Origin of the sequence: Shewanella marina JCM 15074 (genome assembly GCF_000614975.1) — a bacterium.
GTDB classification, from domain to species: domain Bacteria; phylum Pseudomonadota; class Gammaproteobacteria; order Enterobacterales; family Shewanellaceae; genus Shewanella; species Shewanella marina.
The window spans coordinates 1-57671 of the sequence record NZ_BALM01000006.1; the positions used below are offsets into that span (position 1 = coordinate 1).

The window sequence follows — 57671 nt, forward strand, 5'->3', positions numbered from 1 at the left end:
TTTTAAATATGACTTTTCAATGATGTATGTATAGCTTGGGCTTTATCCTTTTTAAGGTGGGTTGGTAAGGTTGAAATATTATTTAATTATTTTTGAGTAATGTTTTAATTCGTCATTTAAATTAATTTAAGTCATTATTTATATCATTAAAATGGTTTACCACATTTGTATTAGTGGATAAGTATTGGTTTTGCACTCAATCTCGGTTTTCGAGTGTTTTTTTTAGATAAGTCATCGTTATTATCATGAATATTTAAATCTTGGTTGATGGCTGAGCGAGATGTGGGCTTATTGTTGTCGTTGGCAATATCCATTGATTTGCAGAGCAATTGCGACCTTGTAACGAGGTAATGATAGGTTTAACGTGTAATAAAATTACTATATTGTTATTTCTTTACGTTCAAAATTTATTTTTATAACCGATCACAACTCAAATAATAGCAATACAATTTGATACTTTGGTTTTGATATTTGGTGATATTGGATTGCTTTTTGTTCTTTTAGTTGAGTAGCTTGATTGCTAATGTTGTGATTATATTGATGTTAATGTGAATTAGGTGGTGTTTGATTAGTTTTTTTGAAAATATGTTTGTTATGGTGATGTAGATCTCTTGCCGCATTTTACCCGATAGATACACTGCTGCCAGTACCTAATCTATTGGAACAAAATGTATGGATGTTTTCATCAGTATTGTTGGCATGTTGAGCTTAATCGGCTTAGCTATTTTACTTTCTGAGCACCGCCGCGCGATCAAACCTCGTACCGTGTTGGGTGCACTTGCTTTCCAATTAGCCTTTGGCGCATTCGTGATGTATGTACCAGCCGGTCAGACTATGCTTGATGGTGCTTCAAGTGCCGTAATGCATGTGATTAATTACGGTAACCAAGGCTTAGCATTTGTATTTGGAGACTTAGCTAAATATAGCGTAGGTTTCATTTTCGTCATTAACGTATTAAGCGTTGTTGTCTTTATTTCATCATTAATCGCCGTACTGTATTACCTTGGCATCATGCAAAAGGTGATTGGTGTTGTTGGCGGTATACTGTCACGCCTATTAGGCACAAGCCACGCAGAATCATTATCTGCTACGGCCAATATCTTAGTTGGCCCTATTGAAGCGCCATCAATGGTGCGGCCATTTATTAAACGTATGACTCGTTCAGAGTTATTTGCCGTGATGACAGGTGGTTTAGCCTCTGTTGCTGGCGGCACCATGATTGGTTATATCAATTTAGGTATTGATGTTAAGTATGTGCTGACAGCAGCGTTCATGACCGCGCCAGCAGGTTTATTGTTTGCCAAGTTAATGTGGCCAGAAACTGAAACGCCAAACAATGACATTAAACAAGCACTAAAAGATCAAGAAGATATGCCTGAAAACGTACTTGATGCCGCTGCCGGTGGCGCCGCAATGGGTATGCAGCAGGTATTAAACGTAGCCGCATTATTAATTGCCTTTGTGGGCTTAATTGCCTTAGTTAACGGCTTAATTGGTGGTGTTGGTGCTTGGTTTGGTTTTGATGATTTAACTTTACAAGCCATGCTGGGCGTACTGCTTGCACCATTAGCTTGGTTAATGGGTGTGCCGTGGAGTGAAGCAACGACTGCCGCTTCATTTATTGGCCAAAAGATGGTGATTAACGAGTTTGTGGCTTACGTTGATTTCTTAAAAGTCGCTGATGAGTTATCTGAAAAAACCCAAGTTATTATCAGTTTCGCTTTATGTGGCTTTGCCAATATTGGTTCATTAGCCATGGTGATTGGTGGTCTGTCTGCATTAGCACCAGAGCGCCGTAAAGATTTAGGTGAAATAGGCGCTAAAGCCTTGATTGCCGCAGCACTTGCCAACTTAATGAGTGGCACAATCGCTGGTTTATTATTTAGTTTAGGAGCTTAACCCATGACCCCACATATTAATGCAGCCGCTGATGCTTTTGCTAAAACAGTACTGATGCCGGGCGACCCATTACGTGCTAAATATATTGCTGAAAACTTCTTAGAAGATGCAGTATTAGTGACGGATGTGCGCAATATGCTTGGTTACACTGGCTATTATCAAGGTAAAAAGATCTCGGTAATGGGGTCGGGTATGGGCATTCCTTCAATCTCTATTTATGCCAAAGAGCTGATTACTGAATACGGTGTTGAAAACATTATTCGTATTGGTTCATGCGGCGCAATTAGCAACGACATTAAATTAATGGACGTGGTCATGGCGATGGGCGCGAGCACTGATTCTGCGGTCAATCGTACTCGTTTCCCTGGCACTGATTTTGCGATGATTGCCGACTTTAACTTATTACGTCGTGCTGCAGATGCAGCTGAAGCTCAAGGTGTGAGCTACCATGTGGGTAACCTCTATTCATCAGATCTATTCTATAGCGCAGATGAAGGCCGTTATGACCTCATGGAAAAATACGGCATGTTAGGCGTTGAAATGGAAGCGGCTGGTCTATACGCAGTAGCAGCTGAATATGGCGCGAAAGCGTTAGCGATGATGACAGTGACTGATCATATTCGTTTAGGTTTGCATTTAACGGCTGAAGAGCGTCAGCAAACGCTAAACGATATGATTCGTTTAACGTTAGCTGCTGTAGCGGATCTATAAATAAGTCGTAATAAACGTCTGTTGAAAATATAAAAACATAATAATATCTGTACTCTGCTAAGCCCTGAATGCCATCATAGGTCATCAGGGCTTTTTTGTTTCAGGCACAATAAAAAGGAAGTAACAATGAGTATTTGGTTTAGACCCTTTACTGTCGCAGATTGTGAAAAGTTAGATGAGGGCATGCATGGCAAGGGCACGTTAATGCAAACCCTTGGCATCAAAATTACCGAAATTGGGGATGATTATTTAAAGGCGACTATGCCTGCAACCCCTGCGGTACATAATCCGTTAGGGATTGTTCACGGTGGTGCAAATGTGGTGTTAGCGGAAACAGTGGCAAGTTATGCCGCTAATTTTGCGATTGATTTCACCGAGTACTATTGTGTTGGTCAAGAGATCAATGCTAACCATTTAAAAGCGGCGCGTAATGGTGAATTGACTGCGGTCGCTACCGCCGTTCATTTAGGTAAACGTAGCTCTGTATGGCAAGTGCATATTTATAATAGTGCGGGTGAGTTAAGCTGTATATCGCGCATGACCGCTGCAATTGTTAAGCGCTAGTCCTATCCCTAAGCCATTTCAAGTAATGCGGTATTAATGAAGGCAAATAACGATTGCAGTTATTTGCCAATGCTTCCTTTTTACTCCCCTTAGCAGTAACGCTACACTTTATCTAATCTAATTTACAAATCAAAGTTATCTATTTTGATTACTTTTATTAATTAATGTTTGAGCTTACTATTAACTCAATTCGAAGCGAAAGGACGTTGATATGGCAACCATACACGACATTATAGAAGAGTGGCTTTGCAAATAAATGTAACATTTATTAATTATAAACCTTGTTCTTAATCAAAGTTTTAACATTAATAAATCATCTATTCTGCGGCGCTACAACTTAAGGATATTGTTGTGATTTGTTGCTAGGAGATTATTCCAGTTGCTGATCATAAGTTTTAATTGAGGATAGGGTATGACTAAGAAGTTAACTACAGCGTTTGGTGCACCAGTATCAAATAACCAAGATGTTTTAACCGCTGGCCCACGTGGCCCAATGCTACTTCAAGATGCATGGTTCCTAGAGAAGCTAGCTCACTTTGATCGTGAAGTGATCCCTGAGCGTCGTATGCACGCTAAAGGTTCTGGTGCTCACGGTACTTTTACCCTAACTCATGACATTAGCAAATACACTAAAGCGATGATGTTTAATGGTGTTGGTAAGCAAACTCCAATGTTCGTTCGTTTCTCTACTGTGGCTGGTGAGCGCGGTGCGGCTGATGCTGAGCGTGATATTCGTGGCTTTGCGATGAAGTTTTATACCGAACAAGGTAACTGGGACTTAGTGGGTAACAACACACCAGTATTCTTCTTAAAAGATCCATTAAAATTCCCAGACCTAAACCATGCAGTAAAGCGCGATCCACGTACTAATATGCGTAGTGCTAATAACAACTGGGATTTCTGGACATTATCACCAGAAGCATTACACCAGGTGACGATTACTATGGGTGACCGTGGTTTACCTAAGTCATATCGTCATATGGATGGTTTTGGTTCACACACTTATAGCTTAATCAGTGCTGATAACCAACGTTATTATGTGAAGTTCCACTTTAAAACTCAGCAAGGCATTCAAAACTTAACTGATGCCGAAGCAGCTGAAATTGTGGCTGATAACCGTGAAAGTCATCAAGAAGATCTATTAAATGCGATTGATAAAGGTGATTTCCCTAAATGGACTATGTTCATTCAGGTAATGAGCGAAGAGGAAGCACAAACTTACCATATCAACCCATTTGACTTAACTAAAGTATGGCCACATGGTGATTATCCGCTGATCCAAGTGGGTGAGTTTGAGCTAAACCGTAACCCTGACAACTACTTTGCTGATGTTGAGCAAGCAGCTTTTGCACCAACAACAATTGTACCGGGCATTGGTTTCTCACCAGATAAAATGCTGCAAGGCCGTTTATTCTCATACGGTGATGCGCAGCGTTATCGTTTAGGCGTAAATCATAGCCAGATTGATGTGAATGCACCAAAATGTCCGTTCCACTCATATCACCGTGATGGTCTAATGAACACAAGTTCAAATGCCGGCCGCACTATTGGTTATGAGCCAAATAGCCAACAAGAGTGGGCTGAGCAACCTGATTTTAGCGAGCCACCATTAAAACTTTATGGCGATGCTGACCGTTATAGTCATAAAGAAGATGACCATTACAGCCAAGCGGGTGATCTATTCCGCCTAATGAAAGCTGATGAGCAAGAGCGTTTATTTGGTAACACAGCTCGTGCAATTGGTGGTGCAGACCGTCATATTCAAATTCGTCATATTCAGAACTGTTTGAAAGCAGATCGTGCTTACGGTGAAGGTCTTGCAAGAGTGCTAGAAATTTCAATGTCTGAAGTTGAATAAACTATAAGACCCCGATAAAGGAGCGTAAAGCTCCCTTTTTTTATGCCTGTAATATAGACAAAAAATGTGACGCAGTTAGGTGGTTAAAAAATTATTGCTAATGTTGGTTGAGTGTTTTCTAAAGCTCTGTTAATGTCCATGCCAGACATAGGTTTTTATGGAAGGTAAATGTTGAACAAACAGTTCGTATTCGGGAGTCGATTTAGCCAGCCCCAATAGTGGGTTGATAGCTATCGCCAGACTATTGGGGCCAATTGAAATCGCACTTGGGGTGTGGTTAGACTCGATTGGACGCCGATATTGAAATAATTCCAAACTACCTTTCATATCACTCGTACCATTCTTTAATCTCTACATTCTGCCCTTAAAAAATAAAACTACATATTAGGACAATTCTGTGAATTTAAAACAATTAGGCTCTATTGCCATTGTGTCGGGGACGGCAATTGGTGCGGGCATGCTAGCACTGCCATTAGCGACCGCGGCATTAGGGATCATTCCCGCCAGTATATTGATGTTATTGGTATGGGGCTTGTCAGCTTATACCTCATTATTGATGCTAGAACTTAACTTGCGCTCAGGTGTTGGTGAGAACTTTCATGCTATTTGCGGCAAGTTACTTGGCCGTAAGGGGCAATTGATTCAAAGTGCGGCATTCTTAAGTTTACTGTTTGCGTTAACTGCGGCTTATCTTACTGGCGGCGCATCATTATTAATGCTCAGAGCTGAGTCATTATTTAATTTTACGATTAGTAATGAGATAGCCGTATTACTGTTTGCTTTAGGTTTAGGCATCTTTGCAGCATTAGGTGTGGCTTGGGTTGATAAATTATCGCGATTATTATTCAGTGTGATGATTGTGTTATTGGTGATGGTGGTGGTGTTCTTATTACCAGAGTCTAGCCCATCACAAATGCTAGAAGTGGTGCGAGATAGCAGTTCGAGCCATCCTTGGATGGTAGCGATTCCAGTGGTATTTACCTCATTTGGTTTCCATGTGTGTATTGCAACATTAGTGCGTTATTTAGATGGCGATACGGCCTCATTACGTAAAGTATTATTGATTGGTTCTGCGATTCCATTAGTGTGCTATATCTTATGGTTAGTGGTGACATTAGGGACTGTTGGCGCGAATGAAATTAGCTTATTTGGTGGTTCACTGTCGAAGTTAATTGATGCCCTACAGCAAATCAGCGCAAACCCATTTATCAGTAATGCCATCTCAATTTTTGCTGATTTAGCGTTAGTGACATCATTCCTAGGGGTAACCTTAAGTTTGTTTGATTATATTGCTGAACTTGTGGGGTCAAACAATAAGTTAAATGGCCGTATTGGTACTTGGTTATTAACTTTTGTTCCACCATTAGCATTAGCGTTATTTATGCCTGAAGGCTTTGTCGCTATTTTGGGATATGCGGCAATATCATTAGTGGTATTTATCGTGTTCTTGCCGATTGCAATGGCTTATAAGCAGCGTCAACAAATCCAAACCGGTTATCAGGTGATGGGCGGTCATGTTGCATTAATGCTAGCGGCTATCTTTGGTGTCGTCATTATTGCTGCACAGCTCGTCTCCGCTTGGGGTTAGTGATTAATGTAAGTGGATGTTAATTGAAAATTACAGATAATTAACTTTATGATAAAGTCGAGCCAATGTGCTCGACTTTTTTATTGCCCTACGATACGGAATGAGAGTGCTTATATAACTAAAAAATGGATTTAATATAATGAAAAAATGGCTTATTGCAGCGAGCGTACTGACAGCTTTTAGTGCGCAAGCAGATGAAGGAATGTGGCAACCGCATCAGTTGCCATCAATGGCGGATGAATTAAAAGCAAAAGGGTTAGAGATAGATGCAGCATCAATCTCTAAGCTGACCGAATTTCCAATGAATGCGGTGATCAGTTTAGGCGGTTGTACAGCTTCGTTTGTGTCGCCAAAAGGGTTAGTAGTGACTAACCATCACTGTGCTTATGGCGCGATTCAATACAACTCTACTGCAGAAAAAAATCTCCTTAAAGATGGTTTTTTAGCGAAAACCTATGCGGATGAATTACCTGCAACGCCGGGTTCTCGTATCTATGTCACCGAAGACGTGACCGATGTGACAGCTGAGGTGAATCAAGGCTTAGCCGGTAAATCCGGTAAGGCGTTTTATAAAGGCGTTGAGCAGAATGAAAAAGCGCTTGTAGCTGAATGTGAGCAAACAGATGGTTACCGTTGTAAGGTTTATAGCTTCCATGGTGGACTTGAGTATTATCTAGTTAAGCAATTAGAGATCCGAGATGTGCGCTTAACCTATAACCCAGCAGGTAGTGTCGGCAAATACGGTGGCGATATCGATAACTGGATGTGGCCACGTCATACCGGTGATTTCTCATTTTATCGTGCTTATGTGGGTAAAGATGGTAAGCCCGCAGATTTCAGTAAAGATAATGTCCCTTATGAGCCAAAGAGTTTCTTAAAGGTGTCAGCTAAAGGCGTGGCAGCTGGTGACTTTGTGATGGTGGCGGGCTACCCAGGTCGTACTAATCGTTATCGCACAGCAGATGAAGTTGAGCATACTTTTGAGTGGCAGTATCCCGAAGCTAAAATGTTGCGTGAACAGATCATCAACATTATTAAAACTACTGCACCAGAAGGAAGTGAAGACCGTATCAAGTACGAAAGTACTTTAGCGGGACTCGCTAATTACGCCAAAAATTATGGTTCAATGATCGAGTTTTACGGTAAGTCGGCTATGTTAGCGGATCGCCAATCTCAAGAAGCTGAGCTGGCAAAATGGATTAATTCAGATACCAAACTTAAGCAGCAATATGGTTCAACATTAACCGCGCTTGAGCAGCTAATTGCCCAAAGCCAAGCTAATCATGAACGTGAACTATTGCTCGCTTATTTAGGCTACAGCCAAATGCTATCAACGGCGAAAAAACTATACCGATTAGCCAATGAAAAACAGCTTGATGATATGGCACGTGAACCGGGTTATCAAGCACGTGATATGGTGCAATTTGAGCAAGGTTTAGCGCGTATTGATCGCCGCTACTCGGCTAAAGTCGAGCAGCAAATCGTACTTGATATATTGAGTCGTTATGCCAAATTACCACAGTCTGAACACCTACCAGCGTTAGATAAAGCATTTGGTATTGATAACACATTTGATGCTGCCAAGCTGAAAAAGACCTTAGCAAACTTCTATGCGCAAACTCAATTAAGTGATAAAGCGGTACGTATGCAATGGATGGATAAGTCAGTGGCTGATTTCAAAGCCTCTAACGATCCGTTTATCAAAATTGCCGTGGCTATGTATGACACAGATATGGAGCAAGAGCGCAAAGATAAGCAGCTTTATGGCGAGTTAATGAAAATTAGACCGCAATATATGGCCGCAATTATTGCTTATAATAAAGCGCAAGGTAAGCCTGTATATGCAGATGCAAATTCAAGCTTACGGGTCACGGTCGGTCACGTAAAAGGTTATATGCCGCAAGATGGTATGTATGCGGTGCCATTTACCACGCTTGAGGGCATTACAGCTAAAGATACGGGCGCAGATCCATTTGATGCACCTGCGAAGCAATTAGAATTAATAGAGCAAAAGCAATATGGTGATTACTACGTAGAATCGGTTGGCTCTGTACCTGTAAACTTCTTATCAACTCTTGATACCACTGGTGGTAACTCGGGCTCGCCAACATTAAATGGCCGTGCTGAATTAGTGGGACTGCTGTTTGATGGCGTCTATGAAAGTATTATTGGTGATTGGGCGTATAACGATGATTCAAATCGTTCTATTCAAGTGGATAGCCGTTATATGTTGTGGGTGATGGAGTATTTGGATAATGCTGATAACCTACTTGAAGAGATGGTTATCGTGAAATAACGGCCATTTAGATTGATATTTAAAGCCCTAACTTATGTTAGGGCTTTTTGTTTAGGCATTGAGTCCCTGTTGCCAGAAAGCGATTTCCATTCGGGTTGCGGTATTAAATACCATGGTAATATCTTGGCCACGCTGGCTATTGATATCAATTTCAGCCAGTAAATGGTCAAGATGTTCAATGGTTTTTGTTACACCTTGTTGGAACTCATTATCGCTATAAAGAGTAATCCAGCTAGCATAAGGATGATTGCTCAAGTCTATGCTGTTATCTGCTAATAAGTGGCGGCCAATTTCTGCATAGCCTAAGGCGCAAGGCGCTAGAGCTGCATACAACTCAACTATATCGCCACGCATGCCCGCATCGAGTACATAACGGGTATAGGCTACGGTACCAAAGTCTTCAACTTCTGTTTCTAAGTCAGCTTCAGTTAACTGCCATTGTTGGCAATATTGAATATGATGAGCAATTTCAGAGTCGAGTAATTGATATACGCTATTTAGGGCGTAGCGCATTTCAGTAAACGTGCGGGCTTTATAGATCGCTAATGCGTAGGCGCGTGCATATTGTTTTAAGAATAAGAAATCTTGTTTGAGATAGTGTAAAAAACAGTGTGGTTTTAAAGTTGCTTGCCCGAGTTGTTGAACGAAAGTGTGTTGGGTGTATGCATCCCAATCTTCACGGCAAGCACTGATTAAATCTAGATGGTTCATGGTATAACTCAGTCTTTTTGAGAATGAATGACACATCATACGTGCCAATCACATTTTCACTGGGATTAAGTTCTCTTTTTATCATTTTGTTTAAATTACATTTGCAGTGATTAGGCCTGTGTTAAAATAGTAATTATTTAATCTAGATAGAGAAATAACATGACAGCTGAATTAGAAATCACAGACTTAGTGGTTGGTGAAGGTAAAGAAGCGGTAAAAGGCGCATTAATTACTGCACATTACGTTGGTACATTATTAGATGGCACTCAATTTGATTCATCATATGACCGTGGTCGCCCATTCCAGTGCGTGATTGGCACTGGCCGTGTGATCAAAGGTTGGGATATCGGTATTATCGGGATGAAAGTGGGTGGTAAGCGTCGTTTAGCCGTACCTGCACACCTTGCTTATGGTGAGCGCCAGATGGGCCCTCATATTGCACCAAACTCAGATTTAAACTTTGAGATTGAGCTATTAGAAGTACTGACTCGCGACGAATAGATTGTGAGTTAACGTTTTAAAAACGGTGAACTCAGTTCACCGTTTTTTTTCAAGCTAATGAAGCCCATAAGCTTGCTACTTCAGCAGTCTCTAATTGGCGCATTTCGCCCATGGCTAACTCGCCTAAATTCAGTTGCATTAAGTCTGTCCGATTTAAATCAATTACATGATAGCCTAAAGCCTGACTCATCCGTCTAATTTGTCTATTTAGCCCTTGGGTTAATACAATTTCAAATTGATCGGCGTTAAGCTGTCTAACCTGACATGGCCGAGTCACAACATCTTTGTAAGCCACACCTTGGCTCATTTTCTGAATAAAATTGTCATCAATGGCTTGATTAACTTGTACTTGATAAGTCTTATGATGATAAAAATCAGGATGCATTAACTTATGCGATAAGGCGCCATCATTGGTCAGTAATAATAAGCCACGTGAATCTTTGTCTAAGCGACCAACGGGGAACAGTCTTGGAGACGTTGGTAATAGATGCAGTAGGCTATTGGCATCATGTTCAAGCAAACGACAATCGACGCCGACAGGCTTATTAAATAACCAATAACTTTTGCTTTCAGGTAATCCAACTTTTTGGCCATGGCAACGAATATCATGTTGAGCCGCTTGGCTGACCTCAATACGGTCAATGTGTTGTGCAGGTTGGCCATCAAATGTAATGGCGCCATCGGTAATGTAACGACCAGCTTGTTTACGGGAGCATAGTCCAGTTAATGCAAGGTACTGGGCCAAGCGCATATAAGCCATAAATTATCCATATAATTGAGAACGAGCGTGGCGTTGGTAGTGACCGATAGCCAGTTGGCGACACTTTAAGCCCATCATGACAAACCACCATAAGCTAATTTGAAAGTGAAGCCACATTATAACGGAGAATTTGCAAAAATCTTGGCCATTTATTTGGCAAGTCGGAATGGTAAATTGGTGGAAGTTTAATTGGCCCAGTAATAATAGCCCTGAAAAAAAACCTAATGCAGATAGCGTTAGCATGTAGATCCCTATGACTTGTTGCTGAGTCATATATGACACAAAAACTAATAAAAATAATAGCGTGCTACAGATGATCCAGCAGTAATAAAGCAGACTATTGATGGCTAAATAATTACTGGGAAAAATACCTTGGAGTATTAAGGTTATTGCAGTAGTGCTGGAGAAAATAGCCACTAGCTGGAAGTAAGCATTTATTTTTAATAGCGCGAGACAGATAGAGCAAAGTAAGCAGCCAATCCCCGCAATTAAAATGGCAAGGTTATAAACAATTGCAAGTGGTGAGTGGAGATAATTACTGAGTATTTGTGGGGTTAATAAAAATAACTGCCAGCCATGCTGACTAAGGTGATTAATGATGCTCACGCTGATAGCGAATAAAGCAACTAACATACAGCTAATGCCAATAAAACTGAGCAAGCTTTGGAGGTCGAGCGAGGTAAGCTTATCTATTTTTAGGTTTGCCATTACTCTAATTTTCCAAGGTTAAGAGAGGGCTAAAATAGCGCCTCTCTTATTAGACCTTAGTCGAATTCGAATAAAATTTAAACCGTTACCGATTAATTAACCTATCCTAGTCACGTGTTGGACGTGGACGTAAAATCACAATAAATACAGCGACAACGGCAAGTACCATACAGTACCAAGCGTGGCTAATGGCATCTACTGGCTAATTGCAAAGGTTGAAGCAATTAATAGTGCTTGTGCGCCATAAGGAATTAATCCCTGTACGATGCAAGAGAAAATATCCATCACACTGGCAGAACGCTTAGCCGAAACATGGTGTTTTTGCGCAAGTTCTTTAGCAATATCGCCACTCACTACAATTGAAACCGTGTTATTTGCCACACATGCGTTAGTGGTTGCCACGATACCTGCAATGCCTAATTCAGCTGCGCGGCATGATGCTGCACCTTTCGCTTTTGAAAAACGACCAATCAGTTTGTTCACTTGGTTGCTTACAAATGCTAGACCGCCTTGTTGCTGCATTAACGCTGCTAAACCACCCACTAACATAGATAAGATGAAGATCTCTTGCATGTTACTAAAACCTGCGTAGATATCTTTACCGAACTGGATCACGCCGTAATCCATTGTTGCAAAGCCGGTGATACCTGCTAATACGATACCTAATGTCAGTACCACGAATACGTTTAAGCCGGCTACTGCTAAAATTAAGATGGTTAAGTAAGGTAATACTTTAATAAAATCGATTGGTTGCTGGGTTAATTCAGCTTGGCCTTGGCCTGCAAAAGCAAACAAAAGCAGTGTGATAATACAAGCTGGAATAGCGAAAATGAGGTTTTCGCGGAACTTGTCTTTCATATCACAACCTTGGGTGCGGGTTGCTGCAATGGTGGTGTCTGAAATAATCGATAAGTTATCACCAAAAATGGCACCCGATAATACCGCGCCAGCCATCAATGCACCGTCAATATGCGCTTCGTTAGCGACGCCTAAAGCAATAGGTGCTACCGCGGCAATAGTTCCCATTGATGTACCCATTGCGGTTGCAATAAAGCCTGCAATCACAAAAAAGCCTGGTAGTAATAGATAAGATGGGATCAGTGATAGGCCTAATGCTACCGTCGCATCTACGCCCCCCGTTGCTTTTGCAACTGCAGCAAAACCACCTGCTAATAGATAGATAAGGCACATCGCAATAATGTTGCTATGGCCAATACCACCAATAAAGGTATCAATTGCACTGTTTAATTTCTGCTTTGAAATCACTAAAGCCAAAATAATTGCTGGTAAAATCGCAATCACGCTTGGTAGTTGATAAAAGGCAAAATCAACACCTTGCTGCTGGAAGTAAACACCGGCACCAATAAATAGCGCTAAGAATAAAAATAGCGGGAGTAATGCAATAAAAGAGCCTTGGCTCGTTGCTGTTGTGGTCGTTTGCGTCAATCTGCTCTCTCTTAGTCTGCCTATTGTTATCGAATGGTGGCTGACATTATCAATATTGTTGATTAGATTTGTTTCATTGCAGGCAATAGTAGGAAAACAATTGTTTTATGTCAATCTAGACGTCTAGATGTTTATACTTCTAATTATAAAAAGCATTAAAGTGTGACGAGAATCACAGAAGGTACTGCGGTTAGGTATGATGAATGGAATAATACCAATTTGATTAAAGATGTGAGCTATTCAGAGCTTGTCAGCCTTTTCAGTTCTAGGCGCATTGATGCAGTAATGGCAATTCCCTTTCAAATCAATGCAACATCGAAATGGAAAGGTCTGAAAAGCTCACTTCGTGCGGGTTTCAAGGCGCCGTATACTGCGTTGAACATTTTCAAAATACGACTGAATGGATGCCGGAGGTAGAGCAACGCAGGAGCTTGTTGCCGAGAATAACTATTCCGTTCAAATGTCCGCAAGCCACATGGATGTGGTGAATGTCAGTATTGCAGGAGCAAATACTTACCTTGTCTACAGCACCTTGAACTCCCGCTGAATGATCACCTTCTTAATCAAGTTGGTATAAGGCCTGCGATGCAGACCTTATTTTAAGTTTGATGGTGATTAATTGATTTGGCTGGGAGCTTTACGGCTAACATACCAGCTGGCCGTCATGGTAATCACTAAAATTGAGGCTATGACACCTAAAGCCACTAGCGTTGGGATTTTATAGAATTCCATCACCAGCATCTTGATTCCAATAAAGGCTAATATGGCGGCTAAGCCATATTTAAGCAGAACAAATCTATCAGCCACTCCGGCTAATAAAAAGTACATGGCTCTTAACCCCATAATGGCAAATATATTTGAGGTTAATACGATGAATGGGTCAGTGGTGACGGCGAAAATGGCCGGGATACTGTCTACCGCAAAAATGACATCGCTGATTTCGACAACCACTAATGCAAGTAATAATGGTGTCGCATATTTAAGGCCATTTTTGACTACAAAAAAGCGTTCACCATGGAGTTCATCGGTAATGCGAATATGACTTTTGACCCAGTTTAAGACTTTGTTGTTATTTAAATCTGGGGCTTCATCTTCCTTATCAAATAGCATTTTTAACCCGCTAAATAGTAAAAATGCACCAAAGATATAGAGGATCCAATGGAATTGATTGATCAGATAACTGCCTGAGAAAATCATCACTGTACGCAGTGCTATTGCACCTAATACTCCATAAAGCAATACTCTGCGTTGCAGTTCCGGTGGAATCGCAAAGTAGCTAAATAACATCAGCCAGACAAAGACGTTGTCTACTGCAAGTGCTTTTTCAAGAATATAGCCAGTTAAGAACTCAACTGATTTATGATGTGCAAGCTCAGCTCCGCCATGGTGATTAAACCAGAACCAGAGACCAAGATTAAATAATAGCGCGACACTGACCCAAACTAAGGTCCAGATACCGGCTTCTTTGATTGATACTTTATGGGATTTGCCACCACCGACAAATTTTAAATCGACCCATAATAAGATTAGAATAATGGCGCTAAAGACCAGCCACATCCACCATTGCGTCATTTTTTGCTCCTTTGATTAATAAAAATAACCAGCAGCAGACAAAATAGTGCGCAATGACTACAACATAGGACTCCTTGCCTGCTGGCAAGGTCTCACTAACAACGCTAATACTTGATGCATTAATGTTGCCCAGCGACCGGATGTAATTTGCATTACAACGAGATGACGATCGACTGGTAAAGCCAAAATGACTTAACTAAGTTACTCCCCTTGAACGGTGCATTATACGCTTGCTTAAGTTAAAACAGAATATGAAAAATGCCGTAACTGCATAGAGTCCGACTACAATGAATTAAAGATCATTTGGGTTTAATGACTATTTCATCCGATATTCGTTATTATTTAGTTAATAGATTAGGGGATTATTATGAAAAAAAGATATTTAGCGTTAGCACTTATGCTTGCACCTGGTTTAGCTATGGCACATGATCAAGTTCCTGCACAAGGTGGTTTTGTTGGCCCAAGTCAAGGCACGATTACCACTGTTTCAGTGGCATTAACTGCCCCAGATGATACTGCTGTAACATTAACTGGTCATATCTTATCTTCACTAGGTAATGAGAAGTATCAATTTAAAGATGCAACTGGTGAGATGACTATTGAAATTGATCATAAAGATTTTAATGGCTTAACTATTACCCCTGAATCAAAAGTGATGATTAAGGGTGAAGTTGATAAAGAGTGGAGCACTCGCACTATTGATGTAGACATGCTAAGCATTGTTAAATAAGCATCATATGCCACATAGAATGCCGTCTTTTAAGACGGCATTTTTGTTTTTAACAAAATATAGTTGATGAATATTTGGCTTGCTTATGGCAGGTAATGATTCATTATTAAATTAATAAACTAAAGCTCATGTTGGCGACATTCTCTGTTTATTTTCATGCTCCTAAAATAATTTATCCCATTAGGAGAATAGACAATGAAAACCAGATATATTGCTATAGCATTACTATTGAGTCCTTCGTTAGCATTTGCCAATACTGCCGAACAACCCGTCCCCACTGAAATACAAAGCGCTCCAACATCGATGATGGTGCAGCCACAAATGATGGCTGAGTCAGCTGCCACTAGCCAACAAACGAATCCCCAACAAATGAATGTGCAACCTAACATGATGCAGGCTACATGGTTGCGCCTCAAGGTATGATGCAAGGTTATCCCGTTGCTCATCATAGTGTTATTTTAATTGCACCAAATCAAGCGGGTTACAACAATCAAGGAATGATGCAAGGTCAGCAGCCGATGATGCAGCATTATATGACACCCGCAAACGGTCAGATGATGAATGGTCAACCAGTGATGATGCAACAAATGATGACACAGCAGCCGCATCAATCAGGTGGCTTTGTTGGGCCGCAGCATATTATTGATAATATCGCTGCTGCGCAAAAAGCCAATAACGATAGTCCTGTTGAATTAACCGGTAATATTATTGCTTCATTAGGTAATGACCAATATCAATTTAAAGATAACAGTGGTGTGATTACGTTAGATATCAGTCCTGAAAACTTTAATGGATTGATGGTGACTCCGGCAACGACAGTTACAATTCAAGGGGAAGTTGATAAAGAGTGGGGTAATTGCATTATTGATGTTGATAGCGTTAATCAAGCATAGTGCGCGATATTTATGAGTTAGCCAATGTGAGTCATATTGGCTAACTATTATTGGGGGCTTTAAACGGTTTACAAGAGGTGCCTTGGTGAAACACTAATTGCCACTGCTGTTGATGCTGTCGCCAGATAGAGCTGCGTAATGAATATTGGGTGACTTTACTTGGAGAGTTAATGGTGGCTTTATAGGTTAATTGCGCCACATCTGGCTGATCATCCGTAATTGAAAATCATGTTGATTGAAACTAATAAGAGGGTCTACCTCATGGGGCAGGCGCGCTAAAACTTCAGCTTTACCATAAGTGTGTCCTTGGCTATTAAATTCAAGAAAGTCATCACTCAATAGTTGGTCTAATTTATTTGTATCTGTACGAACCTCAGGGCTAAGTAAGTGCTTCTCTAGATAAATCAGATGCTGCCGTATATTCATGATTACCTCATATACCCAATCTACTTGACGTTGCAGAATTCAGTGGGAATTTAACCTGCTTTAGGCAAGGCATTGATTGCCGTGAATGGTTATACACTCAAGCTACTGTGATTCATTGTAAAAAATTCAATCAGTTGATGATAGTAATCTTGTTTAAGTCATTATAGCAATTAATTAAAAATATTATTAATTAACTTTAAAAACAATAAGATATTAATATCACTCCCTTCTGTTATTTATTGTTTTAGTGCCAATATCCTACAGCTTTATTGGTATTAATCACCTTACTATTAAGTTTAAACGTTATTTCGCTCTATATGATAATTGTATGATTGTTGTCGACGATCATATCTTTATTGTGTTGTTCAGGGCAAAATTTAAACTGCTGCATTGTCGCAGTTTTTCAGGAGATACAGGTGGACGTCGCCTTACTATTAGGGTTGGTATTGCTTAACGGCTTGTTTGCAATGTCAGAAATTGCATTGGTTACAGCTCGTCAAAGTCGCTTAACAAAACGTGTTGAACAAGGAAATTTAAAAGCGCAAACCGCGCTTGATCTGCAACAAAATCCCACTCAATTTTTATCAACCATTCAAATTGGTATCACTGCTATTGGTATTTTAAATGGCGTGGTAGGTGAGTCTGTATTAGCTGCACCACTTGCTCAACAGTTGATTGGCTTAGGTGTTGCGACTAAGGTTGCATCAATTAGTGCAACCATATTAGTGGTTGTGGGAATAACTTATGTGTCTATTGTTTTAGGTGAGTTAATTCCTAAACGTGTTGCGCAATTTAATCCAGAAGTATTGGCCTGTAATATTGCTAAACCGATCTCTATTTTAGCTAAGTTTGCTAAACCGTTCGTATGGTTATTAAGTGTGTCGACCGACAGCGTCGTTAAGTTATTGGCTCGCAAGGTCGATACTCAAGCCAATATTACGGAAGATGATATTCATGCGCTGCTGGCTGAAGGATCAACAGAAGGGGTGATTGAACAGTATGAACAGAAAATGGTGCGTAATGTATTTCGTTTAGATGATAGGCCATTATCATCATTAATGACGCCCCGTTGTGACATCGTTTATTTGGATATTAACCAGTCATTAGTAACCAATTTAGCTACGGTGACAGCAACTGAACATACCCGCTTCCCTGTGTGCCAAGGTGGTTTGGACAATATTCTTGGTATTGCGAGTGCTAATACGCTATTAAAGCACTACTTAGCGAATGAACCACTTGCTGAGCAATATAGCCATAATCAAAAAGCTGTTTATGTACCTGAATCGATTACCGGCTTTACTTTGCTGGAACAATTTAGAGCATCTGGTGTACAGATTGTGTTTGTAGTGGATGAGTACGGTGAAGTGCTTGGCTTAGTGACGCTGCAGGATTTACTTGAGGCATTAGCGGGTGAATTCAAACCGACTGACCCTCATGATGTATGGGCGGTTGTTGGCGAAGATGGCTCGTTGATTTTAGACGGCTTAATGCCAATTTCAGAGCTGCAAGACAGATTGTCATTAAAGACTATCCCTGCAGAGCAACATGGTCATTACCATACATTAAATGGCATGTTGCAGTGGTTGCATGGCTCATTACCTCGATTAGGTGAGCAATATCAGTGGCAAGGTTGGAATTTTGAAGTCATGACTTTAGATGGAAACCGCATTGATAAAGTGATTGCTAGGCAACAATAGCTTGTGAGTCACCTAAATAAAAACATAAAGAGGCCATTAACTATTAATGGCCTCTTTATGTTTTTGGGTTCTAATTTAAATAAACGTTATTTAGCTGTTGTTCTAAAAATAAAATTACGATCTATTAAGTTAAAAAGCAAAAAAGTGTGATTTACATCAGAATATTGTTCAAAAATGAGGCGTATTTTAAATATTAAATAAAACGAATGTTAAATACGGAGAATGATATGAGTATTTTGGCAAAAATTTGGAAAGAGATGATCTTTATCTCAACTATTGCAATTGTTGCGGGCACTATGATTATTTTTGGTTAATTAGTGTGATGAGGTATTTCGAGAAGCATTAAGTGGGTCATGCCTAAGTAGGTCACTTAATCATTGTGCTTAGATTTAAAATGTTCTATTAAACTCAATGTTTCATTTTAGATATTGGTATAAGTGTTTATCGACGTTATCTAACTAATTAATATATCCAATAAAAACGCTAACAGTCATGTTAGCGTTTTTTATTATCAAGACTTTTTATCATCATTAACTCAAGCTTTAGCTTAATAAGGCGATATTTACAGTAAGCAAAATTTATTGCATATAAAGGATTTAATGCGATGTATATAGGGAAGAGGCAAGGTTTTACTTTAGTCGAGCTGGTTGTCGTGATTATTATTCTCGGCGTGCTTGCCGTAGTAGCGGCTCCAAAGTTTATTGGACTTAGCGAAGATGCTATCGCTGCAACGAATACAGGGACAGCAGGGGCGATGCGCTCTGCTATTCAATTAACTCGTAGTAAGTTAATGGTTGAACAGGGGCATATTCCCGATGTTGGTATTGTACGAGGTCCTGATGATAGCACCACAAATGATGATATAGGCCTTTATAAAGGTTATCCAGAATGTGCCGTGACGAGTTGTGGGATAAACGGTATTACTCGATGGACTGGCTGTGTTGGGGTATTTGCATTAATAATGGAGCCTAACCCGTTTCCGGTTGGTGCCAATACTTGTAGTGGTAATAATAGTAATGGTGATTGTCGTTATTCAGTCGCGATTGAAGATAATGGTGTGCTTAATGCCACAGGCAGCACCTGCTTATTTACGTTAGAAGATGATAGTCGTTTTCAGATTAGATATAACATTGCAGATGGCAGTGTGATAACGACAGAGCCGTCTCTGTAAATAAAAAAACGCTAACAAATTTGTTAGCGTTTTTGTTTATATCAGTGTCAGTATCAAATAATTATTTATTCAATTGCTGCTCAACAAGTTGCTGCCAGAAATTCACGCCACTCATTAAGATATTATCGTTGAAATCATAATAAGGGTTATGCAGTGCAGTACCACCACACTCGCCAATACCGTTACCGACTAAGACATAGCAGCCCGGCGCTTGACGTAGCATAAATGAGAAGTCTTCGCTGATGGTAAATGGTGCGCAGTTACCGACAACGTTTTCTTCACCAGCAACCTTAATTGCAGCTTGAGTCGCATATTCAGTTTCTTGGGCGGTGTTGATGGTCGACAAGAAGCTGTTGTTGAAACTGTATTTGTAGTCCACACCGGCAGACATACATTGACCCGCCACAATGCGCTCAATACCTTTTTCGATTTTAGCTAAAGCTTCATCGGTAAATGAGCGAGTATCACCTTTAATGGTCACTGCTGACGGGATAACGTTAACCGTACCGTTAGTTTTAAATTCCGTTACCGAGATAACCGCTGTTTCATCAATCGCGCTTAAATGACGTGATACCAGTGTTTGAATCGCCAGCACAACTTGTGCGCCAACCACGATTGGGTCTGTACCCATATGTGGCATAGCAGCATGGCCGCCAGTGGCTAGAATTTCAATTTCAAATGCACTTTCACTTGCCATTAATGAACCTGGGCGAGTCACAAACTTGCCTGCTTCAATCCCCGGTAAGTTATGCATTGCATACACAGCATCAATTTTCCAGCGAGTAAATAGACCATCAGCAATCATCGCTTTCGCGCCAACGCCGTGCTCTTCACCCGGTTGGAAAATAAAATAGACTGTACCGTCAAAGTTGCGTGTTTGTGCCAGCTCATGTGCAGCGCCAAGTAACATTGCAGTATGGCCATCATGACCACAAGCATGCATTACGCCTTCATTCACTGAAGCATGACAGAAGGTATTCTTTTCACAAATATGCAGTGCATCCATATCAGCACGTAGGCCGATTGAACGATCGCTATCGCCACATTTTAAAATACCAACAACACCTGTTTGGCCAATGTTTCTATGAACTTCTAGACCAAACTGTTCCAGTAAGTCAGCAACCATGGCTGAAGTTTGAAACTCTTCAAAACCAAACTCAGGGTGCTGGTGGATGTGGTGACGCCATTCAATAACTTTTGATTCTACAGTCATGTCTTTTATCTCGTAAACGTCCGCCGACATCGGTTGATGTCGGCGGTTAAAAATTTATTCAGTTACCGCTTTTAGTGGAGTAGCTTCTGCGTCCTTAGCTTCTTTAGCTGGCGCTTTGTTGCTGAACTTCATAAAGGCGATCATAGAGGTAATAACTACCGCGATAGCAAGTAAACGCATTGGTGTTACAGCTTCACCTAGGGCGAAGATTGCCAATACGAATGAAGATAGTGGCATTAGGTTTAGCGCCATACCGGTACCATCAACACCTACACGCTCCATACCGTAGATGTAGATTAGGTAACTGATACCTGAAATACCTACGCCTAAGATAGCGATACATAAAATACGTAGTGGTGAAGAGAATACATTCAGTGCTGAGCTGAAATCAGCGCCAACAACGAATAGGTATAAACCAAAGCCTAATGATGCAAATACAAACTGGTGGAACATGGTCGCTACAGAGCCATACTTGTCTGCTAGTTTTGCGCGAGCATAAGCCATACAAGCGAAACTTGCTGCAGAGCCGAAACAGATTAAGTGACCAATGTTGAAGCTTGAGTTTCAGAGTTAGGATCCATCACTAGAATCGCAACACCTGCGAACGCACCGATAGCTGCACCAATCTGAAGAATAGTGAAACGCTCGTTATGGCGTAGGAAGCTACACACAGAATTAAAATCGGGATTAAACCTTGGATAACACCATTCTCAGACGCCGTAATGTAATCAAGCGATAAGAATGATAGGAAACTGAATGAGCCTTGGCCGATAATACCGCAACAAGCTGCCCAGAAAATATCGTTTCTATTTTCCCAGTTTAGTTTGAAATCTGTTTTCTTTTTCATTTTGCCAGACATTAAGCCGACATTGAAAATAATACCTAAAGTAATGAAAGCTACGGTATAACGTAACCATACTAATACTTGTGGATCCATCACTTCAAGGATTGGTGTGCCCACAATCCAAGGAATGCCCCATAGTAAACCGATAAAAATTGCAGCAAGCCAGCCTTTTTGAGTGTTTGTCATAATTGGTGCCTTTGATTTATTTTATATTATTGGTGTTGCTTATATTTTTTACTTGCGAGTAAATGTTTTTTATTTTTTTGTATAACAAAGGTCGAACTAAATTATTGGTGTAGCAAAGTGTTATGGATTAAGCAGCTTACCGTACCCAGGGCATTGTGCTTGTTGTCCTACTAGTGACATGGCGTGCCAGAACATTGCAGAGTTACTGCAAACCACTGGAAGACCGATTCTGTTTTCAATTTCGGCAATATGGTCAAGTACGCGTAAGTTGGTACATGACATAAATACTAATTCGGCGTCAGAATCTTTAAGCATTACATCCAGTGCCGCTAACATTGATTCTTTATCAACTAAAGTGATATCGGTATCACGTTCAATGCCCAGAGAACCTAATGTGGTCACTTCAAAACCAGCTTGAGTTAATTGCTGGTATAGCGGGTAGTTAACGCTAGTTGGGTAAGGTGAGAAAATGGCGATTTTCTTGGCACCTAAATGCTTGAATGCTGCTTTTGCTGCAGTCCATGGGTTGGTTGCTGGAATGTCACCACGGTTCTTAGTCAGTAACTTAGCGACTTTCTCTTCACCAATAATGATGCTCGCTGAGGTGCAACCAAATGCCATCACATCCATTGGTAAACCAGATGCAATCAGATCTGAAGCATCACTGATACCAACCGCAATTTGATCTAATGCTTCAGGTGTCATTTCACTTGAATAGAATACGCGTGAACTAAACACGCCTGCTTGGCTACCAAGTAGCTTGGCCCAATCCATCTCTAGGCTATGATCTGTGCTTAACTGCACTAGACCAATATGAACCTTATTAATACGTGGTGCTTGCTGGTGCTCTAGCGGCTGCTCAAATTGGCAGAAATCTTCAAATGTCATCATAATTCTTTTCCCTGCGGTATATTGCGCCCACCGTAATGGGCGCGACCTGATTACTTGATAATGATTAGCTCTGGCTCTGCACGAGCAGATAACCATTCCGCGCCATTTTCAGTAATTACGATGTTTTCTTCGTGCACCATAGACTTACCTGGTGCGTACACCATGCCTGGCTCAAGGGTCATCACCATACCTGGCTTTAATTCTGTGTTGTCAGTCGCAGTATTTGATGGACGCTCTGTAAGTTCGATACCTAAGCCGTGGCCTAAACGACCTACGTCATTACCTAATGCGCCGTTAGCTTCTAATACTTGCCACATTGCGTTGTAGATATCAGAAGTCGTTGCACCAGGGCGCGCAGCTTCAAAACCTGCTGTCGTTGCATCGTAAGTTGCACGGTAAGCGGCTTTAGTTTGCTCACTTGCTTCACCAAATGCCCAGTTACGGTCGAAATCAGAGAAGTAACCATCACGTACTGCACCCGTATCAATAATTAATACGTCGCCAGTTTCGATAACGCGGTCAGTTGGACCCATGATGATGCTGTCATAACCGTCTTGGCCTGAACCTGCGATGATGTATGGACATTCATCAGCACCTGCTTGCAACATATCAATACGGAATTGCTTACAGATTTCGCGCTCAGTCATGCCTGTTTTTGCATATTCAGGGATCTTGTCAAAGCCGATGTTAGTGATACGACAAATTTCACGTACTTTAGCGATTTCTGCTGCTGATTTAACTTGGCGAATTTCGTGAATGGCGAGTGATACGTCAACAAACTTCTTAGTCACTGTTTCAGTTAAGGTTAAGAAGTTATTCACAGGCATACGTAGGTGAGATTCGATACCTAATGTTGCACCAACACGACCAAAGCGTGCTGGAAGTTTGTTTAGGATGTCAGCAACGATACTAATACCGTCATCTTCAGGACGTGGTGATGCCCAAGTGTGGATATCATCAACCCAAGTGCCGGCCATGCCGCTTGCACCAATTTCAGGAATAACTGCAATTGGCTTGCCCTCTGCAGGAAGGATCAAGAACCAAGGACGTGTAGGGCTGTGCCAGAACTGAGTGTGAAAACCTGAGAAGTAGCGAACATTCGGTTCAGTGGTTAACAGGATTGCATCAACTTCTAATTGACGCATCATGCGCTGGGCATTCTCAGCACGCATTTCAAATTCAGCGGTAGTAAACCCACGTTGTAATGAGGCTTGCATTCTTGTACTCCATATAACGAGCAATCGTTGCTGGTTTTAAATCTAATTAAGTGATTGTGCAGTTAACATTAGTTAACCGAGATCTGCATAATACTGTTTACGAAAATTAAAATTGTGACCTAGTTCAAAAACAGATGCTAGAGTTAACTATAGTGACCTTAAATGGCGAGAAAATGTGATCAAAAGCGTATTTGAGGCAACTTTTGGTAAATTTAACTTGATTAAAGGGAGGAAAAGACGTCCTATATAAGAAAATTAACGCATTACAAAGATTCAAATAAGCGGTAAAATAGCAACTAACAACACTCGTTATAGTTAACATAAGTAAACTAAAAATGTATAAAACAACACTGAGTCACTTTATTACTGAGTTCACTCCCCGGGATAGGGAGATTTTACAGAGCTACTTTAATCTGGCAGAAAGCATGGCAGATTTAATTGGGCCTCATTGTGAAGTTGTTATCCATTCATTTGAGCAATTTGATGAGTCGGTCGTAAAGATCGTTAATGGTCATCATACCGGTCGTAAAGTGGGCTCACCTATGACCGATTTAGGCTTAAGAATGCTACGCCATTTTGAACAAACCAATGAGCTGACGCCAAAAAGCTATTTTAGCCACAACAAAGAGGGCTTATTGCTGAAGTCGAGTACCTGTATTTTGACGGGTGACAATGGCCGTCCTATTGGTATGTTCTGCGTTAATATGAATTTATCTAGACCTTTTCCTGAGATTATTCAGTCGCTTATGCCGAATATGACACAGGGACCATTAACCTTGACTGAAAACTTCAGTCATTCATCGGCAGAGATGATTGAGCAGGCAATTGAGCTGGCGATTATTGATGTGAATAACGATGCCAGTGTTAATTTAAAAGGTCATAACAAAGCCGTAGTTAAACATCTGTTTGATAATGGTATTTTCGAATTTAAAGAGGCAACAGGTATTGTTGCTGAACACCTTAATATTACCAAACATGCTGTCTATAAATATATTCGACAGTTTAAAGCTTAAAGAGAGAACATCATGAAAGAAGTAATCCACACTGAAAATGCTCCTGCTGCAATCGGCCCATACTCACAAGGTATCAGCCTACAGAACCTAGTGTTCACTTCTGGTCAATTACCATTAGATCCAAAGACAATGGCATTTGTTGAAGGTGGCATTAAAGAGCAGTCACAACAGTCTCTAGCTAACTTAAAAGCTGTGTTAGAGCAAGCGGGTGCTTCTATTGATACCGTTGTAAAAACAACTTGTTTCCTAGCTGACATGGAAGACTTCGCTGCATTTAACGAAGTATACACAGCTGTATTTGGTACTGACGCTGCACCAGCTCGTTCATGTGTACAAGCTGCTCGTCTACCAAAAGATGCATTAGTTGAAGTAGAAGCAATCGCATACATCAAGTAATCGATTAATTTCACCTCACGACAATATTTATCAGTACCTGAATAAGAAGTGGTCATCATGCTAAAGTTAATTTCAAATGCGTTCCATAATGGTGAAACATCGGCTTTGTTTAATACCGAAGTAGCTCAACATACTCGTCAATTTCATCAGCAAATTGCAGGTTATCAAGCAACGCCGTTAGTGTCTTTACCACAGTTAGCTAAACACCTAGGTGTGAAAGCTATTTTAGTTAAAGATGAATCTCACCGCTTTGGCTTAAATGCATTTAAAGTGTTAGGTGGTTCATATGCTTTAGGTCAACTATTAGCACAGCATCTTAATCTTGATATTAGCGAGATTGATCTGAAGACCGTGGCTGAAAAACTAGAAAAGCCAATGGTATTTGCTACCGCGACTGCAGGTAACCATGGTACTGGTGTGGCTTGGGCTGCGCGTGAAATGGGTCAAAAGGCAGTGGTTTACATGCCAAAAGGTTCATCACAAGCAAGCGTTAACCGTATTCAAGGCTTAGGCGCTGAATGTATTGTGACTGATGTGAACTATGACGATACCGTACGTATTGCTAATGAAACTGCAACTGCAAACGGTTGGATGCTAGTACAAGATACAGCATGGCCTGGTTACGAGCAGATCCCAACTTGGATCTCTCAAGGCTATATGACCATGGCTGTTGAAGCTGCAGAGCAGATGCAAGCTCTTGAAATTCAACCTACTCACCTAATGCTGCAAGCGGGTGTAGGTGCAATGGCTGGTGGTATTTTAGGTTACTTTGCTGATAAATATGGCACTGATGCATTAACGACTATTATCTCTGAGCCAAGTGCGGCAGATTGTATCTACCGTTCAGGCGAAAAAGGTGAAATGGTTGCGGTAACAGGCGCATTAAACTCTATCATGGCAGGTCTTGCATGTGGTGAGCCTAACCCAGTGACATGGCCGATTCTAAAGCAATGCAGTAACTTCTTTGGTTCTGTAGACGATAGCATTACTGCAATGGGTATGCGTATTTTAGGTAACCCATTAGCGGGTGACGCTAAGATTGTCAGTGGTGAGTCAGGTGCATTAAACCTTGGTTTACTTTATGCAGTGGCAACAAACCCTGAATACCAAGCGATGAAAGCTGAAATGGGGCTAGATGAAAACTCAGTGGTTATGATGTTCAGCACTGAAGGTGATACTAACCCAGATCGTTACCGTCAAATCGTATGGCATGGTGCTCATAGCGCTAACTAATTGTCATAAGAAATTGCAAATGGAGCCTGTCAAATGACAGGCTTTTTTATTGGTTAGCAACCTGTCGTTACGGCTAGTGCGGTCGCTTTGCCATAATTAGGTTGGTAGTCAACATAGCAGTTAGTGGCAATAATTTGTTCGGCTGTTGGGCTACTACTGTCGACTTTATCCTGATAAGTGAGTACGGGCGCCCACCATCCATTTAAGACTCTTCTGGCGCTGATCATATTGGCTGCATTTAAGTCTAAATTGATGGCTTCATATATTTCAGGTAGGGGATTATTATCATTGCCTTCTCCTGTTAATGTATCGTCATCACCTCTAGCAATACCAGTAATAACACCGACATTATCTAATTGGTAGGTGGTTGCATTTGAACCATTAACGGTATCGCGTGATTTTACTCGAGCTTCTGCAAGCGACATGGTTATATAGCTATTCATAGAACCCGCAATCGCTTTTAGTGTTGCGGCCTTTGCATCTGCAGATAAATTGATAAATTTAGGAGCGGCAACAACCGCTAATACCCCTAATATAATAATGACTACGACTAACTCTATTAAGGTAAAACCTTGGTTAATTTGACGTCCTGTCATTTGAATCCTCTGATATTTTATTAATATAAATCTTTAATATCAGAACCTTAACAGGTTTTGTTGAGAGTTGTGCTCATGAAAAAGTTTTATTTTGCTATAAAGCTGTAGGGAGCAATTCTTGTAATAATGCTTGGCTATGATTATTGATAAGCTTGGGATTGGCACCATGATTGAGTAGCAGTTGTGTGATTTCAATATTACCTTGATTAATCGCATACCAAAGTGGTGGATTGCAGTGTTTATTGGAATTGGTACAGTGACTATTGGTATTAGCCCCTGCGTTAATGAGTTGCTTAACCAAACTGACACTATTTAAGTTGATAGCAGTTGTTAAAGGGGTATGCATAAACTGATTATAGTGATTTATTGGTAGTCCATGAGTCAGTAAAATTTGCAGCATTAGGCGAGCATGCTCGGTAACTTTATGTTGGCTTAAATCAGCCAGAAAATGGCTAACTTGCTTTGGTTCAAGATGTTGCCATGGTTGATAAGCGTGAGCCATAAAAAAGGATAAGATCTCTGGATTAGTATGGGCTAATGCATTAAAGAATCGTGTTTTGAAACCAATTAGGTTCAAGTTTATTTTGGCAAAGCTAATACCGTTGCGCTGTAATAAATCGATTATTTGTAGGTTGTTAGAGTTAATTGCAGCAATGATTACATTATTATATTCATTTGCAGTGATCGCTCTGCTTTCTAGAAGCAGCTGTACTGTATTAGGCTTATCCAACCTAATTGCATTTAATAAAGTATGTTCATCAATAGGAAGTTCCATCGCAAGTAGCAATTTAATCATTTGCGGTCGGTCATAATTAATTGCTGCCGTAAAGGCCTGCAATAATGACTGGCGGATCTCGCTAGGCAGTGCTTGATAAACTGTTTGATGTGGGTGTTTTAGATCATAGGCCAATGGGCTCTGTATTCGATGCGATGAAGCGATTGGAAAATTAATATCAGCAAAGATTTTATGTTGATTAACGACATGATGAACTTGTTGAGTGTATTGCTGTAGTGATTGGCTGAATAACTCAAATTGATTCTCACTCACCATTTGCACTAATGTCATCGCGCGTGTTTGTGATTTTGAATGTTGCTCAAATAGGATGAATAACAATATTGAACTGGTGGCTAAAGTACTAACAAGTAATATTAGTTTTAGGTAATATTGCTTGCTAATATTTATAAATATCTGTAGTTTTGCTTTTTGCATGAGCATTGAACCAGTATGGGCAATATTATCTATTTTGAATGGTTTAATAATTTTTTAGTATTGTAATATTAAATGAGTTTGAGTTATAGCAACAATATTTTAATAACTTAAAATAGAGCGAAATGAGTATATTTATTAATAAAGCCTAATATTGGATGTCGTCGTATAAATAAAAGAAAACAATCTGTTACTCCATAAAATATTACCCCAATAACGATACAAACTGTAACAACGATTAATTAACAATAATCTAATCTAAACAGTCAATTTAATATCGTCACTTTATACTGGCAGCCAATTTATACACCCAAGCAACTTCAGCTTGTTTGGGGCTATCTGCTGAACTTGCTATTACCTGATTAATTAGGATTTTTGATGAAAAAGACATTATTGGCAACGCTATTGCTAGTTTCTCCTTCTGTATTGGCAGCACCTTATGTGGGTATGCAATATGGTATGGGTAAGCTGCAACATGATTATAGTACTCATTTCACTGCCGATAACATTACTGTGACACCTGATGAAACTAATTCAGATTTTGGCGGTTTTATCGGTTATCAATTTAATGACTCAATCGCATTAGAATTAGGTTATAACCAGATTAACTCTGAAGCTGAGATTGGCAAGTATCTGGGGGTTGTCGCTTTTCAAAATATGGATTTTCATCATGAACGTGAATGGCAGGCGCAGCTTAAAAGCAAACAAATAACCCTAAAGCCTGTATATTCATATGCGTTAACTGACAATTTAGCCGTAAAAGCTGCAGTGGGTTTAACCTACACTCAATATCACTACTCATCTTCATCAGTAGATGAATATGAGGGCGTGTTTAATGATGAGCTTGAATCAGAGCAAGTTCGCGCAGGCGGCTATGCTGATAAACAAAGTGCTTGGGGTGGTGTAGCGAGTTTAGGGCTTGAATATCAAGTGTTTCCTGCAATTTTCTTAGGTGTTGCTGCTGAATATCAAAAAGACAGTGTCGCCAGTAAACAGCAATTATTGTTTAGCGCACGTTATCAGTTTTAGTAAGTAAACAAACAAATAAAAACGCAACATTCAATGAATGTTGCGTTTTTTATTAAACAATAAAAGTATAAGGGGGGGAGCTTAAGCTTTTTGTTCAGTTAATTTAATATCGCTAACAGTGTCAGGGCTAGCTTTGGTTTCAAATCGAGTAAAGACATAAAGGGCGACCACAATTAAAGACACAATAATGGTTTTGCTTAGCATCATCTCTTCACCTAAGGTCAGTACCGCAACGATATAACCGACTAGCGGCATCAGGTTTAACGCCATTGTAGCTTTTTCTACACCAATTTTTTTGAATGAGTAAAGCTGTACTAAATAGCTACCACCAGAAATACCCATACCTAAGAAAATTAACAGACCAAGTAATAATGGGTCTGATAGGATGATAAAGATTTGAGATAGATCTAATCCCATTGTAACTGCCACAAATAAACCGAATACTGCAACTGAGATATATTGGTATAGCATAGAGACTACTGAGCCATATTTATCCGCTAAACTGGCACGTAAGTGTGCAGTCCATGCTAGCGCTAGCATTGAACAAGTTACGTAAACATAACCAAGCCAGGCAGTACCATTTTCAATTTCATTAGTTGGGCCTACGCTCATGGCATAAATACAAACTGCAGATGCGATAAAGGCTGCCCATTGAATTTTATTCATTTTAAAATTCATAAACATCATACCAAAAAAGACGGTTGCAAAAGGCTGCATGCCTTGAATAACACCGTTTTCAGTTGCACCAATATGCGATAAAGATAAAAAGTTAAACAGTGAGAAAACACCTTGACCAATAATGCCGCATAGTGCAATTTTTAAGTAATCTTTCTTTTCAATTTTTAAGTTATCACCTAAATCTTTACTGAGAGTTTTACTTTTAGAGGTGAAGTAATAAATAATTGATAAACCAATAACTGCGGTGACATATCTAAAAAACACAAGTGTTAATGGATCGACAGCCATAGATAGTGGTTTAGAAACTACCCCAGTAACGCCCCAGATACATGCAACAAGAATAGCTGCGCTCCAACCAAGAAATACATCCTTATTATTTAAGGTCATATATTTTCCTTTATATTTTTTAATGTCAGCTTTATTTAAGCTATGCGAGAAAAATGGTTACTTAATTTTTTATTATAAGTTGGTCAACAAAAGTTAACTTGTGAACATAATACTGTTTACTCATTTTAAAATTGTGATTTAGATCTAAAACAATTTTTCTAGTTAACTTTTGTGGACTGTAGCGATCGATTTTGTGATCAAATTCTTATTTAAGGTAACTTTTGTTGAACTTGTTTCATTTTGGCAGGATTGAATGAGCTTGTGTTAACTATTGCTAAGTTAACAAAAGTAAACTTTTTAAATAAGGATTAAGTATATTAGATTTAATTTAATGATGGGTATTGAGAATTAACCATATTGCTTTTATCTGAGCATAAATCAATCATGCGGCAAGGCTAATAAAATAACGTAAGTTTTTTTGTTTTATTTGGTCAATATGATTAATTATAATATGACTTTTATTTTGCTCATCAAATGTAAGTTGATTAAATGGGTCATAAAAATGTTGGCCTTTTATAAAGGTAATATAAATATTTTGATGTCGATAATAGAGGTTAGCGACTAAAGAGTGTCGATTGTAAAATTCAATATTATCTTGATGAGTGATGACCTGTAGAAAAGGATTAGCACTAATAAATAGCTCAATTAATTGTGTTTGTAATGAATTCGACGTGGAATAATTGTGCTCTATAGGTGGCAGTTGGTGTTGGCTTAATGACATCAATGATACTCCCAGCAAACAATTTTAATAAGGTAAATTGTGCCATGTTTGCTGGGTAAAATATGTACAACTATGGTTGGGGATGATAAAGATGTTAATAATTAACAGCGTTCAAATTGGCTATAACGGACGGCTTGGCCTTGGTCGACTAACAGTAGCCCTTGGCTCCAGACTTTATCAATAACCATATCTGGCGTGGTCAATACCATATCTGCATCCATGCCGACTGCGAGTTGCCCCTTTTGGGTTAACTTGAGTGTGCGCGCAGCATTGCTAGTCACTAACGGCAGTACCTCGGCTAAGTTCATCCCTGCGGCCACTAATTGACATAGGCTTTGGTATAGGCTGGCAACGGTGCCCATTTCTAAGCCCGTTAATTCTCCCCGGTCATTAAAGACAGGAAGACTGGCATTACCATCAGAGCTTAGACTGATTTGGCGCAGCGGTACATTGGCGTTAATGGCTTGCTGTACGGCATCGACTACCGCAACTTCACCACTGTCTAAGCAGGCTTGATTGGTCGATGCGGTAAAATCAATCATGGCACCTGCTTTAGCAAAGGCAAAACCTTGTTCAAGCAATTGTTGGCTACGGTTGATATGAGTGGGATAAAACTGAGTGAGTGGAATATCTGTTTGCTCTGCAACTTGATGCAATAAATTAAGTCCCCCTTTACCATCGCCCACATGCACAAAAACAATACCTGCTTTGCCAGATAACATACCGCCAACACGGCATTCTGCTGCAACTCGTGCTAGTTCATGTACGCTCAGTTGGGAGCCTCTATGATCGGCAATGGCAATTTCACCGACGCCAATAATCTGGTCAATCAGCATCAAATCACGCTAATACTGCCCGTTAAAGTTGCTACTGGATAGCTATAAGAGCCTGTGTAGCAATAAACGCTGAGGCCATCTTGTTGCAACCCTTTAGCTTTAGCGATTAGCTCTTCTAAAGTTCGGCTAATTGAATCAGTGCCAAGCGCACCAACCAAGGTGGTAACGCCGTATAAGCTGGCATCGGTTAAATTCATTGCACGGGTTCGTGTGGCAAAACCGCCTTCACCGCCACCGCCCGTAATATGGGCTAGAGGGTCAACTAAGCCTGGCAATAATTGTTTGCCGCTGCCATCAATTTCTTGATGAAGTTCGCTGTTAATATTGAGGTTGTGGCCAATCGCTAAGATTTTTCCCGCAGCAAATAGGACATCTTGATTGCCACAATATTGCGGTGCATATAATTCAACGTTACGGAGCAGGGTAAGCATGATGTTCTCTTTGGAATATAAAAAGTAGGGCGCAAGCAAGATAACCAACTGCTTAAGTAGTTGCAATTGCAGCGCGCACACTCTGAATAAATATAATCTATCGCTTAATTCGTAGTAAACTAATCACAATATTACCTGTTTAGGAAAGACAATGAGTCAGCCTGATTACCGTTTGTGGTTACATGATTTTTTTATTATCAATCCATTGATTGATGCCAAGCTGTTAGAAAAATACGGCGACTTCGAATATTGGTCTGCTGATGTGCATCAGTTGTATGTTGATCTTGGCGATAAAGACATTAGCTTTAATTTTATAGAGCTAATGGAACTGCTTGAAGTCAGCGAAGAAGAGTTACAACATTTCTTCCAAATCGATGCGTGGTTAAGTAACCGTATCTTTAATTTAATTACTGAAGATTATTACCAGCGCTGGTCAGTTGAAGATGGTGCCATTGCCGTGACATATGAGTCAGGCGCAATTGAAGAGTTTGATATTGAAGCCATCAATAAAGCGATGCAAGACGGTAACGAAGATTGGAGTTATATGACCTTGCTAAAAGCATTTGAAGGCTAAATTTACATCATCGTATTGATAAAAAGCAGAAGCGAATGAGCTTCTGCTTTTTTGTTTCAAGTTTAGATTTAACAAGGCTACAATAGCTTGAATTTTCAGAAATTGAGTGGTTGACATGCATGTACATATTTTAGGGATCTGTGGCACGTTTATGGGTGGTATTGCCGTGCTAGCAAGAGCCATGGGACATAAGGTCACTGGCAGTGATGCTAATGTTTACCCGCCGATGAGCACCCAGCTTGAACAACAAGGCATTGAGCTTATTCAAGGATTTGATCCTAGTCAGCTTGATAGTAAACCTGACATTGTGGTGATTGGTAATGCCATGAGCCGTGGCAATCCTTGCGTTGAGGCTGTATTAAATCAAGGCATGAAATATACCTCAGGCCCTCAATTTCTGGCTGAACATATTTTACAAAACCGTTGGGTATTAGCCGTTGCTGGCACTCATGGTAAAACCTCAACTTCAAGTATGTTAGCTTGGATTTTAGAAGATGCAGGTTATAAGCCGGGCTTTCTAATTGGCGGCGTACCACAAAACTTTGGCGTATCAGCGGCATTAGGTGAATCAGATTTCTTTGTGGTTGAAGCAGATGAATATGACAGTGCCTTTTTTGATAAGCGTTCTAAGTTTGTACATTATCATCCACGTACTTTGGTGATGAATAACCTAGAGTTTGATCATGCAGATATCTTTGCAGACTTAGCCGCTATTCAGCGCCAATTTAACCATCTGCTACGTACCGTGCCGGGTCAGGGCAAAGTGATCTATCCCAATGATTGCCAAGCACTAAAACAAGTGATTGAGATGGGCTGTTGGAGCGAGCAAGAAACCTTTAGTCACATTGCTAATGAGTCGCCTTGGCATGCGAATAAAGTTGTTGCTGATGGCCACCAGTTTGAAGTTTATTTAGCGGGTGAATTACAAGGTCAGTTAACTTGGTCATTAATCGGCGATCATAATATTGAAAATGCGATGATGGCGATAGCAGCAGCGAGACATGTAGGTGTGCCGCCAAGTGTGGCGATTGATGCGTTAACGCGTTTTATGCCGCCTAAGCGTCGACTTGAATGCTTAGGTGAGGTCAACGGCGTGACTGTTTATGATGATTTTGCTCATCATCCTACTGCGATTGCAACTACTCTAGCGGGCTTACGTGCCAAAGTGGGCCAAGGCCGTATTTTTGCGGTATTAGAGCCACGTTCAAATACCATGAAAAGTGGTGTACATAAAGACACCCTCGCAGGCTCATTAACCCAGGCTGATGCAGCATTTTTATATCAAGCGGATAATATTGATTGGGATATTAAAACAGCGATGGCGAATGCGGCGATTCCAGTCACTGTGTTGACCGATATCGATGCAATCGTGACTGAACTTACGCAGCAAGCAAATGCTGGCGATACGATTGTGGTGATGAGTAACGGTGGTTTTGGTGGTATTCATCCTAAAATTTTAGCGGCATTAGCTAAATAAGGATGGCGTTTATGCAACTAAATTCAAGCATAAAACAAAAAACCATTAGCTTGGGCTGGACAGGTGCATCAGGTGCGCCTTACGGCTTACGTTTGTTGGAATGCTTATTACAAGATGGTTATCGCGTTTATTTGATGGTATCCAGTGCCGCAAGAGTGGTGCTAGCAACTGAGCATGGTTTGCAATTGAGTGCCAATAGCGATAAGGCTAAAGCACAGCTAGATCAATTGTTTAATGGTCATCAAGGCGAACTGATTGTATTAGGCAAAGAACAGTGGTTCTCACCGCCAGCATCAGGTAGCGCTGCCCCTAAACAGATGGTGATTTGCCCTTGTAGCACGGGGACTTTAGCTGCCGTGGCAACCGGAATGAGTAATAACTTACTCGAACGTGCAGCCGATGTGGTATTAAAAGAGCGCGGCCAGCTTATTTTAGTGCCAAGAGAAACGCCGTTTAATGCCATTCACTTAGAGCATATGTTAAACTTAACTCGAAATGGAGCGGTGATCATGCCAGCAGCGCCTGGTTTTTATCACCATCCACAAAACGTGCAAGATCTGGTAGACTTTATGGTCGCCCGAATTTTAGATCATTTGGGAATAGACCATTCATTAACGAGTCGTTGGGGTTATGATAACCCTAAAGATAGCGACCTCGACCATTGAGAGTGATATGAAACACACCATCGAAGAGATGATTTCAGTTGACGAAATCAACCACAAACTGGATGAAATGGCAGCCGTAATTAATGCCCATTATGCCGATAGCGAACGTTTGCTAATGGTGGGTCTATTAAAAGGCTCAGTCGTATTTATGGCTGACTTATGCCGCCGCATTAAAGGCCATGTAGAGATCGACTTTATGTCGGTATCAAGCTATGGCAATGCGATGACCAGTTCACGTGATGTCAAGATTCTGAAAGATGTGCAATCAGACATTCAAGGCCGTGATGTGCTGATCGTTGAGGACTTAATCGATTCAGGTAATACCTTGAATAAAGTTCGCGAAATGCTGTTACTACGTGAGCCAAAAAGCTTAGCTTTATGTACCTTGTTAGATAAGCCTGAGCGCCGTGAAGTTGACGTACCAGTCGATTTTGTTGGCTTTACCATTCCGGATGAATTCATTGTGGGTTATGGTATTGATTATGCTGAGCAATATCGTAACTTACCTTACATTGCTAAGGTAATTCCGTTAGAGTAATTCTCGCGGAATAATAAATTAAAATAAACTCCCGCCATGTGCGGGAGTTTTATTATGGGAGAGAGCAAGCGAATGAACGCTAAGCAGTACGCATTACAGCTTGAAAGTGTCACTAAAACATACAAAGGTGGCGTACAAGCCGTTAAGGGCATTAGCCTTAACGTCGAGCAGGGTGACTTTTTTGCCTTACTGGGGCCCAATGGGGCGGGTAAATCAACCACCATTGGTATTATTAGCTCGTTAGTCCATAAAACATCAGGTGATGTGACTGTGTTTGGTCACAATTTAGATAAGCAACTAGAGTTAGCTAAGCTATCTATTGGCTTAGTGCCGCAAGAGTTTAACTTTAATCAGTTTGAAACCGTATTGCAGATTGTAGTTAATCAAGCGGGTTACTATGGCGTGACCAAAAAAGTGGCGCTTGAACGCGCCGAGCGTTATTTAGGCCAGCTCGATTTATGGCATAAGCGTAATAGCCCATCAAGAGAATTATCCGGCGGCATGAAGCGCCGTTTAATGATTGCTAGAGCGTTAATGCATGAGCCAAAACTACTGATATTGGATGAGCCTACTGCAGGTGTTGATATTGAACTGCGTCGTTCGATGTGGGATTTTTTAAAGAAAATCAATCAAGAGGGGGTGACGATTATTTTGACCACCCATTATCTTGAAGAAGCTGAAATGCTGTGCCGTAATATTGGTATTATTGATCACGGGTTGCTGGTGGAATGCACCAGTATGAAGCAGCTATTAAGCCAGCTTTCAATGGAAACCTTTATACTCGATTTAGCAACACCGGTTGCGCAAGTTCCAGAGTTAACAGGCATTATTACTCGCTTGACTGACCCACAAACATTAGAAGTGGATGTCGATAAGAGCCACAGTCTTAATGACCTGTTTAGCCAGCTAACAGGTTTGAATATTCAAGTGCTATCAATGCGCAACAAAGCTAACCGTTTAGAAGAATTATTCGTTAATTTAGTGAAAAGTGCGCAGGAGAGCCAACATGCATAAGCTGTACTTTATTGCTTTTAAGAGCATTATCGCTAAAGAGATTAATCGTTTTACTCGTATTTGGGTGCAAACCCTCGTTCCACCAGCGATTACCATGACCTTATATTTTATGATTTTTGGTAATTTAATTGGTAAACGGGTCGGAGAAATGGGCGGCGTTAGCTATATGGAGTTTATCGCGCCCGGCTTAATTATGATGTCAGTGATTACTAACTCATACTCTAACGTAGCATCATCATTTTACAGTGCTAAGTTTCAAGGTAACTTAGAAGAGTTGATGGTCGCGCCCGTGCCACATTATGTGATGATTGCAGGTTATGTGGGCGGCGGTGTCGCGCGAGGTTTATGTGTCGGCGCCATTGTGACCGCAGTCGCTATGTGCTTTGTCGATATTCATATTCACCATCTGGGATGGTGATATTAACCGTATTATTAACCTCAATTTTGTTTGCGCTAGGTGGCTTGATTAACGCGGTATTTGCCAAGAGCTTTGATGATATCAGTATCATTCCGACCTTTGTGCTGACACCATTAACCTACTTAGGCGGCGTATTTTACTCGTTATCGTTACTCCCTAGCTTTTGGCAAGGAGTATCAGCACTCAACCCTGTGGTGTATATGATTAACGTATTCCGCTATGGCTTCTTGGGTATTGCTGATATTAGCGTGAGTTTGTCAGTTACGATTATGGTCAGCTTCTGTGCCGGTTTATGGTTTGTGGCTTATTATTTAATTTCAAGAGGTATTGGCTTACGTAGCTAATTAGCTCTGATAACTCGATAATAAAATCTAAGCCGCTGCAGTGTCAGCGGCTTTTGTTTGTTATACCAATTCCACTAAATAAGTGATCAATTCAGAGCCACTCAGACTTTTCAATTCAAGGCGCATTGATGAAGAAATGGTTATTCCCTTTTAAGTCAATGCAAAGCAGAAGTGGAAAGTCTGAGAGACTCACGTAGTGCGGGTTTCAAAGCCCTTCATGCTACGTTAGAGGCTCTAGGTATAGAATAACTATTAACTTCAAGCCTCTGCCTTGCCTACAGGGCTTTGAATTCCCGCTGAAAGAGCACATTATTAATGGAATTGGTATTAAGCATTATGCCGGTTCAAAGCCAGACTGATAAAGATCGGCGAGTGGTGAGAATAGCGGAGTTGGCATCGCATGCCAGTCGAACCAGTGCCAACATTCGCATTTATTCGGCTCTAACACTTGTGGTTCACCTTGGTAGGTGCGGGTTTGCATAAATACAGTGACATAATGCTTGTCGTCATCAATAACGTTATTGGTGAAATCGGCGTGCTTAAGCTCACTAATGACCAATCCTGTTTCTTCTAATACTTCCCGCGCTGCGCAAGTTTCAATCGACTCACCAAATTCAATATGTCCGCCCGGACAGGCCCACGTACCAGCGCCATGTGAACCTTGGCGTTTGCCCAGTAAAATCTTGCCATCTTGCATAATGATAACGCCGACACCAACTTTAACTTGTTGAGTTGTCATGAGTTTATCTCCGTTTAAATGGCTATATTTTAAAATAACTGTTGAGATAAACAAGGCATCTATTGGATGCCTTGTTTTAGGGGGGGCATTAACGATGAAACACTAAATTATCAATTAAACGGGTTGTGCCTAAATAAGCGGCCGCTAAGATCACTAATTGGCTGTCCGTTGCATTGGCGTAAGCTAAGGTTTGGGCTTGGCGCACTTCAATATAATCGGGCTTAAAGCCGACTTCAGTTAAGCTTTGCTCGGCCACTGCGATAGCATGCGCAATCTCGTCACCTTGCTGAATGGCTAATGCTAATTGATCAAGGCTCTGCTTAAGCATTGGTGCAATAGTTTTCTGTTTAGCTGTTAGATAACCATTGCGTGAGCTTAACGCTAAACCACTGCCTTCTCTGGCGGTTTCAACCCCAATAATTTCAATCGGCAGTGACAGATCATGCACCATCGTATTGATGACTAACAACTGTTGATAATCTTTGCGACCAAAAACCGCCACATCAGGCTGTACGATATTAAACAGTTTACAGACAATCGTCGCCACACCGCGGAAATGACCTGGGCGGCTAGCACCACAAAGTTGATTAGAGATTAATGGCACTTCAACAAAGGTTTGCTGTTCAAGTCCTTTGGGATACATCAACTCTGGTGTTGGAGTAAATAATAGATCTGTGCCAGCAGCATCAAGCGCGGTTTGATCATCTGCTAAGGTGCGTGGATAACTGTCTAAGTCTTCATTGGCACCAAATTGCATGGGATTGACAAAGATTGAAGCGACCACATGATCAGCATGTTGTTTGGCTTGTTCTATTAAGCTGATATGACCTTTGTGAAGATTGCCCATAGTTGGCACGAATGCCACTTTTTTACCTTGCATCTTCCAAGCATTCACTTGGCTACGAACTTGCTCAATATTAGCGGTTGTTTTCATGGCAAACTCCTAGTTGAAGGTGTGTTGTTCGGCAGGGAAAGCCCCTGATTTAACTTCTTCAACATAAGCATCAATTGCCGCTCTAATATCGCCAGTTTGGCTAATATAGTTTTTAGAGAAACGTGGGATATAGCCGCTAGAGATCCCTAATACATCATGCATAACTAAGATTTGGCCGTCACAATCTTTACCTGCACCAATACCAATTACCGGAATTGAAAGCGTTGCTGTTATCTGTTTTGCTAAAGCGGCCGGAATGCATTCAAGTACTAATAACTGTGCGCCTGCGGCTTCTAATTCGACCGCTTCTGAAATAATACGCTCGGCGTTATTAACATCACGACCTTGAATTTTAAAACCACCAAACAGATGCACAGATTGCGGTGTTAAGCCTAAGTGAGCGCATACCGGAATACCACGTTCAGTTAGCATTCGTACGGTATCGACTAACCAGAGTCCACCTTCTAATTTGACCATGTTAGCACCATTTCGCATTAATTCAGCGGCACTAACCATGGTTTGCTCTGGGGTGGCATAACTCATAAAAGGCATGTCAGCAATCAACAGTGCTCGATTAATACCACGGCGAACGCAGCGGGTATGATAGGCAATATCGGCAACGGTAACAGGCAGGGTATCGTCATGGCCTTGTAGCACCATGCCCATAGAGTCACCGACAAGTAGAATATCTACGCCTTGTTGATCAAATACGCCCGCAAAGCTTGCGTCATAAGCGGTTAGCGCAGTGAATTTTTGGCCTTGTTGCTTTAATTTTAATAGGGTAGAGCTGGTTACTTTCGACATTACTTACTTTCCATTGCAAATTAATGATGTCGACTCAGTAACCGAGTGGCATTACTGAGGCGACAGCAGTTGTAATTCATCTCGTAGCGATTGTGTCACTAAGTCAGTGAGCGCAGTGCCACAGGGTAATATTAATTTTGGCGCAATATCAAATAACGGTACCAATACAAAACTGCGAAGTTTCATACCGTAATGAGGTACGGTTAAGCGCGGCAACTTAATGTGTTGCTGACCATAAAGTAACAGATCAAGATCTAAAGTGCGCGGTCCCCAGTGGAGAATGCGAACTCGACCTGATTATTTTCGATGGCTTGCAAAGCATCAAGTAACTCAAGCGGGGGGAGGGATGTATCAAAACAAGCAACCGCATTGACATAATCCGGTTGCTCGACATCGCCCATTGGGACTGAGCGATAACAAGGTGATAGTTTAAAACTATCACCTTCGGCTAACGTTGCCAGTGCTTGTGCCGCTTGCATAATCTGCTGTTGCGGTTGTTGTAAATTGGCACCAAGTGCCACAAACACTGTCACCATCTTATTCTGCCGCTTTGGGTTGCTTATTGGCTGGACGACGACGGCGATTACCTGTGCGACTGCGGTTGCCATTATTATTACGGCTATTACCACGCGGGCCACTGCGAACTATCTTGCTGCGATTTTCTTCATCAGCATTAAGGAAGTTATTCCACCAAGTTGCCGTTTTCTCTAGTGAACCACCTTCAACTTCGGCACGAAGCTGGAGTAAGTCGAATGCGGCTCTAAACTTAGGATGCTCAGCCATTTTAAAGGCGCGAGTATTGAGGCTACGCTCTAATCTTAGCTGTAATTGCCAGATATCCTTTGCTGGTGTACTAAAGCGACGCGGAACACTAATGGTACGGCATTGCTGCTCCATTATGTCACCCATTGCTGCATAGTAAGCATCATTAGTGGTTAATCCACTTTCAGAGGCAATTTCGTCAGCACGTTGACGCAATGGATACCATAGAATTGCGGCATAGAAAAATGCGGGTGTAATCGGTCTATCAGCCTTTACTCGCTCATCGGTGCTGCGCATCACTGCGTGCATCATCTTGGCACAAGCGCCTTTTGGATATTCATCCAATTGCGCTTGAATCGCTGGAAATAGTGGTGCAAATAGGCCGTACTCTTGCATCATGTCAAAGTTTTGCTCGGCATGACCGGCAAAAAATAACTTGAGCACTTCTTCATACATACGCGCAGCTGGAATATCTTTTAGCAAAGGTGCTAACTGCTTAATTGGCGCAGCCGTTACCGCTTCGATTTGCATATTTAGCTTAGTGGCAAAGCGTACAGCACGTAGCATACGTACTGGATCTTCACGGTAGCGAGTATCTGGATCACCAATCAGGCGTAAAATACCTTTTTCTAGATCGTGAATACCGCCAGCATAGCTGTGGATTGCAAAGTCACTAATATCGTAATAAAGCGCATTAACAGTGAAGTCGCGACGCTCTGCATCTTCGTCAATGCCACCATATACGTTGTCACGTAATAGGCGACCTTGGGCATTGGATTTAGAGATCTTTTCGTTGCTAGTATCGTGATGACCACGGAACGTTGCCACTTCAATAATATCGCGTCCAAATACAATATGTGCGAGACGGAAACGACGTCCGACTAAACGACAATTGCGAAATAGGCGTTTGATTTCTTCAGGGGTTGCATTAGTTACAACATCAAAATCTTTAGGCTCTTGGCCTAATAAAAGATCACGTACACCACCGCCAACTAAATAGGCCTTAAAACCTGATTTATGTAAGCGGTATAGTACCTTGAGGGCATTTTCACTGATTTGACGTCGAGAAATACTGTGCGCATTTCGAGGAATAACATCTAATGTTAAACCTGTCTCATCGGGCTGAGTTGCTGCAACATCAGCAGTTGTTTGATTCTCTTCAAACAGCTGTTTGCAGAATTGGCTAATACGGCGAAAAATGGGACACCTCGGGATTTTACGATTAATTCATTTTCAATTTGGCGGCTATGATACAACAAACCGATGTGCATACCCAAGCTATTTGAAAGTGTTGTTTTTTTGAGCGTTAAATCAGGATTTCTGAACTGCTTGGTATCGTTGTCAGCTTGAATTGACTCACGGCTTGTTGCAGCATTTGTTCAATGGTTAAACTTTCATCTACACTGGCTTGACCTAGAAATTGTAATGCTTTGCTAATGTTTTGTTTCGCATGATTATTGTCAATGGCGAGAGCATGATTTTGCTTAGATAACTTAAAGCCTTTGTCGGCACAGGCTAACGGCAAATGCAGGAACTTGGGCGCAGTTTTTCCTAAAATTTGGTACAAACTTAACTGTCTGCAGGTTGCTTCAAGTAGATCAAAGCCACGTACGATTTCAGTCATGCCTTGTTCAATATCATCGAGCACCACCGCTAATTGATAGGCATAGAGGCCATCACTGCGTTTGATGATGAAATCTTCGTGAGCAAAGTCATCGCTAACTTGTACTTCTCCTACGCGTAAATCGGTAAACTTATTGATGCCTACGTGGTTAATAATCCGCACTGCTCCGTGTGGTAAATTGGCATGACGGCAATGACCATCATAAAGGCCACCACGGGCTTGGATCTGTTTACGGCTACATTGGCAATAGTAGGCTTGTTGATTCGCAATAAGTTGATCAATGCAGGCTTGATAAGCTGACAGACGGTCGCTTTGATATAATAACTTGCCGTCCCAATGTAAGCCATGGGCTTCAAGTGTCCGCAAAATAGCGTCACTGGCGCCAGCAATTTCACGTGGTGGGTCAACATCTTCGATTCGAACTAGCCATGTACCTTGTTGCTGTTTGGCGCGCAGATAACTACCGAGTGCGGCAATAAGAGAACCGAAATGAAGTGCACCAGAAGGTGAAGGCGCAAAACGGCTATATAGTGACTATGACTACTCATGCTTATATTTGTATATTATTTATAAAACAAAAAAGTGCGGACTAAGCCGCACTTCTATTATTGGTATCGCTAGGATTAACCTGCCATCTGCTTTTCTTTGATCTCTGCAAGGGTTTTGCAGTCGATACATAAGTCAGCGGTTGGTCGTGCTTCTAAGCGACGAATACCAATTTCGATACCACAAGATTCACAGAAGCCGAAATCATCTTCTTCGATTTTTTGCAGTGTCTTTTCAATCTTTTTAATTAGCTTACGTTCACGGTCACGTGCACGTAACTCTAAACTAAATTCTTCTTCCTGAGCTGCACGGTCGACAGGATCTGGGAAGTTTGCAGCTTCATCTTGCATGTGAGTTAGAGTTCTATCCACTTCTGCACGAAGTTGATTACGCCATGCACCTAGGATAGTTCTAAAATGATCAAGCTGTTGATCATTCATATATTCTTCACCAGGTTTTTCCTGGTACGGCTCTACGCCTGCATAAGCGAGCACGCCAAGTTTTTTAGTGCCTTCAGGCATAACGCATCTCCTGTTAATAGTTTGCGTTTTAGGGGGCGTCTTAGATTAACGGCCGCTATCTATAGCAAAAACTTGTAACCTTAGCAAATACTTTGCTTTACCAATTACCAATTTGTTGACTATGTCTAATTATCTTAAGAATATCAATTGTTACATCTTTATTTCAAATCGATAACACAAGATGTCAGTATATCGACTGAATGGCGCGCTAATTTAGCCTGATACGCTAAAATTTCAACCCCTTTTTTGCAGCCTCTCTTAAAAGTTGTCCATATTCGGGGTCAATATGGTCGGCTGGTGCAACTTTGGTGATGCCGGTGTGTTGTACCAGAAACAGCAGCACAGCGCGGTATCCTTGCTGTTTCATCAAGATTAATTCACGTAAATGCTTCTGTCCGCGACTAGTAACAGCATCTGGAAAATAGCCGCAATTATTTTCTAATAATGTGCAGCTCTTCACTTCAACATAGCAGTTTGCTTGCTCGCCGTCGCTCAAAAAAAGATCAATGCGGCTATTTTCATCACCATATTTCACTTCACGTTTAAGGTTGCGATAGCCCTGTAATTCAGTGATTGCCCCTGAACGAATACCTTCTTCAGCCAAATCATTGGCGCGACCGGTATTAACGCCAATCATATCGCCTGTTGGCGTCGTCATTATTTCAAAGGTGTGTGGGTATTTGCGTTTAGGGTTATCTGACGTTGAAAACCAAACGGTTTCACCGGGGAATAAACAATTTTTCATTGAGCCAGTATTAGGACAGTGAATGGTAATTACACTGCCATCAGCCAACTCTATGTCAGTTAAGAAACGCTTATAACGTTTAATTAGTTTTCCCTGTTGCAGTGATGGATTAAATTCCATTAAATCAGCTCCTCGGACTCTTTTAGCCGTTACCTCGATACAGTACACTGGGGGCAGTTTATCGTTTTTTATACTCTGGTAAAGGAAATAAGATGGAATTTATGAATGTTACGCTTACCCATGAAGCACCTGCAGCATCATGGGGTAAAGCTGATCTGAGTTTTAATGATGGTGTTGCCACTATTCACTTAAATAAAGCAGATGAGTTACGTCAAATTCAAGCTGCGGCGCGTAAATTACGTAAGCAAGGTATCAGCTTTGTGAGCTTGGTCGGTGAGCTATGGCAACTTGATAATCAATGGGCATTTAGCCAAGGTTTTGCGACGGCTAGAGGTGAATATCAAGTACAATGGTGTGGTGATTATGACACTAAGCATACCTTACAATGCCGTTTTGAAGCCGCGACGTTTTCGCGCGAGCTGACCAACGCAACTCCTGAAGATCTATCTCCGCAAGCACTAGCCAATAAAGCGGCACAATGGCTGACTGAAATTGCCCCTGAATATGTGTCTCACCGGATTATTGCTGGCGAACAACTACTTGAAGAACAATGGATTGGGATTCATGCCGTGGGCCGTGGCAGTGAGCGTGCACCAGCAATGTTGGAGCTAGATTACAACCCAACGGGTGATGCCGATGCGCCAGTGGCGGTAGCATTGGTTGGTAAAGGTATTACCTTTGACTCTGGTGGATATAGCCTGAAGTCGTCTGAAGGTATGCTCACAATGAAGTGTGATATGGGCGGTGCTTCAACTGTGACGTCTGGTTTAGGCTTAGCGATGAAGTTTGGTCTTAAAAAGCGGGTGAAACTGTTTCTTTGCTGTGCTGAAAACCTCGTCAGCGGCCATGCTTATAAGTTGGGTGACATTTTAACTTATAAGAACGGTGTTACCGTTGAAGTGGTCAATACTGATGCTGAAGGTCGTTTAGTGTTAGCGGATGGTTTGCAAGCGGCTTGTGCGACAGGCGCACCGTTAGTGGTTGATGCTGCCACCTTAACTGGCGCAGCATTAACGGCTGTGGGTACCGAGTACAATGCCATCTTTTCTCCTAAGCCAGAAGTATTGGCTATGGTGCAACAGAAAGCGCAAGTGGTATCTGAAAAAGTATGGCCATTACCGCTTGATCCTTGGCATAAAGATATGTGTCCATCAGCTTATGCTGATACCGCCAATAGCCGTGCTCAAAAGGGCGGTGGATTTGGTGGCGCTTCAAATGCAGCGGGTTTCCTATGGCGTTTTGTGAGTGACGATACTCAATGGTTACATATGGATATTGCCGCTGCATTCGCAGCATCTGAAAATGGTTTATGGGCTGCGGGTGCTACCGCACATGGTGTATTAACTGTGGCTGAAATCTTAAAAGATTAATTGAGTCAGCCCCATAGTGAATAAGGCCGTCATCGACGGCCTTTTTTGTTTCGTTTTTTTATTCGTTTTTTATAGTAAATCCCACGACTGCAAAATGGGATATTGCACGCCGTTATCGGTCGATAATGATTCAAATAGATGCAGCTGTTTCGGGGCGAGAGACAGGGTGAACGTGTCATCTGAAGTTAAGCTTTTTGCTTTACGAAATAGGGTGATATGCGGCCGAAACTGATGCTCATTTTGATGCAGTCCTAATTGCTGTGCTAAGGTTTGTCCCTGCTGATATAACGCTTGTAATGGCGTGGGGACTTGTTCAGTGGCTAAGGCTAATATTTTCGGTTTAGGCCAATGCACAACCTCAGCTAATTCAAGGGTAAAGCTTGGTTTGTGCCAATGCGGGATATGATTGAGCAGGGCTGTTAGCTGCTCATCAGAGGTTTGCCCTAAAAACGCTAAGGTTAAATGTAAATTAGCAGCAGGTACGGGTTGCATCGATTGATGACTGAGCTGCTGTTGTAACTCAAGCAGTGTTGGTAATTGCTTGGGATTAACTTGAAAACCTAGAAATAGTCGGCGCATTTTTATGGTTCAGTTTGGGCGAGATGACATCAAGGTTAGCACTTGCAAGCAAAGCTTAGTACACTTGGCCGAGTATATCTTTACTGAATGATAAGAATATTAGCTTGGATCAATTACCTATTACAGCGCTGTTTACACCATTACAAACAGCATTAACTCAATCGACTCAAATCATTTTAGAAGCGCCAACGGGAGCGGGTAAGTCGACGGCCTTGCCGTTAGCTATGCTGCTTGGCCGCAAATTAATGGCAAGATTTTAATGTTGGAGCCGCGCCGAGTTGCTGCCCGTAGTATTGCCCATTATTTAGCGACATCACTCAATCAAAAGGTGGGACAACAGGTCGGTTATCGTATTAAAGGCGATACTAAGATTAGTGCCAATACTCGCTTAGAAATTGTGACTGAGGGGGTGTTGACCAAGATGATCCAAGCCGATCCTGAGTTAACTGATATTGGCTTAATTATTTTTGATGAAATCCATGAGCGGCATCTTACTACTGACTTAGGCTTAGCGTTAGCGTTAGAGGTACAAGCGTCATTACGTGATGACTTAGTGATTATGGCAATGTCAGCAACCTTATCAGGCCTGCCTTTACTTGAACTAATGCCTGATGCAGCGGTACTGAGCAGTGAGGGCCGTAGTTATCCCGTCACTCACGCCTATTATGCCGCTAAAACGCAGCAAGATTGGTTGCCACATATGGGGCAAATCATTGTTAAGTTAGTGCATAACGAGCTTGACGAAAGCGTGCTCAATCAGGCTCAACAAAAGGGTTCTGTATTAGCATTCTTACCCGGCAAAGGTGAGATTTTACGCCTGCAACGTTATCTTGCGGAACGGTTAGATGCCGAGCAATTTGATATTTGTCCATTATATGGTGAGTTAACTGCAGCGCAGCAAGATAGAGCCATTGCTGCAGCTGTGGATGGTAAACGTAAAATTGTATTGTCGACCAATGTGGCTGAATCCAGTTTAACAATTGATGGTATTAGCTTAGTGGTCGACAGTGGTTATCGCCGTGATGCCAGCTTTAATCCGAAAACGGGCAGTAATAAATTAACTTTAAAGCGTATTAGCCAAGCCTCTGCTATTCAACGTAGTGGTCGTGCTGGGCGTTTAAGTGAAGGGCATTGTATTCGTCTATGGGGGCAAGAAGAACATGGCCGTTTGGCTAAGGTTGATGCGCCAGAGATAGTGCAAAGTGAATTAACCTCGCTTGCATTTGAAGCGGCTAATTGGGGCGTACGTCATATCAGTGATTTACCTTTGTTAACCCCACCCACACCAGCCAATGAACAGGTTGCATGGCAATTATTGCAAACATTGGCTTTGGTTGATGAACAACACAAGTTAACCGTTATGGGGCAACATGCCTATCAAATGGGCTGTGAACCACGTTTAGCCCATATGTTGCTGCAAGCTAAAGCGCAGCACGCGCGATTATTACCTTTAGCCTGTGCCTTAGTTACTTTATTGCAAGCACGCGGCTTACCGCGTAAAGGCACCGATTTAAGCAATTATTTCAACTTATTGCAGCAAGGTATATTAAGGCAAGAATTTAGAAACTGGCTGAAAAAGTTTGCCATTGCAGATGCCGAGTCTGAATTAATGCAATTGGCTAACCCAGTTGATATTGGCTATTTGTTAGCACAAGCCTACCCCGATAGAATTGCTAAGCGCCGCAGTGATGGTCGTTTTTTAATGGCTAATGGCAGTGGTGTAATGCTTGATGATCAGCCATTAGCCTATGCCGATTGGTTAGTGGTCGCTGATTTTGGTCAGTTACAAGGGCAATCTGACAGTCGAGTTTACCTTGCCGTTAATTTGCCTCAAACCGTGATTGATAAACAGTTAGAGACATTAATCAGTGACCATACGCATATTGGCTTTGATGAAGCTAAAGGCCGTTTTATTGGTGAACTGCAACGTAAGTTAGGTCAGATTGTATTATCAGCTAAAGCCATTAGCCGCATTGAACCTAAACAATTAACCCAAGGTCTATGTGAGTTATTGCTGCAAAAAGGTTTAGGCTTACTCGACTTTAATGATAGTGTGCGTCAGTTACAGATTCGGATGATGCTGGCTAAACAATGGCTAGTACAGCACGATTGGCCTGATGTCAGCGATGAGACCTTGTTGTTAACACTCAATACATGGCTAGCACCTTATTTAACTGATGTGCGAAGTTTAGCTGCACTAAAAAATATCGATATTTATCCATTGTTGCTCAATCAATTACCTTGGGAGCAGCAACAATTATTAGCACAACAACTGCCTAAACGATTTTTGATGGCAACCGGTACTCATGCCAATATTGCTTATCAAATTGATGGCAGAGCATTAATCAGTATTCGTTTACAAGAGGCTTTGGGAATGGCTCAAAGTCCGATTTTAGCGCAAGGAAAATTGGTGGTGACTATGGAGTTATTATCACCAGCAATGCGACCTTTGGCATTAACTGCCGATTTGGCTAGTTTTTGGCAAGGCCCTTATGTGGATGTAAAAAAAGAGATGAAGGGCCGTTATCCTAAGCATTTATGGCCAGATGATCCTGCCAATACCTTGCCCACTAAAATGACTAAGAAAAAAACATTAGCAGCACAAGCAGGAGAGCAAAAGTCCCGTGGCTGAAACTAAATCCCCCAAAAAAGAACCCGCTAAAAAAGCGCCGGCAAAGAAAAGAGCAACTCGCACCAAAAAGAAAGTCACTAGCCAAAAAACATGGTTAGCTAAAACTTGGTCAGTGTGTTGGAAATTAGGGCTAGCCGTGCTGGCTGTGGTAATGCTTTATGGCATCTATTTAGATCAAATCATTGCCCGTAAATTTGAAGGCCAAAAATGGTATTTACCGGCGCAGGTCTTCAGTCGCTCTATGGCGCTGTACCCCGGCGCAGCGGTAAGTCATGCCCAATTAATCGATGAACTTAAAATTTTAGGTTATCGCAAAGTCGCTAATCCACGCCAAATTGGTGAGTTCTCTGCCTCTAAAACGCGGGTGGAGTTATGGCGTCGTGCCTTTTTACATCCACAAGGTAATCAACCTGCGCAGCGGGTGATGATTAGCTTTGATGATCAAGGGGTCGATTCAATTGCGCGGGTGAGTGATAAGCGCCAATTGGCAGTATTTCATTTAGAACCTGTGTTACTTGATCGTATTATTGCCAGTGATGGTGAAGACCGCTTATTTGTGCCTACTACGCAAATGCCTGCGGAACTAATTGATGCCTTGATTTTGACTGAAGATCGCAGTTTTTATGAACATTATGGTGTTAACCCATTTGCGATTGTACGTGCGGCTATCGTCAATATTACCGCGGGTAGAACGGTACAAGGTGGCTCAACATTAACTCAGCAGTTAGCTAAAAACTTCTTTTTATCGAGCGAGCGTTCTTTATGGCGTAAGGTTCGTGAAGCTTTAATGGCGGTGATTATTGATTTCCGCTATTCCAAACATGAAATTTTGGAAGCGTATTTAAATGAAGTCTACATGGGACAAGATAAAGCGCGCGCCGTCCATGGTATGGGGCTGGCATCACAATTCTATTTTGGTCGTCCTATTGCGGAGCTAACCCTACCGCAACAAGCTTTTTTAGTGGCCGTGATTAAGGGGCCATCATATTACAACCCGTGGCGTTACCCTGAGCGCGCGCAAGAGCGCCGTGATTTGGTACTGAGATTGCTAATGGAAGGCGATAAAATTACCGTAGCGCAATACACCGCAGCGGTAGAATCGCCACTTGGATTGCGTAAAGCCAATAAGTCGGTGCATCAACGATTGCCTGCATTCTTTAGCTTAGTGAAATCAGAGTTAGCCAGTCGTTATGGTGATGCGTTATTGCATCAATCAGGCATTAAGGTTTATACCACGCTTGATCCAGTGGTGCAGGAATCAGCAGAACATGCGGTCACCACGACCATGAAGCGTTTGACTAAGTCTGATAAGCATCTGCAAGTCGGTATGGTGATTACCGATAAGTTTACTGGCGGCGTTGCGGCATGGTGGGCGATAAAGTACCGAGTTATGATGGCTATAATCGTGCAATTGAAATCCGCCGCCCTATTGGCTCATTAGTTAAACCCTTTGTTTATGCGACCGCATTAAATGAATATAAAAAGTTTAACTTGGAAACGCCATTAGATGATCAACCCATTACTTTAAGTAACGGTCAAGGTAAAACATGGTCTCCTAAAAACTTTGATCATAAGTTTAGTGGCCAAGTGCCATTGTTAACCGCATTGAAGAACTCAATGAACGTACCTACAGTGAATTTAGGTTTAGCGGTTGGTGTTGGCGCGGTGGCCAGTACATTGGATGCGGCTGGTTGGCGTGAGCCTATTCCAGAATATCCGTCTATGTTCTTAGGTGCCCTTAACGGTTCGCCATTAATGGTGGCGCAGGTTTATCAAACACTGGCTGATAATGGCCGTTACCGTAAATTAACGGCGGTAACGACGGTACTTGATAGCCATAATAAACCTTTGCCAGAAGTGGCTCGCCCTGCAGAGCAAGCGATTAATCCTGCCACCGATTATTTGGTTAAATACGCCATGACCCAAGTGGTGAAATCGGGTACCGCTAAGCGTTTGGGGCGGGCATTCCCGCACACCACTCTAGCGGGTAAGACGGGCACCAGTAATGATAGCCGCGACTCATGGTTTGCCGGTTTTGATGAACGTAATGTTGCCGCAGTATGGGTTGGCCGTGATGATAACGGCAAAACCAACCTCTATGGTAGCAGTGGTGCAATGGCGGTTTATCAAGCTTTCTTAAATCAACGGCCGCCATTGAGTTTACGCTTAACACCGGTAAACGGTGTGGTACAAGGTTACTTTGAAAAAGCAACTGGCGTGGCTAAAGAGCGTACTTGTCCAAATGTAGTGCAGTTACCTGCTATTGCCGCTGGCTATAATCCTGCGCCTAATTGTGGTGACCCACTGCCTTGGTGGAAACGCATGTTAGGTAACTAATCGTGACATCATGAAAAAGGACGCGCAGGCGTCCTTTTTTATGACGGATCCACTTAATTAAATGGGTATTAAGACCGTTAAGATTTTATCGACAAAATCCATCATTCCCTCAGCACCTGAAGCATAATCTTTCATGTGTACTGTGGTGGTGTCACTGTGGGCAAAAATAGTCTTGGTGATTTGCAGTCTTACTTCAATATCGATACCCGCGCCCATAATCACATGGTGGATATTGTGGCGTGCGATAATTCGCTGTACATCGTCTAAGTTGGTACCAGTAAAAAATTGAATGTGGGGCATATCAAGATCACGGATAACATCTTCAACAATGATGCTTTTTCGCCCCAGTAGCAGTACATTTTTGTTCATGATATTTCCTTTATCACGTTATTATTTTATGAGTAATACCAATTCCACTAAATAAGTGATCAATTCAGAGCCACTCAGACTTGTCAATTCAAGGCGCATTGATGAAGAAATGGTTATTCCCTTTTAAGTCAATGCAACGCAGAAGTGGAAAGTCTGAGAGGCTCACGTAGTGCGGGTTTCAAAGCCCTTCATGCTACGTTGGAGGCTCTCGATATAGAATAACTATTAGCTTCAAGCCTCTGCCTTGCCTACAGGGCTTTGAATTCCCGCTGAAAGATCACATTATTAATGGAACTGGTATAATAATTGTATTATTTTTAGACAAAGTATAGGTAAAAATCTAAGTTAGCATAGCGATAGCCAATAAAAAAGCCGCTAATCAATAGCGGCTTTGAGTTTGTGATCTGGCTTTATGTAAAGCGTTAAAATTTATAGCTGTAACCCAGATTAACCGTACGTGGCTTACCGACCATTATTGAACCATGTACGCGGTTAGTGACATAGGTTTCATCAAATAGGTTTTCAGCGGTTAAATAAACTTGTTGTGCATCTGAAATATAGTAGTGTGCTGCTAGGTCAAATAGCGTGCGTGAGTCAATACTATTGGTGCCATTGGCATGACCAAAATCGCCTGCTTTGGTCAGGACTTTACCTGTATAGCGCATCGCTAGTGTGACATCAAATTGCTCGGTTGCTACCCCAGCGGATAAGTAACCTTGATGTTCAGGTAGATAAGCTAGTGCGTAACCTTTTTTTACATCGCCCCAAGTATCAAGATTAGATTCGAAACTGTTGGCAAATTCTGAGTCGGTAAAAGTGTATGACATCTTGATTGGGAAGCTATAATCACCATCTTCGTTAATGATATAAGCGCCGCTGAGCTCTAAGCCGGCAATATCGACTTCTCCGCCATTATATTGGTCACCAATATTTTCTTCCGAACAGCCTGAAAATGCGGTGCAGTTACCATGCATATTGCTATAGTCACTGTAGAATACAATTGCTTCTGTCGTGAGCGAGTTTTGGTTATAACGTAGACCCGCTTCATAGTTCCAGCTTTTTTCCTCTTCAGCTTTAGCGTTACCCGGCGCTGCGGGTGAAAACCCTTTTTGTACGCCAGCAAGAACTAATAATGCATCATTAATTTGGTAAGTGGCACCCAGTGATGGTAACCAAGCATCAAAATTATTTTTGAGATCTTTGCTTGGTGCGCCATTACGACCGGAGTTCTTTTTGCCCCAGTCTTGGCGGCGTGTTTCAACGTCTTCATAACGCAGACCTGCGGTAATATTCCAGTTACCAATAGTGATACGGTCTTGTACAAAGGCTGCAAAAGCTTCAGCACTGTCGATACGGTTTGAGTCTGTGCCAGGGACACCCGCATCAGTTAAGGTCATGACTTGGTTGTTACCTAAGCTATATTTATCAACCCACTGGAAGCGGTCCATCTGATCTTCATGGTAGCGTAAACCAAACTCTAGCTCATGAGTATCTAAAGCCCAATACAGTTCGGTTTGGATACCTTGTGACAAGTAGTCGCGGTTATTGGCTTTCACGTCGACGGTTAATGGTAATTGACCTATTGGATTTTGTGATGGGTTATGATCATACAGTGACGCAATTTCGATACCTGTGTACTCTTTAGTTACACCATCAATAATAAATTCTTTTTTCTTGCCTAAGCTTGCTCCGCCTACTTTTGAGGTTTTGTACCAGTTTCGATGGAAGTTGTTGTAATAAGCCACGGTAGCTAAGCTGATGTCTTGGCTTAAATCGATACTGTGGTTGATTTGTAACTGCTTATGCTCAGTATTCATTTGATCTTTTTGTGATGCTGAATAACGTGAGTAGGGGTTATTAATGTAGTCCTCAACCGTTAATCCCATATAGGTTTCATTTGAGGTTTCATCTGAATATTTAAGTTTAATGGCAAGCTCTTGCTGGTATTTTGCATCCGTTGCAGAGCGAATACTGAATTTAGCCAAGGCATCATTTTTTTGGAAGCCAGTATTACCACCCACGCCATTAATGTGTTTGTAGCCTGATGCTTGATAGCGGTATAGATCAACGACACCACCAATGCGCTCACCTTGACCGCCCGCATAAGTGTGCAATTTACCAAAGCCATCTTCACCTAAAGCAACATCAACTTTACCGGCTAATTGCTCTTCAGGGATTTGGCGTGAGATTAAGTTAACAATGCCGCCTGTGGTACGGGGGCCATATTTAACGGTAGAACTGCCTTTTAGAATTTCAATACCTTGCATACGTCCTGCTGTAGGGAAATAGTATGCGGATGGCGAAGCGTAAGGCGCAGGAGCGGCTAATATGCCATCTTCCATAATGGTAATCTTTTCAGAGCGGTTTTGACCTGTACCCCGCATACCCACATTTGGGCGTAGGCCATAGCCATCTTCTTCAAGAATATAAACCCCTGGAATCGAGGCTAAAGTACGCATGATGTCAGTGTAGTTAAACTCTTCAAGTTCAACTTCAGTAATAACATGAGCACTGCCAGGAACGGTATTTATTGGGTTACGCTCGCCAAAAATTGTCACTTGCTCAATAGTCGACGCTTGCAGATCTTCCTCGGCATAAACATAAGGGGTTAGCTGGTAAATAATGCGGCAGATAAGATACTGAGTGGGAATCTGTTGAACTTAGTCATAACCTCTCCATGGGTAAATAAAGTCATTGGTGATTGTTAATCTAAATAAGATTGATTCGCATTATACTTATGGTAATAGTTAAGTAAATTATTTTTAACTAAACTTTTATAACTATTTACATCTGTAACCGTTAATAACGGTATAAGGGATTTGAGGTGAAATGATGAACTGTAAATATTGCGGTAGAGAGGGATCGTGTTAATTATGACTAATAGATATGGTTTGAATTTTGGTTATTAACAAAAGATAGCTAAGTCATCGGGTGAGTGTTTTTTCTAAACTAGAGTAGACTGTCGATAATTATCGCAATAAACCACTTAATATTGAGTAAAAGATGTTTCTAACTAATTATTATAAAAAAGAAAATGAACAAGTTTTAGTGTCTGCGCAGCAGGCCAGTGATTTTGCTAAACAGGTCGCCAGTGATTTTAATCCTATTCATGATGTTGATGCTAAACGCTTTTGTGTACCGGGTGATTTACTGTTTGCGTTAGTGTTGAATAAGTATGGTTTAAGCCAACAGATGCAGTTTAATTTTGCTGGCATGGTTGGTGCTGATATTGGACTTAAGTTTCCAGAATTGGCTGAAGAAAATATCACCATTAGTGATAACCGCGATAAAGCCTTATTAAATGTTAATCGTAGCGGTGACGTGACTCATTGTCAGGTGCAAATTGAAGCGTTTATTCGTAGTTATGTGGCATTCTCTGGCTTGAACTTTATCCATGTATTAGTGCCGTTAATGCAAGAGCATCAAGTGATGATTAATCCACAACGGCCATTGGTTATCTATGAAAGCATGGCATTTGAATTACAATGTTTAGACTTTACTCAAGCCAAGTTAACCTTAGTTGAAACTGAGTTTGTGAATGAAGGCAAGCGTGCCGATGTTAATTTAAGATTTGAATTACATGATGGTGATAAATTGATTGGTACAGGTAAGAAAACCTTAGTGTTAAGTGGCTTACGTCCACTCGAGCCTGAGAGCATTGATGCTATGTGCGCTGAATATACCGCGCGTCAGCAAGGCACGTATCAACGTTAATTATGATGACTGTAAGCGGCTAAGTGAGCCAATATGGTCTATATCTGTTTAGGGCAAAATTAATCAATAAGGATATTACTATGCAGTATATTACTCGGTCATCAAGCTTGATGTCATCATTTGGACTCGTATTGGCGTTAGCTGTTGCACCAGCGAGTTACGCCGCTCAATGGGGATATGGCACCAATAATGGACCGCAACATTGGGGTGAACACTTTACAATTTGTGCTTCAGGGCAAAACCAATCACCGATTGATATTAACCGAGCGGTTGACGCTGATCTAGCTGACCTTATGGTGGAGTATCAAGGCCAAGTTGCGCAGCTACTTAATAATGGCCATACGGTTGAGGCTAAAGTGGCGGGCACGAATCAGTTGCTGCTAGATGGTGAGCAATTTCAACTAAAACAGTTTCATTTTCACACTCCATCAGAAAACATGATTAATGGCAAACAATACCCGATGGAAGCCCACTTTGTGCATGCAAATGCACAAGGACAGTTGGCTGTTATTGGCGTGATGTTTGAGCAAAGTAAGCAAGATAATCCAGTATTAACTCAGCTATTTAAACAATTACCGCAAAACGGTAAATCTGTCATGGTTACGCCGCAAGTTAATGTTGCTGAGATGCTGCCTAAAGCCAATGATTACTACCGCTTTAATGGCTCATTAACGACGCCTCCTTGTAGTGAAGGTGTGCGTTGGCTAGTTCTACAACATCCAGTTTCTGCATCTAAAGCTCAAATTACTAAATTGCATGCCATGATGGGTAATAATAACCGACCGTTACAAGCCATTAATGCTCGGTTAGTGGTTGAAGACTAATTTTATTAATGCCTTATCTTATCCTTAGATAAGGCATTTTTCATTACCTTCCTTGAGTCATCCTTGCCCTTAATTCAACTGCCTTTTTTTTACCCATCACTTTTTTGTGCAATGGCGTATCATTAACCTACTCAAATGCCCTTATTGCCTTGTATCAGGCTTTAGATTACCTTTATGGGCTATTCGTATTTTTGTTAAGTGATTGCTGTGAGCAAATAATTCACTTGGCTAGCTACCCGTTATAGGGTGATTTTTGGAAAAGGATTCACATGCCTAGCTTGATTCGAATTGTGTTGATCGATACGCATCTACCGGGAGTGGTAGAGTTAGCATTAAATGGTCACACCAATATTTGTGGTACTAACGCATCAGGTAAAACCACACTGCAACGTCTTGTGCCTGTTTTTTATGGCGAATACCCAAGCCGAGTTGTACCGTCAACTCGTGACAGTTTTGAACGCTGGTACTTACCACATGATGCCAGCTATATCATCTATGAATACCAAAAAGCGGATGGCTTGTTATATCAAGCGGTATTATCGTCTGCGGGCGATGGTAAAGGGGTTAATTATCGCTTTATTGGTAAAGGCTTTGAGTTAGATGATTATGTGAAGAGTCGTAATGGCGACTCGATTATCTGCCACACCATGGCTGATTTAGGTCGTAAACTGAAAAGTGCGGGCGTAGCTACGACTAATTTACTTAATACTCGTGAATATCGCGCGATTATTCAAAATGACCGCAGTTTGTTAGCCACTGGCGCTAATCGTAGCGAGCTAAAAAATTACGCGCGCCAATTCTCATTATGTGAGTCTGAGCATTCGCTGCGTCATATTGAAAAACTGGCGAAAGCAGTACACTCCAAAGAGGGTAAAATGGAGACGGTCAAGTCGATGATCGCCGCTATTTTAGAAGAGGATGGAGTGAATCCTCCAAGTTCTCGTCTGAATCCACAACGAGTCGAAGCTTGGATCCGTGAAAGCCAGCTTATTCAAGGTTTTGAACAAATCAGACCTGAGTTTGAAAAGCTTGAGCAAGAGTTTAACGAGCTATTAAGTTACGAATTACGCTTAGCCAGTTTAACCCGTGGTTATCGCAAAGATGAAACCAGTGAAGCACTGCGTCAAGATGAGCAGCAAGAGCGTGCTAAAGAATTAAACCAAGCATTAAAAGTACTAGATGATGAGTGGAAAGAGCAGCGTGATGAGCTTAACCAAGAGCTTTCTGCCGCCAATGGTGACGTGGCTAAATATGAATATGAGCTTGATACCATTGAAGAGCAACATGGTAACTTTTTAGATGCCAATATAGAGCAAGCTAAAGCTGATTTAGAGTCATTACCAAGTTGGCGCAGTGACTTAGAAAACCTTTCTGAGCGTCATAAATTACTGACTGAAAAGCACCAAGATATTGAGGCTGCCTATAATGCTCGTCGCAGTAAAATTGGTGAGCAGTTAAACCGCGAGCTTGAAAAACTACTGGCGCAGCAAGACAGTCAGCGTGAAGTTAAAGATAAACAGCAGCAGCAGGCTCGTGAAGATTTAACCGCCTTAGATCAAAAATGGCGTGAAGATATTGATGCCGGTAAAACTGAATTCCAACAGCAGGAATA

47 protein-coding genes and 9 pseudogenes (1 of these 56 running past the window's edge) are annotated in these 57671 nt (G+C 41.5%); 28 read left to right on the top strand and 28 right to left on the bottom strand.

Annotated elements, in window-relative coordinates; translation table 11 throughout:
• Window positions 1–672: 672 nt before the first annotated feature.
• From JCM15074_RS06310 to JCM15074_RS06335, 6 genes are all read left to right on the top strand, one after another.
• Window positions 673–1899, top strand: a complete 1227-nt coding sequence (locus JCM15074_RS06310) for a NupC/NupG family nucleoside CNT transporter (RefSeq protein WP_025820457.1) — start codon at window positions 673–675, stop codon at window positions 1897–1899.
• Between the two features lie 3 nt (window positions 1900–1902).
• Window positions 1903–2610, top strand: a complete 708-nt coding sequence (deoD, locus tag JCM15074_RS06315; protein WP_025820458.1) for a purine-nucleoside phosphorylase — start codon at window positions 1903–1905, stop codon at window positions 2608–2610.
• 126 nt (window positions 2611–2736) lie between these two features.
• Window positions 2737–3174 (top strand): PaaI family thioesterase, encoded by a 438-nt coding sequence (locus JCM15074_RS06320; RefSeq protein ID WP_025820459.1) that lies wholly within the window; start codon window positions 2737–2739, stop codon window positions 3172–3174.
• A 412-nt stretch (window positions 3175–3586) separates the two neighbouring features.
• Window positions 3587–5032 carry a catalase gene (locus JCM15074_RS06325; RefSeq protein ID WP_025820460.1) on the top strand — a complete coding sequence of 482 codons (1446 nt, stop codon included), beginning with the start codon at window positions 3587–3589 and terminating at the stop codon, window positions 5030–5032.
• 397 nt (window positions 5033–5429) lie between these two features.
• Entirely contained in the window at window positions 5430–6620 is a 1191-nt protein-coding gene (locus JCM15074_RS06330) for an amino acid permease (RefSeq protein ID WP_025820461.1), read from the top strand.
• Window positions 6621–6759: 139 nt separating this feature from the next.
• Window positions 6760–8916: a S46 family peptidase gene (locus JCM15074_RS06335; protein WP_025820462.1), complete on the top strand. Its 2157-nt coding sequence runs from the start codon at window positions 6760–6762 to the stop codon at window positions 8914–8916.
• 51 nt (window positions 8917–8967) lie between these two features.
• On the opposite strand, the gene tenA is transcribed toward JCM15074_RS06335, so the two are convergent.
• Window positions 8968–9627 (bottom strand): thiaminase II, encoded by a 660-nt coding sequence (tenA, locus tag JCM15074_RS06340; protein WP_025820463.1) that lies wholly within the window; start codon window positions 9625–9627, stop codon window positions 8968–8970.
• 159 nt (window positions 9628–9786) lie between these two features.
• On the opposite strand from tenA, the gene JCM15074_RS06345 reads away from it, so the two are divergent.
• Window positions 9787–10128 (top strand): FKBP-type peptidyl-prolyl cis-trans isomerase, encoded by a 342-nt coding sequence (locus tag JCM15074_RS06345; protein ID WP_025820464.1) that lies wholly within the window; start codon window positions 9787–9789, stop codon window positions 10126–10128.
• Window positions 10129–10177: 49 nt separating this feature from the next.
• Here JCM15074_RS06345 and JCM15074_RS06350 read toward each other — a convergent pair whose 3' ends face one another.
• The 4 genes and pseudogenes from JCM15074_RS06350 to JCM15074_RS06370 form a co-directional block, all read right to left on the bottom strand.
• Window positions 10178–10879 carry a 23S rRNA pseudouridine(2604) synthase RluF gene (locus JCM15074_RS06350; protein ID WP_025820465.1) on the bottom strand — a complete coding sequence of 234 codons (702 nt, stop codon included), beginning with the start codon at window positions 10877–10879 and terminating at the stop codon, window positions 10178–10180.
• A gap of 12 nt (window positions 10880–10891) precedes the next feature.
• The gene (locus JCM15074_RS06355) at window positions 10892–11596 is read right to left on the bottom strand and encodes a hypothetical protein (RefSeq protein ID WP_025820466.1); all 705 of its coding nucleotides are present in this window, start codon (window positions 11594–11596) and stop codon (window positions 10892–10894) included.
• Between the two features lie 106 nt (window positions 11597–11702).
• Window positions 11703–13042 (bottom strand): annotated as a pseudogene (locus JCM15074_RS21200) (Na+/H+ antiporter NhaC family protein).
• 615 nt (window positions 13043–13657) lie between these two features.
• Entirely contained in the window at window positions 13658–14614 is a 957-nt protein-coding gene (locus JCM15074_RS06370; RefSeq protein WP_025820468.1) for a TerC family protein, read from the bottom strand.
• A 367-nt stretch (window positions 14615–14981) separates the two neighbouring features.
• Between JCM15074_RS06370 and JCM15074_RS06375 the strand changes: the two genes are divergently transcribed.
• From JCM15074_RS06375 to JCM15074_RS21205, 3 genes are all read left to right on the top strand, one after another.
• Entirely contained in the window at window positions 14982–15344 is a 363-nt protein-coding gene (locus tag JCM15074_RS06375; protein ID WP_025820469.1) for a YgiW/YdeI family stress tolerance OB fold protein, read from the top strand.
• A gap of 195 nt (window positions 15345–15539) precedes the next feature.
• On the top strand, window positions 15540–15767 hold the full coding sequence (locus JCM15074_RS06380) for a hypothetical protein (protein WP_025820470.1): 228 nt from the start codon (window positions 15540–15542) through the stop codon (window positions 15765–15767).
• Window positions 15746–16237: a NirD/YgiW/YdeI family stress tolerance protein gene (locus JCM15074_RS21205; RefSeq protein WP_025820471.1), complete on the top strand. Its 492-nt coding sequence runs from the start codon at window positions 15746–15748 to the stop codon at window positions 16235–16237. Before JCM15074_RS06380 ends, JCM15074_RS21205 begins: the two co-directional genes overlap by 22 nt.
• Before the next feature lie 40 nt (window positions 16238–16277).
• Here the strand turns inward: JCM15074_RS21205 and JCM15074_RS24820 are convergent, their stop codons facing one another.
• Both JCM15074_RS24820 and JCM15074_RS24825 read right to left on the bottom strand, forming a co-directional pair.
• Entirely contained in the window at window positions 16278–16436 is a 159-nt protein-coding gene (locus JCM15074_RS24820; protein WP_234400173.1) for a hypothetical protein, read from the bottom strand.
• A complete protein-coding gene (locus JCM15074_RS24825) occupies window positions 16424–16663 on the bottom strand; it encodes a nuclear transport factor 2 family protein (protein WP_051536845.1) in 240 nt (79 codons plus the stop codon). Before JCM15074_RS24825 ends, JCM15074_RS24820 begins: the two co-directional genes overlap by 13 nt.
• A gap of 416 nt (window positions 16664–17079) precedes the next feature.
• Between JCM15074_RS24825 and JCM15074_RS21215 the strand changes: the two genes are divergently transcribed.
• A complete protein-coding gene (locus JCM15074_RS21215; RefSeq protein WP_037469251.1) occupies window positions 17080–18360 on the top strand; it encodes a hemolysin family protein in 1281 nt (426 codons plus the stop codon).
• A 604-nt stretch (window positions 18361–18964) separates the two neighbouring features.
• Complete coding sequence (locus JCM15074_RS23490) at window positions 18965–19531, top strand: type II secretion system protein (protein ID WP_051536846.1); 567 nt, start codon at window positions 18965–18967, stop codon at window positions 19529–19531.
• Window positions 19532–19592: 61 nt separating this feature from the next.
• Here the strand turns inward: JCM15074_RS23490 and JCM15074_RS06410 are convergent, their stop codons facing one another.
• The 5 genes from JCM15074_RS06410 to JCM15074_RS06425 all read right to left on the bottom strand — a co-directional run bounded on the left by JCM15074_RS06410 (window position 19593) and on the right by JCM15074_RS06425 (window position 23882).
• Window positions 19593–20744 (bottom strand): M20 aminoacylase family protein, encoded by a 1152-nt coding sequence (locus JCM15074_RS06410; protein WP_025820473.1) that lies wholly within the window; start codon window positions 20742–20744, stop codon window positions 19593–19595.
• A gap of 54 nt (window positions 20745–20798) precedes the next feature.
• Window positions 20799–21248 carry an EamA family transporter gene (locus JCM15074_RS24830; RefSeq protein ID WP_234400174.1) on the bottom strand — a complete coding sequence of 150 codons (450 nt, stop codon included), beginning with the start codon at window positions 21246–21248 and terminating at the stop codon, window positions 20799–20801.
• A 79-nt stretch (window positions 21249–21327) separates the two neighbouring features.
• On the bottom strand, window positions 21328–21774 hold the full coding sequence (locus JCM15074_RS24835; RefSeq protein WP_234400175.1) for an EamA family transporter: 447 nt from the start codon (window positions 21772–21774) through the stop codon (window positions 21328–21330).
• Between the two features lie 120 nt (window positions 21775–21894).
• A complete protein-coding gene (locus JCM15074_RS06420) occupies window positions 21895–22665 on the bottom strand; it encodes a maleate cis-trans isomerase family protein (RefSeq protein ID WP_025820474.1) in 771 nt (256 codons plus the stop codon).
• A gap of 50 nt (window positions 22666–22715) precedes the next feature.
• Window positions 22716–23882, bottom strand: a complete 1167-nt coding sequence (locus tag JCM15074_RS06425) for a M24 family metallopeptidase (protein WP_025820475.1) — start codon at window positions 23880–23882, stop codon at window positions 22716–22718.
• Between the two features lie 335 nt (window positions 23883–24217).
• On the opposite strand from JCM15074_RS06425, the gene JCM15074_RS06430 reads away from it, so the two are divergent.
• From JCM15074_RS06430 to JCM15074_RS06440, 3 genes are read left to right on the top strand one after another with little or no spacing between them, the layout of a single operon-like run.
• Window positions 24218–24895: a helix-turn-helix transcriptional regulator gene (locus JCM15074_RS06430; protein ID WP_025820476.1), complete on the top strand. Its 678-nt coding sequence runs from the start codon at window positions 24218–24220 to the stop codon at window positions 24893–24895.
• A 12-nt stretch (window positions 24896–24907) separates the two neighbouring features.
• On the top strand, window positions 24908–25291 hold the full coding sequence (locus tag JCM15074_RS06435; RefSeq protein WP_025820477.1) for a RidA family protein: 384 nt from the start codon (window positions 24908–24910) through the stop codon (window positions 25289–25291).
• A gap of 57 nt (window positions 25292–25348) precedes the next feature.
• Complete coding sequence (locus JCM15074_RS06440) at window positions 25349–26524, top strand: diaminopropionate ammonia-lyase (protein ID WP_025820478.1); 1176 nt, start codon at window positions 25349–25351, stop codon at window positions 26522–26524.
• A gap of 53 nt (window positions 26525–26577) precedes the next feature.
• On the opposite strand, the gene JCM15074_RS25390 is transcribed toward JCM15074_RS06440, so the two are convergent.
• Both JCM15074_RS25390 and JCM15074_RS23500 read right to left on the bottom strand, forming a co-directional pair.
• On the bottom strand, window positions 26578–27120 hold the full coding sequence (locus JCM15074_RS25390; RefSeq protein WP_025820479.1) for a type II secretion system protein: 543 nt from the start codon (window positions 27118–27120) through the stop codon (window positions 26578–26580).
• A 94-nt stretch (window positions 27121–27214) separates the two neighbouring features.
• Window positions 27215–28330 (bottom strand): ankyrin repeat domain-containing protein, encoded by a 1116-nt coding sequence (locus tag JCM15074_RS23500; RefSeq protein WP_025820480.1) that lies wholly within the window; start codon window positions 28328–28330, stop codon window positions 27215–27217.
• A 375-nt stretch (window positions 28331–28705) separates the two neighbouring features.
• Between JCM15074_RS23500 and JCM15074_RS06460 the strand changes: the two genes are divergently transcribed.
• A complete protein-coding gene (locus JCM15074_RS06460; protein WP_025820481.1) occupies window positions 28706–29356 on the top strand; it encodes an AcfA family outer membrane beta-barrel protein in 651 nt (216 codons plus the stop codon).
• An 81-nt stretch (window positions 29357–29437) separates the two neighbouring features.
• Here the strand turns inward: JCM15074_RS06460 and JCM15074_RS06465 are convergent, their stop codons facing one another.
• The 3 genes and pseudogenes from JCM15074_RS06465 to iadA form a co-directional block, all read right to left on the bottom strand.
• Window positions 29438–30421, bottom strand: a complete 984-nt coding sequence (locus JCM15074_RS06465) for a DMT family transporter (RefSeq protein WP_025820482.1) — start codon at window positions 30419–30421, stop codon at window positions 29438–29440.
• Between the two features lie 382 nt (window positions 30422–30803).
• A complete protein-coding gene (locus JCM15074_RS06470) occupies window positions 30804–31142 on the bottom strand; it encodes a hypothetical protein (RefSeq protein WP_025820483.1) in 339 nt (112 codons plus the stop codon).
• A 101-nt stretch (window positions 31143–31243) separates the two neighbouring features.
• Window positions 31244–32409, bottom strand: a pseudogene (gene iadA / locus JCM15074_RS21240) (beta-aspartyl-peptidase).
• Between the two features lie 151 nt (window positions 32410–32560).
• On the opposite strand from iadA, the gene JCM15074_RS06480 reads away from it, so the two are divergent.
• From JCM15074_RS06480 to JCM15074_RS21245, 6 genes and pseudogenes are all read left to right on the top strand, one after another.
• Window positions 32561–32983 carry a hypothetical protein gene (locus JCM15074_RS06480; RefSeq protein WP_025820484.1) on the top strand — a complete coding sequence of 141 codons (423 nt, stop codon included), beginning with the start codon at window positions 32561–32563 and terminating at the stop codon, window positions 32981–32983.
• A gap of 115 nt (window positions 32984–33098) precedes the next feature.
• Complete coding sequence (gene mpl / locus JCM15074_RS06485; protein WP_025820485.1) at window positions 33099–34460, top strand: UDP-N-acetylmuramate:L-alanyl-gamma-D-glutamyl-meso-diaminopimelate ligase; 1362 nt, start codon at window positions 33099–33101, stop codon at window positions 34458–34460.
• A gap of 11 nt (window positions 34461–34471) precedes the next feature.
• Window positions 34472–35125 carry a flavin prenyltransferase UbiX gene (locus JCM15074_RS06490; RefSeq protein WP_148300743.1) on the top strand — a complete coding sequence of 218 codons (654 nt, stop codon included), beginning with the start codon at window positions 34472–34474 and terminating at the stop codon, window positions 35123–35125.
• 7 nt (window positions 35126–35132) lie between these two features.
• Complete coding sequence (gene hpt, locus JCM15074_RS06495; RefSeq protein ID WP_025820487.1) at window positions 35133–35663, top strand: hypoxanthine phosphoribosyltransferase; 531 nt, start codon at window positions 35133–35135, stop codon at window positions 35661–35663.
• A 72-nt stretch (window positions 35664–35735) separates the two neighbouring features.
• Window positions 35736–36677 (top strand): ABC transporter ATP-binding protein, encoded by a 942-nt coding sequence (locus tag JCM15074_RS06500; protein ID WP_025820488.1) that lies wholly within the window; start codon window positions 35736–35738, stop codon window positions 36675–36677.
• Window positions 36670–37439 (top strand): annotated as a pseudogene (locus JCM15074_RS21245) (ABC transporter permease). The gene JCM15074_RS06500 and the pseudogene JCM15074_RS21245 overlap by 8 nt, the downstream one beginning before the upstream one ends.
• Window positions 37440–37773: 334 nt before the next feature.
• On the opposite strand, the gene JCM15074_RS06510 reads toward JCM15074_RS21245, so the two are convergent.
• From JCM15074_RS06510 to sfsA, 8 genes and pseudogenes are all read right to left on the bottom strand, one after another.
• A complete protein-coding gene (locus JCM15074_RS06510; protein WP_025820489.1) occupies window positions 37774–38178 on the bottom strand; it encodes a nucleotide triphosphate diphosphatase NUDT15 in 405 nt (134 codons plus the stop codon).
• A gap of 88 nt (window positions 38179–38266) precedes the next feature.
• The gene (gene panC / locus JCM15074_RS06515) at window positions 38267–39112 is read right to left on the bottom strand and encodes a pantoate--beta-alanine ligase (RefSeq protein WP_025820490.1); all 846 of its coding nucleotides are present in this window, start codon (window positions 39110–39112) and stop codon (window positions 38267–38269) included.
• Between the two features lie 9 nt (window positions 39113–39121).
• Window positions 39122–39916 (bottom strand): 3-methyl-2-oxobutanoate hydroxymethyltransferase, encoded by a 795-nt coding sequence (gene panB, locus JCM15074_RS06520; protein WP_025820491.1) that lies wholly within the window; start codon window positions 39914–39916, stop codon window positions 39122–39124.
• A 51-nt stretch (window positions 39917–39967) separates the two neighbouring features.
• Window positions 39968–40452, bottom strand: a pseudogene (gene folK, locus JCM15074_RS21250) (2-amino-4-hydroxy-6-hydroxymethyldihydropteridine diphosphokinase).
• A 1-nt stretch (window position 40453) separates the two neighbouring features.
• Window positions 40454–41770 (bottom strand): polynucleotide adenylyltransferase PcnB, encoded by a 1317-nt coding sequence (gene pcnB / locus JCM15074_RS06530; protein WP_025820492.1) that lies wholly within the window; start codon window positions 41768–41770, stop codon window positions 40454–40456.
• Window positions 41771–41984: 214 nt separating this feature from the next.
• A pseudogene (gene gluQRS / locus JCM15074_RS06535) lies at window positions 41985–42824 on the bottom strand (tRNA glutamyl-Q(34) synthetase GluQRS); the annotation flags it as partial.
• A 101-nt stretch (window positions 42825–42925) separates the two neighbouring features.
• Window positions 42926–43369, bottom strand: a complete 444-nt coding sequence (dksA, locus tag JCM15074_RS06540) for an RNA polymerase-binding protein DksA (protein WP_025820494.1) — start codon at window positions 43367–43369, stop codon at window positions 42926–42928.
• Between the two features lie 158 nt (window positions 43370–43527).
• Window positions 43528–44234 (bottom strand): annotated as a pseudogene (gene sfsA / locus JCM15074_RS21255) (DNA/RNA nuclease SfsA).
• Between the two features lie 92 nt (window positions 44235–44326).
• On the opposite strand from sfsA, the gene pepB reads away from it, so the two are divergent.
• The gene (gene pepB / locus JCM15074_RS06550; protein WP_025820495.1) at window positions 44327–45604 is read left to right on the top strand and encodes an aminopeptidase PepB; all 1278 of its coding nucleotides are present in this window, start codon (window positions 44327–44329) and stop codon (window positions 45602–45604) included.
• 69 nt (window positions 45605–45673) lie between these two features.
• Here pepB and thpR read toward each other — a convergent pair whose 3' ends face one another.
• Complete coding sequence (gene thpR / locus JCM15074_RS06555) at window positions 45674–46183, bottom strand: RNA 2',3'-cyclic phosphodiesterase (protein ID WP_025820496.1); 510 nt, start codon at window positions 46181–46183, stop codon at window positions 45674–45676.
• Window positions 46184–46287: 104 nt separating this feature from the next.
• Here thpR and hrpB point away from each other — a divergent pair.
• Window positions 46288–48815: pseudogene (gene hrpB / locus JCM15074_RS21260) on the top strand (ATP-dependent helicase HrpB).
• Window positions 48808–51152, top strand: a pseudogene (mrcB, locus tag JCM15074_RS21265) (penicillin-binding protein 1B). Before hrpB ends, mrcB begins: the two co-directional pseudogenes overlap by 8 nt.
• Before the next feature lie 57 nt (window positions 51153–51209).
• On the opposite strand, the gene JCM15074_RS06570 reads toward mrcB, so the two are convergent.
• Window positions 51210–51521, bottom strand: coding sequence for a hypothetical protein (locus JCM15074_RS06570; RefSeq protein WP_025820497.1), 312 nt, complete (start codon window positions 51519–51521; stop codon window positions 51210–51212).
• A 422-nt stretch (window positions 51522–51943) separates the two neighbouring features.
• Window positions 51944–54189 (bottom strand): annotated as a pseudogene (locus tag JCM15074_RS21270) (TonB-dependent receptor family protein).
• Window positions 54190–54524: 335 nt separating this feature from the next.
• Here JCM15074_RS21270 and JCM15074_RS06580 point away from each other — a divergent pair.
• The 3 genes from JCM15074_RS06580 to JCM15074_RS06590 all read left to right on the top strand — a co-directional run.
• Entirely contained in the window at window positions 54525–55235 is a 711-nt protein-coding gene (locus tag JCM15074_RS06580) for a DUF3581 domain-containing protein (protein ID WP_025820498.1), read from the top strand.
• Between the two features lie 80 nt (window positions 55236–55315).
• Window positions 55316–56059: a carbonic anhydrase gene (locus JCM15074_RS06585; RefSeq protein ID WP_199899781.1), complete on the top strand. Its 744-nt coding sequence runs from the start codon at window positions 55316–55318 to the stop codon at window positions 56057–56059.
• Between the two features lie 269 nt (window positions 56060–56328).
• Window positions 56329–57671, top strand: the beginning of a protein-coding gene (locus tag JCM15074_RS06590) for an ATP-binding protein (protein WP_025820500.1). The gene runs 2329 nt beyond the window's last position; 1343 of the gene's 3672 nt are visible here — the first part of the coding sequence; the start codon lies at window positions 56329–56331; its stop codon lies off the right edge, out of view.

Excerpts from the sequence above, each read along its gene's own strand:
- JCM15074_RS06310 (WP_025820457.1), top strand. The coding sequence starts at position 673 with ATGGATGTTTTCATCAGTATTGTTGGCATGTTGAGCTTAATCGGCTTA.
- deoD (WP_025820458.1), top strand. The coding sequence starts at position 1,903 with ATGACCCCACATATTAATGCAGCCGCTGATGCTTTTGCTAAAACAGTA.
- JCM15074_RS06320 (WP_025820459.1), top strand. The coding sequence starts at position 2,737 with ATGAGTATTTGGTTTAGACCCTTTACTGTCGCAGATTGTGAAAAGTTA.
- JCM15074_RS06325 (WP_025820460.1), top strand. The coding sequence starts at position 3,587 with ATGACTAAGAAGTTAACTACAGCGTTTGGTGCACCAGTATCAAATAAC.
- JCM15074_RS06335 (WP_025820462.1), top strand. The coding sequence starts at position 6,760 with ATGAAAAAATGGCTTATTGCAGCGAGCGTACTGACAGCTTTTAGTGCG.
- tenA (WP_025820463.1), bottom strand. The coding sequence starts at position 9,627 with ATGAACCATCTAGATTTAATCAGTGCTTGCCGTGAAGATTGGGATGCA.
- JCM15074_RS06345 (WP_025820464.1), top strand. The coding sequence starts at position 9,787 with ATGACAGCTGAATTAGAAATCACAGACTTAGTGGTTGGTGAAGGTAAA.
- JCM15074_RS06350 (WP_025820465.1), bottom strand. The coding sequence starts at position 10,879 with ATGCGCTTGGCCCAGTACCTTGCATTAACTGGACTATGCTCCCGTAAA.
- JCM15074_RS06355 (WP_025820466.1), bottom strand. The coding sequence starts at position 11,596 with ATGGCAAACCTAAAAATAGATAAGCTTACCTCGCTCGACCTCCAAAGC.
- JCM15074_RS06370 (WP_025820468.1), bottom strand. The coding sequence starts at position 14,614 with ATGACGCAATGGTGGATGTGGCTGGTCTTTAGCGCCATTATTCTAATC.
- JCM15074_RS06375 (WP_025820469.1), top strand. The coding sequence starts at position 14,982 with ATGAAAAAAAGATATTTAGCGTTAGCACTTATGCTTGCACCTGGTTTA.
- JCM15074_RS06380 (WP_025820470.1), top strand. The coding sequence starts at position 15,540 with ATGAAAACCAGATATATTGCTATAGCATTACTATTGAGTCCTTCGTTA.
- JCM15074_RS21205 (WP_025820471.1), top strand. The coding sequence starts at position 15,746 with ATGGTTGCGCCTCAAGGTATGATGCAAGGTTATCCCGTTGCTCATCAT.
- JCM15074_RS24825 (WP_051536845.1), bottom strand. The coding sequence starts at position 16,663 with ATGAATATACGGCAGCATCTGATTTATCTAGAGAAGCACTTACTTAGC.
- JCM15074_RS23490 (WP_051536846.1), top strand. The coding sequence starts at position 18,965 with ATGTATATAGGGAAGAGGCAAGGTTTTACTTTAGTCGAGCTGGTTGTC.
- JCM15074_RS06410 (WP_025820473.1), bottom strand. The coding sequence starts at position 20,744 with ATGACTGTAGAATCAAAAGTTATTGAATGGCGTCACCACATCCACCAG.
- JCM15074_RS24830 (WP_234400174.1), bottom strand. The coding sequence starts at position 21,248 with ATGGCTTATGCTCGCGCAAAACTAGCAGACAAGTATGGCTCTGTAGCG.
- JCM15074_RS24835 (WP_234400175.1), bottom strand. The coding sequence starts at position 21,774 with ATGACAAACACTCAAAAAGGCTGGCTTGCTGCAATTTTTATCGGTTTA.
- JCM15074_RS06420 (WP_025820474.1), bottom strand. The coding sequence starts at position 22,665 with ATGATGACATTTGAAGATTTCTGCCAATTTGAGCAGCCGCTAGAGCAC.
- JCM15074_RS06425 (WP_025820475.1), bottom strand. The coding sequence starts at position 23,882 with ATGCAAGCCTCATTACAACGTGGGTTTACTACCGCTGAATTTGAAATG.
- JCM15074_RS06430 (WP_025820476.1), top strand. The coding sequence starts at position 24,218 with ATGTATAAAACAACACTGAGTCACTTTATTACTGAGTTCACTCCCCGG.
- JCM15074_RS06435 (WP_025820477.1), top strand. The coding sequence starts at position 24,908 with ATGAAAGAAGTAATCCACACTGAAAATGCTCCTGCTGCAATCGGCCCA.
- JCM15074_RS06440 (WP_025820478.1), top strand. The coding sequence starts at position 25,349 with ATGCTAAAGTTAATTTCAAATGCGTTCCATAATGGTGAAACATCGGCT.
- JCM15074_RS25390 (WP_025820479.1), bottom strand. The coding sequence starts at position 27,120 with ATGACAGGACGTCAAATTAACCAAGGTTTTACCTTAATAGAGTTAGTC.
- JCM15074_RS23500 (WP_025820480.1), bottom strand. The coding sequence starts at position 28,330 with ATGCAAAAAGCAAAACTACAGATATTTATAAATATTAGCAAGCAATAT.
- JCM15074_RS06460 (WP_025820481.1), top strand. The coding sequence starts at position 28,706 with ATGAAAAAGACATTATTGGCAACGCTATTGCTAGTTTCTCCTTCTGTA.
- JCM15074_RS06465 (WP_025820482.1), bottom strand. The coding sequence starts at position 30,421 with ATGACCTTAAATAATAAGGATGTATTTCTTGGTTGGAGCGCAGCTATT.
- JCM15074_RS06470 (WP_025820483.1), bottom strand. The coding sequence starts at position 31,142 with ATGTCATTAAGCCAACACCAACTGCCACCTATAGAGCACAATTATTCC.
- JCM15074_RS06480 (WP_025820484.1), top strand. The coding sequence starts at position 32,561 with ATGAGTCAGCCTGATTACCGTTTGTGGTTACATGATTTTTTTATTATC.
- mpl (WP_025820485.1), top strand. The coding sequence starts at position 33,099 with ATGCATGTACATATTTTAGGGATCTGTGGCACGTTTATGGGTGGTATT.
- JCM15074_RS06490 (WP_148300743.1), top strand. The coding sequence starts at position 34,472 with ATGCAACTAAATTCAAGCATAAAACAAAAAACCATTAGCTTGGGCTGG.
- hpt (WP_025820487.1), top strand. The coding sequence starts at position 35,133 with ATGAAACACACCATCGAAGAGATGATTTCAGTTGACGAAATCAACCAC.
- JCM15074_RS06500 (WP_025820488.1), top strand. The coding sequence starts at position 35,736 with ATGAACGCTAAGCAGTACGCATTACAGCTTGAAAGTGTCACTAAAACA.
- JCM15074_RS06510 (WP_025820489.1), bottom strand. The coding sequence starts at position 38,178 with ATGACAACTCAACAAGTTAAAGTTGGTGTCGGCGTTATCATTATGCAA.
- panC (WP_025820490.1), bottom strand. The coding sequence starts at position 39,112 with ATGAAAACAACCGCTAATATTGAGCAAGTTCGTAGCCAAGTGAATGCT.
- panB (WP_025820491.1), bottom strand. The coding sequence starts at position 39,916 with ATGTCGAAAGTAACCAGCTCTACCCTATTAAAATTAAAGCAACAAGGC.
- dksA (WP_025820494.1), bottom strand. The coding sequence starts at position 43,369 with ATGCCTGAAGGCACTAAAAAACTTGGCGTGCTCGCTTATGCAGGCGTA.
- pepB (WP_025820495.1), top strand. The coding sequence starts at position 44,327 with ATGGAATTTATGAATGTTACGCTTACCCATGAAGCACCTGCAGCATCA.
- thpR (WP_025820496.1), bottom strand. The coding sequence starts at position 46,183 with ATGCGCCGACTATTTCTAGGTTTTCAAGTTAATCCCAAGCAATTACCA.
- JCM15074_RS06570 (WP_025820497.1), bottom strand. The coding sequence starts at position 51,521 with ATGAACAAAAATGTACTGCTACTGGGGCGAAAAAGCATCATTGTTGAA.
- JCM15074_RS06580 (WP_025820498.1), top strand. The coding sequence starts at position 54,525 with ATGTTTCTAACTAATTATTATAAAAAAGAAAATGAACAAGTTTTAGTG.
- JCM15074_RS06585 (WP_199899781.1), top strand. The coding sequence starts at position 55,316 with ATGCAGTATATTACTCGGTCATCAAGCTTGATGTCATCATTTGGACTC.